Consider the following 57671-nt stretch of genomic DNA (forward strand, 5'->3'; position numbering starts at 1 on the left):
CAGTAACAGGCCGAATATATGGGTGCAATGAACTCTTCTCAAATTGAAATCAAATGTCTTGCAAACGGGATGGGTCCATATATGCATTTACTCCACGACTTTACGCCGCTGGTACAGCGGCTATCATAGCTTCCAGCTAAGAGTATCTAAGTTAGTATTGGCCGAGCTTCCGGCGACGGATGTTACTCATTGCCTGCCGCAGGCTTATGCACAGGCGATCCTGTGACACGGCGTGAATACGTCCATGTAGCCTCGACGAAAACATCCCTGTTTTCGACGGTCACAGTCCCGCCTATGCCTGGAAAATAGGCGTATGTCTGCAAACTCTTCAGATATTTCAAGCTACTCCATTCTCACAGAATGCACCGATTCCCGCTCGAAGCGGCCGCAGGGCGTTGATGACAATCGCGTAGCGAGGCATGGCCGTTCACGGGCGTCCTGCCCTTCACGGCATTGGGACTCCTGTCCGGCAGATGCTGACGCAGCTCAGTCGAATCAGGGGCGAGTGTCGCCTAGCGACGAGCTAACGAGCGCGAAACAGGATGTTGAGCTGGGTCAGAGTCACATGGATGTGGCTCTGAGCGTCTGGCGCGATAGCGAATTGACATCATAAGCACAAGGGGTTTTCCGCTGCGTCGCGGGTCGCTGGGGGTTTGGAAAGGGGGCGAGTCGATACAGCCCCCTTTCCTCGGGTGTGGGGCGGCGAGTGTCGCATAGCGACATGCTTACGAGCGAGAGCCAGGGATGGCGAACTGGCCCTTGTGCATGGATGCACTTGCTCCACGACTTTAGGCCGCTGGCACAGCGGCTATCATAGCTTCCAGCTAAAAGTCGCTAATTAGTATTGGCCGAGCTTCTGAACCATGATGCAGGCCATAACCTGCGGTGCGCTTTTCGCACAGGCGATCCTGTAACACGGCGTGAATACATATATGGAGTGTATGCCGACATTTGTCTGGAACAAATGCGGTGGTAGCCTCGTAGAAAACATCTGACCTACATGGATGTAGGAAATGCCGAATTTGTCAGGAACAGAATTCGGCCCTGTTTTCGACGGCCACAGTTCCGCCCGTGCCTGTAATTAGGCGTATGTCTGTGAGTATACAAGCAGTTTCAAGCAACGCTATGACTGCAGAATTGCATCAAATCCCTCTCGGTGTCGCCGACAGCCGTTGGCGCAAATAACGTGGCTGAAACATGAATGCCGAATCAGCGCCCAAGCTCCCTGGGTTCAACCTCATTAGTCTCTATCGCGAACAGAGTTTTGCTCCAGTAAACAAAGCCTCCCCGTGGCAAAAGGTTGCGACTGAGGTAAAATAGCCTATCTTTTGTCGGCGGCATCTCATACTTGTATGACTCCACAGCGGCTCTACCTCTCAAGCACAGCCTTTTTTGCTGCTTGCTGCTGCCCCGCCGTCGGCTCGCATTCTCCCGGAAACAGGCAGATAACAATAACCCCGCCTGCCGGACTTAGCCTTAAACCCTACACCCAGAGGAATACTCGTCATGAGTCTTGCTGATTCCGTTCTAGCCATAAACAATGATTTGCCTATCCGCACCGACAAGCCGGTTCACAGCGGAAAAGTGCGCAGTGTCTACTGGCTGACCGAGGCCGACAGCGCCAGATTGATCCGCGAAAAGGGCTATGATGTGCCCACCGATACTCCGCTGGCGATCATGGTGATCTCGGATCGTATCTCCGCCTTCGATTGCATCTTCCACGGCGAAGAGGACCTCAAAGGGATCCCGGGCAAAGGGGCAGCGCTCAATGCCATCTCCAACCACTGGTTCAGCCTGTTCAAGGAAAAGGGGCTGGCCGACAGCCATATTCTCGACATTCCCCATCCTTTTGTTTGGATAGTGCAAAAGGCTCGCCCAATAAAGGTGGAAGCCATTATTCGCCGCTATATTACCGGCTCCATGTGGCGCGCCTATCAAAAGGGTGAGCGGGTATTTTGCGGTATCACGCTACCGGAGGGATTGCAAAAGGACCAGCAGCTACCCGAGTTACTGATCACTCCATCGACCAAGGGCATACTCAAGGGGATCCCCGGGGTACCGGAGCAGGATGATGTCAACATCAGCCGCGCAGATATCGAAGCCAACTTCGAGGCCTTCGGCTTTGAAAAGCCTGAAGATATCGATCTGTACGAAAAGCTGCTCAAGCAAGGATTCGAAGTCATTTCCGAGGCGCTGGCACAGCAAGATCAGATCTTTGTCGATACCAAGTTCGAATTTGGCTATGTCACTGATAAACAAGGCCAGTCCAAGCTTATCTATATGGATGAAGTGGGAACCCCAGACTCTTCACGTATTTGGGATGGCAGCGCCTACCGTGACGGTAAGATCCTCGAGAACTCCAAAGAAGGCTTCCGTCAGTTCCTGCTCAACCACTTCCCGGATCCGGATATCCTGTTGAACAAGGACAGAATGCCGGAACGTGAAGCCCTGGCCCGCGACAACGACCTGCCACTGGAGGCCATGATGAATGTCTCGCGTACCTACACAGGTATTGCCGAGAAAGTCACCGGAGCCAAGATCACTCTCTCGGATAATCCCAAGGCAGAAATCATCCGGGTACTCAAGGAACAATACGGCCTGGTGGACTAAGGCATTCTGCCGCGGCTGTGACTCAGGCCATATCCCATTAAGCATAAAGCCCCAACAGGGGCTTTATTTGTTCAATGACTGGGATTTTAGCCGAACCGGCACCTGCGAATATCTCCCCTGAACGCCAAATTTGTACCTTGCCAAGGCTGGCTTAAACTTAAAGAAATGGCCAAGGCCGAGTAAAAGGAGATGCATCATGCGTACCCGACAAATCCTCTGTCCGGTCGACTTCTCTGAAGAATCCGAACACGCCCTGGAATATGCCATAGAGTTGGCGGCGCTCTATAAAGTGAAGCTGAGGCTGCTGCATGTGATCAGCAAGGCCTATGGCGAAGACATTACCACTCTGCCCCATCACGAAGAGAACTTCGGCATAGTGGCCGTGACCCAGGCGCAGCTGCAACAACATATGCAGGCCTATGCCTCGGAGAAAATCCATGCACTTTTGCAACAGCTGCATCCAGAGCAGCAGCTCGAGGTGCTTATCCGCCGCGGCAACGCTGCCGGCCAAATCCTCGAAGAGGCCGAGAGCGCCAATGTCGGCATGATAGTTATCGGCTGCCATCAACGCACTGCGCTGGCCCATTGGCTGCTGCCCAGCGTCGCCGAGGAGATTATCAACAAGGCCAAGTGCCCTGTGATGGTAGTAAAGTAGCCTTATCGGCTCAGAGCTTCACTTCACTGTAGGTAGTCCAGGCCAGTAAATTACCCATCTGCGGCACTATCCAAACGGCTGTCTTGTGATCCTGGTAGACCCGGAAGTAGTAGATCTCCTCGTCACGGATATCGTCTTTACGGATCTCGCGGTAGAAGTGCATCGCCGAGTCACTGACATTGTCCGGCTTGGTGAGTTCTTTCTGGTTCACTTTCACCTGGAACACGTCCACCGGGGTGCCGGAAATCTCGGTGCGGTACTGGTGAAAATAGCCCCGCAGTTGATATTTTATCGGTGTGGTAAGGCAGTCCTGATCGGTAACGCAGGCCGATGAATAAAACTGCCCCGAGTCTTTACTGTCGTAAACCAGCGATAGGCTGAGATCGGTACGCACCAAGAGCTCATCGGCGACCGGGAAATAGATATCCGCATGGTAGTTGTGCTCCACCAATTCGGCATTGTCTACCGCCGGCGGCAAAATAATGCGGTTGTAGCGGATCCGCCGCTCCATCTCCTGGCTCAGGGGCACAAACTCCTTCATGCTGAGACCGGCAGGTTTCGGATCTATAGCGGTGATATTGATGATGCCATCGCCGTCACAGCCGGTTTCATCGGCACTGGGACAGATGGCAAAAGAGTAATTACGGCCATCCGAGGCGGCATAAGCGCTGAAATGCTTCAATCCGGGGATAAGATTTCCCTCAGGCGCCAGATGCTTTTGCCACATGGAAGGATGCAGCTGCTTGGCCTCATCACTGTAAAACAACTGCGCCGAGGCCAGCGTGCCTCCCACATTCAAGGGTAACTGCTTATCGGCACGCCAATGGCTCACCTGTTTGACCATTTCGTGATAGTCACTGTAGTACCAGAAGAAGCCCACCAGCCCCAACAGCAATAAAATACCCAGGAGTTTTATTTTCAGAGACACACTCACCAAGGCAGTGCGGATGGCTTCACCATCTGAGATGGCCAGCATATGCACATGGGACTGTTCGGAAATATTCAGCTGATAGCCACGGCGGGCAACCGTCTTGAGTTGAATTTCGGGATAGGGTTCCAGTTTCTTTCTGAGAATACTGATGCATTGGGTCAGTGAGGTCAGCGCCACCACCCGCTCCGGCCAACCTACAGCCAGCAACTCATCTTTTCCAAACACGTTTCCCGGGGCAGACAACAGGTGTGACAATACCTGAGCCTCAGAAAACGACAGGACGATTTCTGAACCATCGCGTTGATCCAGCAAGTGTTTTGCCTTGGTATCCAACGCCAAATAGGGAGTCAGCTGTTGCATTGGCACTCCGAAAAGTCACTCCAGAAGATTTGACTGCCCCCATTCACGGGAGCTTGAGGATAGGTTATAAGTTTAACCTGAGTGCAACAGGCAGAATGTGATACTTATATCAATTAACAATTTGTTTTCGTTAAATAAAAACTATCTAATACAGCAAACTCCAATAGCAGATTCACAGCGGCCGGCGCTGAAAACTGTAGCGGCACAGCCAAGATAACAACAACAGCCAGCCAAAGAGTATTCCCAGTAACCAGGGCCAGGTCGGCACACCACTGGCCAAGCCCAGAAAACTTTGATTGAGTAAGCGAAACACACTGGCCGGGTTCAGCAACATCAGCCACTGCAATCCCGGCTGCCCAAGGGTATCGGCCGCAACCACGGCCAATACCAGCAAGGCCAGATCATAGAGCAGCACCAGCAGCAGCCAAAGCAGCATCAGCAGCGCCAGTGCCTGAGCCTTCTGTTTGACCTGCATGCTGACCCAGTAGCCTAAAAGCATAAACACCAACCCGAGCAACCAGGCGCTGGCCAGCAAGAGGGCAAGGGCCGCGGGCAACTCGACGCTACGATATTCCTGAGCCAATACCGGCAGTAACCCCAAAGGCAAGCCAAACCCCAGCAGCAAAGCCAGCAGCAGGGCGCCGCCCTGCCCCATCAGTTTACCGGCCAGCCACTGACTGCGGCTCAAGGGGTAGGTCAATAGCAATAACAGGGTGCCAGCTTCGGCCTCCCCCACCACGGCATCGAAACTCAATAGCAGCGCCAGCAGCGGTACCAGGAAGACACTTAAGGTTAAAAGAGAGTTGAACAACTGCGGCAGCGCCTGCCAACGAAACTCACCGCCTAAGGCCCCTGCGCCGAAAATAACCGCAGCCGCCAACAGGGCAAACAAACAGCAAGCCGTTTGCAGCCAGCGGCTCCGCAGGCAATCTTTGAACTCCTTGGCGGCAACGATAAATAACGGATTAGGCCGTTGGGATGTCAATGCTTCATTTTCTCTGACCAGTTGCATCAGGCGGCCTCCCCGAATCTTTTAGCCGCGACATTCCGGCGATTTGAGTCAAGCGGTGCCATAAAATGATGAAACAGTTCACCGAGGGATGCCGGAGGCAACTGAAAGTCAAAGCAGCGGTATTGCTCCGTCAGTATGGCTATCGCCTCCGGCACGCTGGCCTTAGCCAGTTTCAACCGGCCAGCGGAAAAGCTCGGCCCCAGCACGGGATCGCCACTGAGGTCCAGCCGAGATGGCAACTGGATTTCCTGTGGTAAGTCAGCCTCTTGCCTCAGGTTATCCAGGCTTCCCAGCGCCCGCATCCGGCCATTTGCCAGCATGAGCGCCAAGTCAAGATGCGGCTCAACCAAAGCCAGTTCATGGGTGCAAACCACTATGGTGCAACCTTGCTGTTTCAGCGCCGCCAATTGGGCATACATGAGCGCCGAGGCCGAGGGGTCCAGGCCCACTGTCGGTTCATCGAGCAACAGTAATCTGGGGCGGCTCAGTAGCGCCTGCGCCAACCCAAGTCGCTGTCTCTGGCCCTTGGAACACTGTCCCAACCTGCGTTTTACCAAGCCATCCAGTTCAAACTCAACCAGCAGCTCTTTGACTCTGGCCGCACCTATGCCCTTGAGCCCGGCGAAGTAATTCAACAGTTCGCCCAAGGGCATATTGTCGTAGAAGCTGACGTTCTCCGGCAGATAACCCACCTGCATTGGGCTTTCACCTGCAGCCTTGCCGAGAATCTTCAGCTCGCCACCGGCGGGTTTCAGCAGCCCCAGCAGCAGTTTGATCAGGGTCGATTTGCCGGCACCATTATGGCCCAGCAATGCCAGCAACTTACCCTGGGGCAGCTGCAAGCTGATATCCTCCAGCACAGGCCTGTCGCCACGGACATAGGCCAATTGCCGACAATCAATGCTGGGCATAGTGGGTCTCCTCGTCACTCTGTTGCGAATTGGTTTTCATCTCTTGTTTCAGCGTAATATCAATGGGCTGCAGCAAAGGAAAACTGTCGCGAATACCTATATCCTCGGCTAGTGCCAGTTGGCGCTGCAGCCAGCGCAGCAAGAGCACCACAGGGCTATCCATCAACCATCTGGCCTCGGGGTAAAGCCAAAACAGCCTGTCCAGGGCATCGTTGGGCAGATAGGGGGTATCGCCTATGCCATCACCATCGAGATCCCAGCCCTGATAGCTGCTCCAATAGTTGCCCTGTCCCAGAAGGCTCCACTCCTGTGACTTGCTGCCGACATAGCGCACCTGAGTCTGATTATTTTCTATGTTGTTGCGCCACAGACTATTTCCCTCACCGCCCAGGGCAACACTGATACCGGTATCGCTGTTACCGAAATGGTTATGGCTGATACGGTTATCGGCGGCGCCATAGATAAACAGCCCCTTGCCTTCACTGGCGATGGCGGGATCGCCCTTGGGGTTGTGAATAGTCGCCACCCGGTTATGGTGCACCTCGCTCTGCTGAGTCACATTGAGCAAGATACCAAAATCGATTGCGGCGCTGACTTGATTGTGTTCCAGGGTGATCCCCTTGGAGCTCATCAGCGCATAGCCGCCCTGTAGCCACTTGGCGCTGTTGTTCCAGGCGCTGTCATTGCGGGTATACATATAGTGAATGCCATATTGCTGGCGGCTGAATTGATTGTGGCTGACCCGACTGGCGTCGACGTTTTCCAGATAGATACCGTCGCGCACCGAAGCTATCTGATTGTGGTGCAGCTCGGGGGCCTCAACATATTTGAGAAAGATGCCGTCACCTCTGTCCAGCAGATAACGTCTGTCGTCACCGCTTATGTGGCAGTATTCCACTTCCGGGCGTTTGAGCTGCTCGCCATGAATGCCAAATCCAGGCCCCGACAGCTCAAGCTGCAGCAGGCGGACATCATCGGCGCCCGGCAGCAGACGCACCCCGGAATCATGTTCATAAAGATCGCCGCCCCAGTTACGTATCTCAAGCCCCTGCAGGCGCACGCCGGCGGCCTTGATAGTCACGGCGCTGCCTTTACCACCGGCATCGATTATGGTGCCGGGCTCACCGACAATGGCGATAGCCTTGTCGATCACCAGCGGCCCCAAATACTCGGCGGCAGAGAGAGTCAGCACCTCGCCTTCACTCAGTGCATCTATGCGTGCCTGCAGTGGGTTTTGGCTGCCAAAGCAGCCAAAAGAGAGCAGCATCAGCGCCAGCAGGGTGCGTAACATCAGTCTCAGTTGGCTCCTTCCAGCAGTTCCAGGGTGATCTCTTCATAGGCCAGTACCCGGCCACCCCAGGCTTCGGCGAAAGCCTGCGCCGCTTCCTTGGTTGAAAACGGTGCAACGGCAGGCCCCATCACTCCCTTCTTGCTGGTGCCATAGACATACCAGGCCTTGGTGGCATCGATAAAGGCGTTGTCGTCAGGCTGCTCCCAGTCGGTAGTGCCCATGTCATGAACAAACATAGCGGCAATACGGCGTTGATTTTCCGGTTGCAGCGCAAAGCTGAACATGTCGCGGCTGGAGCAGAACTTGGGCACGGCATCACTGTCTTTGAGCATAAGTTGCCCCTTGGGCCCAGGGTATTTGGTGATCATCATGCCGCACATATGGCACCTGTCATGCTGTTTCAGGTGCTGGGCGTGATATTCATGATTATGGCTCTGCGCCGGTGTGCATCCGGGCAGCCCCAGCAGCAGGATGGGAATGGCGATGGCCAGCAGTGTCTTTTTCATCTTTCTCTCCAATCAATAGATTCAACGCCTCGCCGGGGCCTTGCAGGGACAACCCATTTGGCGAGGGTTGAAAAATCACTCGAGTCGGCTGCGGGCGTTGGCAATGGCATATTGCAACGCCTCACGATCCAGTTGCGTATTGTTGCTGTCCAGCAGCAGTTGCCAGTGGCCTATGGCCTCGGCATATCTTTGGTTGAGGAAGGCATCATTGGCCAGCAGCAGCCGGGTGCCGGGATCGGCACTATCCAGCGCCAGGGCCTGTTCGACCCAATCCTGGGATTCCGGCAACCACTGGCGTTGATCTCGGTAATAGGCGGCTTCGGCCAACTGCCCCAGTAAGGCGGCGCTCTTGCCCTGAAGCTGCAACTGCTGCTTCAGGGTAGCCACCGCATCCAGATACATGCCGCCGCGCACATAGGCCTGGGCCAGCTGTTGCATCAGGGCACTGTCTTGTGGCGCCTCAGCACTGGCGCGTCTGAGCCGGACAATTTCGGCGGGCAGCAGGTAGTCTATGCTGTCGTCGGCCTCGGCCGACTGCCAATCCTGGTAGCGGCCGGTATAGGAGTAAGTCCCAAGACTCAGGCCTATGATCAGCAGCGGCAGCAGACTCCAGTGCCACAGGGCAGGAAGAACTCTGTCCCCGCGGCAGGTTTGCCACTGATAGAGGGCAAACAGGCTCATAAATGCCAGGCTCAGCAGGGCCAGTCCCAACCAGAGCGGATTAGCCATAGTGCCTCCTGTCAACCGTGGCCAGGCATTGGGTGCTTGCTGTCTTTACCCGGCTTTTCGACCTTGACCAGCTCGACTTCAAACACCAGAGTGGCCTGCGGCGGGATCACCCCGGGCGCCTGCTCGCCATAGGCCAGCTTGGCAGGGATCACAAAACGGAACTTGGACCCTTCAGGCATCAGTCTCAGGCCTTCTTCCCAACCGGGGATCACTGTCATCAGCGCGAAACGGCCGGCGGCCTTGTTTTTGTTGCTGTCTTCAAACACAGTGCCGTCGATGAGCTTGCCGACATAATTGACTGTTACCACATCTTCCGGGTTTGGCTTCTTGCCCTTGCCCATGCTCAGCACTTCGTACTGCAGGCCACTGTCGGTAACCTTAACGCCGGACTTTTTCTTGTTCTCGGCCAGGAAAGCTTCGCCGGCCTTGAGGTTTTCCTCGGCCAGTTTGTCGAAACGCGCCTCTCTTTCTTCGTTGAGGGCGATGGCTCTTTGGTTGAGCAGATCCAGGATCTGTTCATCTGTCAGTTGCTGCTTGTCTTTAAGAGCATCGGTAAAGCCGGTGATCAGCAGCTCCATATTGACTTCGGCGCCCAGCTCCAGCTGTTGGTAAACCTGGCCCGAAATATAGTTGCCCACTGAGGCACCCAGGGCGTAGGAGGTCTTGTCTGTCTCTGTCTTCAAGTCGGCCGCCAGCGCGGGCAGGCTCAGACAAAGTGAGAGGGAAATAGTAGTAGCAAGTTTTTGTAATTTCATGGTTTTCATCCTGCAATTTCTAAATTCAATGCCCAAATAATCTATTTTCAAGGACGCTCAATCGGCCGTCCCGAGATGCGCCAGCCATAGATACCATCCGGCATCTGCCTGACATCGGTATAACCCAGTTTCATCACCTCTCTGGCAGCCACATTGCTGGCGGTGCAGAGGCGGTTGGCACAGTAAAACACCATGGTGGTGTCCTTGTTTTCCGGCAACAATGTCTTCCAGTTATTGACGTTGAAGTAGATGGCGCCGGGAATGAAGCCATCCCCCCATATCTCCAGAGTGTTGACGTCATAGAAGATCACTCCGGGTTGGCTGAGCAGCATCTCGGCCTCACGCATGGAGATCTGGTTGAGTATCTCTTCGTGGTAAGGGGCAGGAACCAGATCCCCGCCACCGCCGGCCAACACCGCCGGTGTCGCAACCATAAATGCCAGTGGCAGCAAGGACTGTTTCAGCGCCTGTTTCAATGAGAGTCGGACTCGCATCTTTATCCTCCATTAAAGGCTCCGGACGAGCGCCCGGAGCCTGAGTTGCCTAATTACAGCGAGGCTGTCTTGGTGCCTTTGCCGTCGGCGATGGCTTCAGCCTGAGTCACATAAGTGACAGCTGCATCCATACGCTTGACTGCGTAACGGGGAGCGTGAACACCCCAGGAACCGTCTTTACGAATAAACTCAACTATGTCGCGGGCCTTGTCGGTCAGCAGCAGTACCTGAGTCTTGTCTTCAATAGACAGCTTGTTCTTGGCGACTTTGCGATCAACACGCTTGAGCGCTTCTTCCACTTTGGCCAGGCTGTCTTTAACAGGTGTCTGCCACTTCATGACCTTGCCGTAGATCTCTTTCTGATCCTTGAAGTGCAGGCCCTTGCTCAGCTCAGACTGGAACTGGCTGTGACAACCTTTACGCTCAACCACATCGTGGTCAGAGATAGAGGTACGGGCACAGGTCCACATCAGGTCGAGATAGCCGTGACCATTCTCATCCTTGGCCACAGTCCAACCTTTGGTGGTGGACTTGCGAGGTTGACCTTCGGGTGGGTTAAGGGTCTTGCGATCCGGGCTGACATCAATCTTCCACAGGTGAGACTTACGCACTGCGTCGAAACCGGCCATATCCGGATACTGAATCGCGGTGAAGTTCTCACAGCTGCCCATGTTGGGCATGTGACAGCTGGTACAGCTGTTCTTGGCGTGGGTACCTGTATTGGCTGCCATTTCGGCCTGAACCTGGTGACAGTCAACACAGTCTTTCTTGATGGCAGGCTTGGTATAACCTGATTTCCAGTCATTGCTGGTGACTTCGTGTGGATCGTGACAGGTAGAACAGCGCATGCCCTTGTCATAGTGAGAAGACATGAACATCTGTGAACCTTCGGTACCACAGGAAGGACAGGCGGACTTCATCTTGACGTTGAAGGCGTATTCCAGCTTTTCTTTGCCTTGCTCTGTCTCGGCCAGCTCATCGATATAGTTGAAACGCTGGTGACAACGTTCACAATTGGAAGGCATGCCGCCGCCATTACCACCATCCAGGTGACCACCGGCGCCGTGACACTCTTCACAAGCGATACCACGGCTGATGGTGTGTTCCTGCAGCTTCTTGGGATCGCCAAGAGCATCCAGGTATTCCTGCTTGTTCTTGAAGTCAAACTTGAAGCTGTGGCAAACCTCGCAGTAGGAACTGGCAGGCTGGAACAGGAACTCTTTCTTGTACTTGGCACCGTAGGAGGTCATGCCCCACTGGTGAGAACCACTGGCGCCGAAGTCTTCCATCTTGGTGGGGAAGTCAGGGATAACCTTCTGGATCTTCTTGGCCATTTCCGGAGTCAACCATTCGGCCCAACCACGGGAGAACTGGTTACCACCGGCAACCATGGTACCTGTACCGTCTTTCAGCAGACCGCCTTCAATATGGTAGGAACCACGCACCAGGAAGCTGTCGATATAGCCATACTTGGTTCTTGGAGTACCGACTGTGGCGTAGATAGCATCCGGAGTTATGCCGTCCGGCAATACGGAAGCATCAGAACCATACAGCTTTTTCTTCAGATCATTGTCCACTTCCGGGTGTTCACCGGGGAAACGTATGGTCTTGGCGTGACGCGAGCGCTGCCACTTCTCATACTGCACCGCGTGACACTCACCGCACTTCTCAGGGCCAACAAACTTATTGGGGAAGTCGAGAATAGACTTGGCCGCCAAACGATACTGCACCGCAGAGGGGCGTCCCACCCGCTTGCTGTACTTTTGGCCGTTACCTTGGTCCATGTACTCTTCACCACGGTCACTGACCTTGTACATACCAATTAGCTTGCCCTGCTCCTGATACTTGAACACAGGGTGATTCTGGAACAGGTAGTCGAACAGCTCTTTTTCCTGAACGATATAGTCCTGCAGCGTCTTGACGCCGTTTACCTTTTCCATGCCGTTGGGATTGGCGATCACCTTCTGCGCCGACTCTCCCATCTGCTTATTGCCGTGACCTGGTTTATCTGCCGCGAGCGCACCAGCCCCGCTGACGGCAGTTAAACAAAACAACATGCTGAGTGTTGTCCTTTGTTGCCATCGTCTCATCATATACTCCTGAATTTGTCGTCGGTTATTTCACAAACGAACTTGTTATTGCCGGCTTGACCGGTCACGACTCATTCTTCATATGTACAAGGACAAAAAGCTGCGCCAGAGCACAGCTCGCCCCCGCTTGAGAACTCAAGAAAGCAACACCTTACATTTACCTTTAAAAACAGTGAGTTTAATCTTGAACAACAGAACTATTCAGTTCTTTTTTTGAGCGTTTTATTTCTCAAAAAACCTCAAAACCCCGGCTGAAAATTGAAAAATACCGCACCGGAAAACATAGGCTGATAAAGGCGTGACAGATCACAGAGCCAAAGGGGTAATAACCCTAGTCTCAGTGCCATAGATCCATTTCCGGGAAGTCCCGGCATAACAAGAGAGCGGCCATGTTTTCCATCACCATGTTGCCCGAACTGGGACACTTCCTGCTGATCCTGGGCGGTAGTTGTGCCTTGTTTGGCGCCTTGCTTGCGCTGCTCAAATATCGCAACCCCGGTATCGAATGGCCGCTGCGGCCACTGCTGCTGGGGCAAGCGCTGGGACTGACAGGCGCCATACTCCTGCTGGCATTGGCGTTTATCCTCAACGACTTCTCTGTGGCTTATGTGGCCAACAACTCCAATTCGGCCCTGCCGCTGTTTTATAAAGTGGCCGCAGTTTGGGGCAGCCATGAAGGTTCTTTGCTGTTTTGGATGACAGTAATGGCACTATGGGCCTGGCTGGGGTTGCCGAGGCGCTCGCAAGATCAGAACTATCTGTTGATGTTGCACGGTAGCTGTTCGGCGATTCTCTGTGGCTTTGTCTTTTTTATGTTGCTGTACGCCAATCCCTTTGCCCGCCTGCTACCGGAAGTGCCGATAGAAGGACGCGATCTCAGCCCTATGTTGCAGGACATAGGCCTTATCCTGCATCCGCCACTGCTGTTTCTTGGCTATGCAGGCCTTGGGATCTGTTTTTGTATCGCGCTGGCATTGCTTGTCAGCCACAAGTTCAGCGCCGCCCGCCTTGGCAAGCTCAAGCGCCATCTGCTGCTGACCTGGGTGTTTCTCACCGCGGGTAATGCCCTCGGATCCTGGTGGGCCTATAACGAGCTGGGCTGGGGTGGTTGGTGGTTCTGGGATCCGGTGGAAAATGCCGCCTTTATTCCCTGGCTGGTGACCACAGGCGCGCTGCACTGCCTGTTGATCAAAAACCACAACCCTTTGGCACAGCTCTCGGCCCTGGCGCTGGTGTTGCTGGGCTTCAGCCTGTGCCTGCTGGGCACTTTTATTGTGCGCTCCGGCATTATTCAGTCTGTGCATGCCTTTGCTGCCGATCCCGAACGCGGGGTGATCATTCTATTGCTGTTGCTGCTCTACGGAGGCGCCGGTTTCAGCCTGTTTGGCCTCAGATGTCGCCATCACTGGCAACCGGGCAAGCTGGCACCACTTGGCCGGGACGGTCAGCTGTTGCTCGGCAGCCTGATCTTGCTGACCATGGCGCTAACGACCCTGCTGGGTACCCTTTACCCGCTTTTCTATCAGGCACTTGGCCTGGGAAGCCTGTCGGTAGGGGCGCCCTACTTCAATACTCTGTTTGTGCCCATGTTGGCGCTGCTGCTCTTACCCCTGGCGCTAAGCACCCTGCCCCATATGGCGCCAAGGCGCCTGGGGCTGCTGGCGCTGGTCACTGTAGCTGCAACCGCTCTGGCGCTGTTTTTCGAGGGCAGCCTCGACCCTTGGCTACTGGCGGGCGGTGCAATGAGCCTCTTTCTGCTCTGCACCCTGCTGCTTTATCTATTGCCGCTGGGCCAGATTGCCGGTAAGCGCCGCAATATTCCCATGTTGCTGGCCCACACCGGCCTTCTTGTCAGCATCATGGGTGCTACCGGAGTCAGTTGTTTCGAGCAGCACTCTCTGCTGCGTATGGGCCCGGGCCAAGGCAGTATTCTGGGCGACTACACCTTTATCTATGAGCAGACCCGTTTGCTGGACAAGCCAGCCTACCGCGGTGAACAGGCAGTAATTCGGGTTGAGCGCAATGAGCAACTGCTTACTTACCTCTATCCGGAGCGTCAGGAATTCAACTCCAACGGCATGTCGCTGTCCCAGGCTGCCATCTATCGCGGGGCCTTTGGCGATCTCTATGTCTCCATGGGCACCCAACTGAGTGATGAAGAGTTTCTGGTACGTCTCAGCATCAAGCCGCTGGTGAGTTGGATCTGGCTCGGCGGTGGTTTGATGGCCATTGGCGGCCTGCTGGCCCTCGGAAGCCGACGACGCCTGCTGCAAACCGATTTATTAACCGCCTCAGGGAGACTTCAACATGATTAAGCTAATGCTGCTTGGATTATGGCTCAGCTTGAGTTGCGCCGAAGCCCAGGCGACCGACATGGATATTGCCCGTCTCAGCATAGATATTTCCAAGGAACTTCGCTGCCCCATGGCCACCAACCAAAACCTGTTTGAGTCGGAAACCGCCATTGCCAGCGAGCTCAAGGCGCAGATCTATCTGATGCTGCAGCAGGGCAAGAGCCGGGAACAGATACTCGACTTTATGGTGGAACGCTATGGCGAGCAGATCCGTTATCAACCCACGCTGAACGCAGGTACGGCGCTGCTGTGGTTGGGGCCAGTACTCTTGCTGCTGGTGCTCCCCGGCGTGTTGCTGTTTTTCGGCCGCAGCAACAATCAATCCCCTCACGATCAGGAGAATCCATCTTGAGATCTTATTTGCTTCTATGTCTTGCCCTGTTGCTGCCGCTATCGGCCCAAGGGGGCATAATGCAGCATAAGGCTTATCACACAGGTGAACCTGTGCCAAACAAGCCTATGATTATGCGTGAATTTGTTGAAATGCAGCACGCCAGAAAGGTGGCAAAGGTGACCTTTGCCGATCTGCAGGGTAATCCCAAAACCTTGGCTGAATATCAAGGACGTTTGGTGCTGCTGAATCTGTGGGCCAGCTGGTGCCCGCCCTGCCTGCGTGAAATGCCGGCACTGGCCAAGCTGCGCAGTAAACTGCAGGGCAGCAGTATTCAGATAGTGCCGCTGTCGATAGATGAAGATCCGGCTGCTGTGGCCCCTTTTCTGGCCAAGCATGAGCTCAAGTTGGATGACAGCTGGATAGACAGCAAGAAAGAGATAGAGAAGATCATGCCGGCCAATGTGGTACCGGCAACTTATGTGTTTGATCCCAATGGTAACTTAGTCGGCTTTATCCGTGGCTATCTGGACTGGGATGACCCGGATATCGCCGACTATCTGTTGCGCTTTGCCGCTAAGTATCAGGCGCTGGCCCAAAGCAAAGTGCCACAGTAAACCGTGCAACCGTCCCGGAGCATCTCCCAAGTCACTCCGGGCAACTCTTTGGCAAAGAACAATGTGACTTCTCCGCCATACTTTTTGCCCGCTTTCCCGTCACGCACGCCAATTTTTGTCGGGAAAGCCTTTTTTCTCAGAAACGATCGAAACTCACTTCCACCGGAACGCCCTCAATCGCCAAAGGCAGGCTCTGATGCAAAGCAAGCGTGACCTTGAGTGCCGGTTTGTCACCATCGAAAGGACCAGACAGCTGCTTGGGCACCTTGCCCACCAATTCGGTCGGTTCTTTAATTTCGGCGCGGATCCGGGTTCCATTGGGGAGTTTGACGCTGGCCTGCTGTCCCTGAGCAACATAGTTGAGATACTTGGGCGCCAGATAACAGACCACCACAGGCTGTGCCCGCCCCGACAGCCAAAGCATAGGCTGCTGCTCGGCTATGGTTTCCCCCTGCTGCACCAAAACATCGGCTACCCGGCCGGCAAACGGCGCCTGTATGGTCAACTGCTGGCGTTTGGCCTGCAGCTCCGCAAGCTTAAGCAGCAGGCTGTTGCGACTCTGGGCTATCACCCCCGCCTCCCGCTCCTGCTGCTGCAACTGCCTTTGCTGCAACAGCTCGGCCCTGGCCTGCTCCAGCGCCATTCTGGCACTGGTATGGGCCTGCATCACCGCCGCCATATCTGCAGTGGGAACCACCCCCTGCTTACGAAATGACTCGAACTGCGACAATAGTTCATCCTGACGCTTTACCCCCTGCTCGGCCACCAGCACCCGTTGTTCCAGTTGCCCCAGAATAGCCAGATCCTGCTCCAGCGATGGCGGTGTCAGCTCGGCCAACTGGCGCTGTAACTCGTCAATGCTGGCATCCAGACCGGCATCGGCTATGCGCCCGAGCGCCTGACCGGCATCGACCCTACTCCCGGGTTGTACTGAAAGCTCCAGCAATCGGCCCTTCTGCATTGCCCGCATTTCCAGCGGCTCAGAGGTCAGTATTCCCGGTGCCAGCACAAACAGGCTGGGGCGCAGCAACACCCAAAGCAGCAAGACCACAGGGGCGATAACCAGCAACAGTAGCAGATACCAACGCCATTTCATTCCGCCCCGTTTTGCCGGGGCATAGTCCACCTTTAAACCTTGATCCCGGGTGGGTTGTTGCGCCTTGGCAGCCGCTTGATAAGTCACTTTCACTAAAATTTTCTCCCGCGTTTCAGCACCCACCAGGGAGCCATGGAACTCTCTTCATGTGAGCGTCTGACCATTTCATTAAGCAAGGCAAACAAGCAGATACTTCGCATGAACAAGGCGTAGAAGGGATAAAGCGGCAACCAGAGCAGCAGCTTCAGGTCCTGACGTGGCCGCTCGGAAATCGCTACCAGTACCAGCAGATAGAAGAACAGCAAGAATCCCAAATATCCCAGGTAGATGGTCAGGGCAATGGTTGTCAAAAACTGCCAGGGGTACGCCAGTGCTATCCCTAAGCTGTAGAGCAGGATGACAAAGGGCATCAGCACGTTTTGCAAGAAGCCGTAGACCAGAGTAAAGGCGAAGGTGGCGCCCCCCAGAAGCCCGGGGGTAAAGGCCGGCCAGTGCTTGCGAAAGTAGAGAAACAAAAGGTCGCCATCCCAACGTAATCTTTGCCAGACAAGCGTCTTGAGATCCATGGGGGCATCGGTATGCCCTATGGCCAGCGTGGCAAAGGGAATGCGCCAATTGGGATGACGGCCGAAGTACTGTTTGAATCTCAGCGTCAGATCCAGATCCTCGGCGGTATGGGTATCCCAGCCGCCGATTTTGACCAGCAAGTCACGGCGAAAAGCGCCGAATGCTCCTGAGATATTGTTGAGCAGATTCCAATGCCCAAGACCGGTCTTGCCGCCTTGCATGGAGATCAAATATTCAATCGCCTGCATCCGGGTCCACAGCGAATCATCGACATTGCGCACCCGCAAAGAGCCACCGACTGCCGGCACGTTGGGATCGGCGAACAGCGGCACGATTTGGGAAACCATATCATTGTCGAACGAAGTGTCGGCATCGGCATTCATTACCAGCTCGCCGCTGGCCCTGGCCAAACCGGCATTCAGAGTCGAAACCCGGCCACCACGTTGCCACTTGGGCAGCACGATAATCTCCCGCCCCGGGCAGCGGCATTGTGCCGCTGCTGCCTTGGCGACCTCGAAGGTTTCGGCGTTTTGCACCGCGCCGTCAACCACGGCAATAATCTCCATCTCCCCCGGGTAGTCCTGTTCGGCCAAGGTGGCTATGGTTTGCCGCACCGCTTCTTTCTCGGCATAGCAAGTAATGATGCAACTGACCTTGGGTCGATAAGCCTTCTCAACCTTGGGGCGGCGGAACGTTTGCCAATGCCAGCCGATGACGCCTGAGACCACTATCAGCATCAATGGCATTTCGTAGAGAAAAATCATCGGCACCAGCCAGAGAAACAGGCTGACGTCTGTCGCCAGGTTGTGCCAAATATCCAGGCTCATAAAAGCCAGGGTATTGAACTCACTCACCGTCCAATACCTCGGCCTGCTGCAGACGGCTGGTCAACCAGGATTCAACTTCGGCACCAAGTTGTTGATCCGGCAGGCTAACCGCCTTGAGTCTTAACCTCAACTCTCCCTCTGGCACGCTGTCATTGAGCCTCTGTAGTTTTTGCTTCAATGCCGGTAACTGTGACTCGCCAGTGTAAGGCAATAGTAACAAGACGCCTTGGTCATCATGGCTGCTGCAGGCATCGGTCACCCGAACCAGGCTCAACAAGCGCTGCTTGAGTGCATCGAGCAGAGTCAGGGCGCGGGCTTCTCCGCTGCCGACCAGATCCGGCGCCAATGCCTCCAGATCCAATACCAACAGCAGATGTTCATGACCATGACGCAGTGCCAACTGATTGTGCCACTGCAGTAACCAGAGGAAGTGAGCCCGACTCATCTGTTCGCCAAGCGCGGCAAACAGTTGCTGTTGAACGCCATGGCGCACCAGTTCCCTTCCCTGCTCCGCCAGTTCAAAGTCAGAGATGCGACGTATAGTCAGCTCGTCCGGTTGATGTCCATGACCACAGTGCAGACAAACTGCCTCGACCTTGGCCTCCAAAAACAGGCTATTACAGCTATTGCAGTGTTGGTTTTCTATTGGTCTGTCATAGTCGACACCTATATGCCGCAGCCGCTGCAAACAGTTGGGGCAACTGAGTCCGCCACTGCGACTGAAGGCTTGCTGACTATCCACATGACCACAGTTAAAACAGTGCAAACTGGTCTGCATATCAATTTCTATGCTGCGGCACTGGGGACAAAGATCGATATAGTTGAGGTGCCCTGAGTGGCACTTGCAGCATAGCCTGACTCTGTCCTTCAGCTTGGTGGGTGCCAGCCAATGCCGGTTCAATAATTTATCCAACAGCAGTTGGCTTGCCTTTGCTGACCCCGTCAATAGCTGCAGCAGTGGATACTCATAAAGATGTGGCTTTTCCGGCGTAGCCACAGGTTGTAAACGATATTCAGGAAATAACCACATAAAACTCAACAGCCGATAACTGACATCATCCTGGCTGGGTAATTTAATTAAGCTCTTTCTTTGCCAATAATTTTCCAACTCTTGTTTGAAGTCAGGCTGAAATAAACCATTGGCCAGATATTCAGAGAGAGGGCTTGGCGTTATCACTTTGATCATGGCCATAAAGCTTGATGGCTGGCATCTCAGCTGAATCAGCGCTTGGTCCTGAGCTTCAGCCGGCAGGTTCAGGCAGATGACTTCATAATCAAGACCAGCAGCCAAGAAGTCACTAACATCATTAAACACTTCAAAATCAGTGCTATAACTTTCTGAATTTCGAAAGCCAATCCAACAGGGGATGGCCTGTGCCTCAACACTGATATCGGCTCTGGTAATGGACATATAAATCTCGGCAACGACAAGCCCGCCAATGAAAGATGAAAACATCCTTGGCGAAGTTTGTACGAATCAATTAGAATCTATTTTTAAGCGGTGGAGATTATATAACCAAAAAAAACAAAACCGCCAATATTTTGACGAAAAAAGAGAGCCTGCCACTTTATTATTCAGATCAACTCATAATTAATTATATTTAAAATAAAACTATGAAATATACTTAATTACCCCTAAACAATATCCTTCTTTTTATTTCCAAAAGTATCAAACTGTATCAATCAATTCAGTTTCAAAACCATCCACTTTTATATCCTGGTGTTTGCCACTGATGGGATCGATAAAGCGCAAGCGACAAGCCATCAGCTTGAGGGGCTTATTGAAATTATCTTCGCTCCTGGGTTGCAGTTCGGGGTAAAACCTGTCGTTCAGCAGTGGCATTCCAAGACTCTGCATATGCAGCCTGAGTTGGTGAGTCTTGCCGGTAATTGGACTCAGACTGAACAGCCCCATATCGCCATTAACGGCGATGAGACTGATTTCCGAGTGACTGTTGGCCTCACCCTCTGCCAAGCGCATGATAAAACTGGGCTCGCCCTTGATGAGGCGATTTTTCACTGTCCAGTGCAGCGGCAGGCTAAGTTCGCCAGTTGCCAATCCCGCCTGAAGCTCAGGTGTCAGCCGCGCCAGCGCCTGGTAGTCCTTACGTATCTGGCCTTCACGGAACAAAGCATGATAGGCATGCCGAGTTTCGGGATCGGTGGACATCAGCATGACTCCGGCCGTTTCTCTGTCCAGCCTGTGCGCCGGCGCTATGGTTTCTATCCCGGTGCGGCGCCTTAACCTATGCACCAGGCACTCGTTGACATAGTTACCGCTGGGAGTCACAGGCAAAAAGTGCGGTTTGAACACCAGAATGCTGTGCTCGTCCTGAAACAGGATCCGCTCTTCAAAAGGGATCCGGGTTTCTTTGGGGACTTCACGGTAATAGTAGACCCTGGCGGTAGGCCGATAAGGAGTATCAGCCTGGATAGTCTCACCATTTTGCCAGTGTACCTTGCCGGCAGCGACCCGCTCACGCCAGACATCGGCATCGATGCGGCTGAAATGGTCGATAAGAAAGGCCAAAACAGTGGCTTTGTCGGTCACATCCCTTGGCAAGACAACATAGGAGGGCTGTGCGGCTCTGTCTGTTTGGCTCATAACTCTTCCGGCAAAATAAAAAATGGCGACTCAGGGCCGCCATTCTACTCTATCTGCCCCAGATTATTCGAGGCAAGTACACTCAAAGCTGCTGCTGAACATGGGACTTAATCAACTTGAGCACAAAGTCCATGGTCTTGTGGCAATCAGGTTGATTCAACAACAGCTGTTTGTCCTTGTTGTATAAGGGCAAAACTTCCAACCAACGCTGGCTAACCCAAGCGGCATCATCCAGATGCACTTCTGATGAGTAGAGCCCGCGCAAGTCCGGGTTGACCTCATAAAACTGCTCCAGCGCTGCACTGATAAGGGTGAACTCGCCCCGAATAGGCTCCTCGGCCCAGTTGGGACAATCCATTACCTCGGCCAGCCAGCGGCCATCTTTTTCCTGTTTGGCGGACAGGACTTTGACCCTTTGCTTGCCTTCCAGGGTGATACTCAGCGAGTCATCTTCCAACTGATTGAAGTCGATGAGCTCACAGCGAGTGGCAATGGGGAAACTGGGCGGCATGGCAACGCTGTTACGCATTCCGAAAGCCAGCGGATATTTCCCCTTCAGGACATCGGCCACCATGCTCAGGGTGATGGGGTCAAGGATCCTGATCTCAAGCCGTCCACCTGGCAACAACAAGGCATCATAGGTCAGTAACGCCATTTCCTGTGTATGCATAGCAACCTCCTTCCCCTCGGGGAGTGAGTAACCGAAAGCGAACCTGAGGTTCAACATTCGCTTTAAAGTCTAGCAGTTGCTGAAATTTCATCCATTGGCAATTTGGGCTAGTCCTTAGGTCTGCTAATGAATTAGACAGGCGTTGAGTGGGTTTTGTTGCAAGCTTGCTTACAGAGGCTCCAGCCTTTGGGCTATCCTGCCACCGAGAAATACCTCGGCAAATTCATCAGCCAATCTGTTACTGATATCGGCGGCGCGGCGCCAATATTGAATTCGACTGGCACTATCCAAGGTTTCAAAGTCCTTGCGATCCGGAATTTTGCCATAGGGCAACGAAGCGACAAACTCCTCGGTGGGAGCCAACACCAAAGCATTATGATAACGGCGCTTGGCCCGGCGCCATGGCAAGGATTTATCGAACCATCCCGGCGCCATATGGGGATAAAAATGCGGATACAGGGTCAACCCCGGCGCCCGTGACAGCGGCAGGTCGAAGTGGTAATCAGTGATGCCGCCATCATAGAAGTGCCCGCTGGTCACACCGCTGATTTCGGTTACCGGTGACAGCAGCAGTGGAATAGAACCTGTAGCCAGCAATACGGCTTCAATATTGTCACTACTGAGCAAGGCGCTGTCTCCCGGGAGATCTTTCAACTGAGCGAAGGGGGAATCCTCTATGGCAGAGGCAAATACCAGACGCTCAAAGTGCCACCCCAAGGTGCGGCGACTGACAAGGTTGGTCATGGCGGTAGCGCCCAGGCCTGCCGCCAGCGCCAACTTGCTGCCGACCCGGTTCAAGTGACGGGCGCGGCACACCACTATGTGACTGCGAATATGCGGCTGTTTGAGGATCTCTTCGGTGCCGCTTGAGCCTAAAATCCCGCGGACTATACCGCGGACCTGGCGGCTGACCTCTTCCCGGCTCGGACGGGTTTCATAGCGCTGGTCTATGTAAAGTTGTTCCAACCTTTGATAAGCCGCCAGCGGATCTGCCTGAGCCAGACAGGCCAAACGCCAGGCGCCGGATGAAGCGCCAAGAGTGTAAAGCGGTGTCTGCCTCTGTTTGAAAAACTCGCCAAACAGGTATTTGTCGAGCCCGGCAATCCCCAGCCATTTGGGACCACCGGACGCCGCCAATAGTTGAGTAAAATTCTCAGGCTTTAATCCCTGTTCCATCAATGTCTGATAGGCATCTGTACCGGCAAGAAATCGCAAGTTAGCCAAAAAGTCACTCCCTGAGCCGCAAAAGTCACAGGCAAGATACCGCAGCCTTGCACGGCAGCCAAGTTTGACTCAAGAGTGCCTGGCTTTTGCACTGCCAGAGTGTTCCCCCTCTCCTCCCGGCTGCTCCGAAAAACGGCCGGGACGACTCAAGTTCAAACGCTCGTAAGACAGCTTTGAAAGTCTAGATAGTCATAAATAGGCTGTTAACTCAAAAACCACTATATAAATAAAAGCAAAACAGTCAATTAAACCCCAAACAAACCCAATATTTCCCTTATATAACCCAAACAGCCAAAACCCCGGATAGCCAAGGTCAGGGAAAGGTTTCTATCCAAAAAACTAAATGTTTCTAGAACGCTGCGCTCTGAGTTATCACTTTTACGTCTAAATGCATCAATTGTAACAATGCTACTATCTGCGCAATAAAAATGCAGTTTTGAATCATTCAAGAGGTCGTATGCGCTTAGCTCTTATTTCACTGGCAGTGGCGAGTCAACTGACTGTTCCTGCCGTCTTTGCTGCCGAAGAGCAGCCCAGTATCGAAACCATCTCCGTCATAGGTTCACGTATCGCCCTGCGGACCGCCACCGACAGCGTGGCACCGGTCGATATCATTACGGCCGAACAACTTGAAGCCACTGGCATGACGGAAACCGCCAAGGCGCTGCAGTTTGCCGCACCTAGCTACAGCTTCCCCTTCTCCTCGGTCACCGATGGCTCAGATGCCGTGCGTCCAGCCAGTCTGCGCGGCCTGTCACCGGACCATACCCTGGTGCTGGTTAATGGTAAACGCCGTCATGGCTCGGCACTGGTCCACCTATCAGGGACTGTGGGCAAGGGCTCGTCCAACGTCGACTTGAACGCCATCCCTATGACGGCCATCAAACGCATCGAAATTCTCCGTGATGGCGCTTCGGCACAGTATGGCTCTGACGCCATCGCCGGGGTGATCAACGTAGTACTCAAAGACAACAGTGAAGGTGGCATGGTATCGGCCCAAGCCGGTCAAACCTATCAGGGTGATGGCGAGCAATGGCGTGTCGGCCTCAACCACGGCCTCAGCATAGGTGACACTGGCTTTGTGAATCTGTCGCTGGAAGCACATCACAAGAACAGCACCGATCGCGCCGGTTTGGATCCGCGTCAGCAATATCCTCTTCTGGCCGATGGCAGCCCGGATCCCCGCGAAGAAACCGTTAACCGCAAGAATCACCATGTGGGTGACGCCGAATATGACAACCTGGGGTTGTTTCTCAATGCCGCTCAGGAGTTTGCCAATGACAGCAAACTGTACGCCTTCGGTGGCTTGAGCCAGCGCGAGACCCGCTCCGGCGCCTTCTTCCGCCGTCCACTGGATAGCCGCAATGTTGCCGAAATCTATCCCGATGGTTTCCTGCCGCAGATAACGCCCAAGATCACAGATCAGTCTCTGCTGCTGGGTTATGAATTTAACCTGGGCGAGTGGCAGTTGGATGCCTCGGCCGGATACGGCAAGAACCGCTTTAAGTACCGGGTTGAGAACACACTCAACGCCTCTTTGGGCCCCGACAGCCAAACCGAATTCGACGCAGGTACCCTGTCCACCGAAGAGTGGAACCTGACTCTGGATGCCTCACGTTACTTCGACTTTTACAATGACTCAGAGCTCCTGGTCGCTGTAGGCACAGCCTGGCGCCAGAACGCTTATCAGGTGGAAGCCGGAGAGCAAGCCTCTTATATCAATGGCGGTTATCAGAACAAGGCCGGCGGCAGCCAAGGCTTTGGCGGCTTTACCCCAGAATCGGCGGTAGATGAGGATAGAGACAACATAGGTGTCTATCTCGAGGTGGAAAACCAACTGACCGACGACTTCTACTGGGCCGCCGCGGTGCGCTATGAAGACTATTCCGACTTTGGTGACAACACCAGTTGGAAGCTGGCCGCCAGATACGATCTGACCGACAACCTGGCACTCAGAGCCACTGCCAACACAGGCTTTCGCGCACCCAGCGTGCAGCAGTTGTACTTCACCAATATCTCGACCCTGTTCAACCCGGATCCCGTGACAGGCCAGCTGGTACCGACCGAGTCGGGCACCTTCAACAACCTGTCTTCCGTGACCCAGGCGCTGCAGGTAGGCAAGCTGCAACCCGAGTTGTCAGAGTCCTTCAGCCTGGGATTGGTATACACCAATGATTCCGGTCTGGCGGTGACTCTGGATGCCTATCAGATCAGCATAGATGACAGAATCGTGCTCTCCAGCTCACTGACACCGGCCGATTCCCAGGTGGTGGCAGATGCACTGGCCGGTACCAACGCCGAGTCGGCACGCTTCTTTATCAATGCCGTAGATAGCCGCACCCGAGGTGTAGATCTGGTGGTGACCCAGGACTTTGATCTCGGCAGCTACGGCGATCTGCGCGCGAGCCTGGCCTATGCCTATAACGATACGGAAATCCGCGATATCCATCTGCCAAACCTTCTGGATGGCCTGGAAGATCAGCTGTTTGACCGTATAGAGCAGACCCGGATGACCAAGGCCAATCCGAAGAACACAGGTAACCTGGGGCTGACCCACAGCCTGGGCGACTTCAAGACCAACCTGCGCCTGAGTTACTTTGGCCCCTACACCATAGGTTACTCACGTGAAGACGTGGAGTACGACGGTAAGTTCACCGTGGATCTGTCACTGACCTATGCGGCCACAGATAACCTGAGCTTCACCGCCGGGGTGCAGAACCTGTTCGATACCTATCCGGAAAAACGCCCGGACGACAACAACTTCAACGGGATCTTCGTCTACCCCTTGACCAACACACCTTTTGGTTTCAACGGCGGTTACTACTTCCTCGAAGCCAGATACAGCTACTGATTTACCGGAAAACACATTTGCAGGGAAACATATTTGCAGGGAAACATAGGGCCGGCGATATCGCCGGCCTTTGTGCTTTTTGGCGCTGATCCCCCCTGATATCGGCCGCTTGGCAACTCAAGTGCCTGTCAGGCGCCTGCTGCTTCTCAAAGAGATCAAACTTCCAGCAGGAATGCTATTATACTGAGCCAACCCCTTTCCCCAGAAGATACAAAATGATAGTGGATACTCTGGCCAACCGTGGCCATTACCGAGTGCTGGGCCCACGTATTCAGGCAGCCCTGGATTATCTGGCCGCAACAGACTTCAGCCAACTGGCCCCCGGCAGCTATGAACTGGATGGTAAAAAGCTGTTTGCCATAGTCAACGATTACCACACCAAGCCCAGAGAAACCGAGCCATTCGAGGTACATAGACGCTATCTGGACGTGCAGTATGTGGTCAGTGGTGAAGAGGAGTTTGGCTACCTGCCGCTGGGAGCCCAAACGCCCAGTCGCCCCTATCATGAGGCGCACGACTATGCCGAGTTTGATTATCAATCCAACCGCGAAGCCGCGGCATTTATCCCTTTGAAGGCCGGCATGTTTGCCATCTTCTTCCCCGGAGACATGCATATGCCGGGTACGCTGGCCAAAGCCGTTGCTGTCCGCAAGGTAGTCGTAAAAGTACTGTTGGATTAGAAGGTCACTTGCAGTAAAACGCCCGCGATTGCGGGCTTTTTTGGGTCTGTGGTTTACTTATCGTCTTGGGTTGTGGGCTTGCAAAGCATCTCCTCGGCGCCATAACCCCAGGTCACCCTGGCCTCGCCCTGATGCTCCCAGAAGCTGTAGTCACCGCCCTGATACTTGGCGCCGCTGCCGCTTGGCACACTGAACATCAAAATGCTTCTGTCGCCGCGCTCGGCAATCATGGTTGCCGGCTCTGTCTCGAAGAAAGTGGTCACCAACTCATTGGCCGGGTTGCCGTCACAGGCAAAGAATACCGGGCCGCTAGACGCCACCAAATGATAACGGGCCTGCAGTTCTACTATCCGCCTTTGATATGAATCCTTGGTACATTGCAGCTTGTCTTCACTCTTCCAACATTCGTTGCGGCCCTTGATCCAGCCGCGCTGCTCGGCCTTGAGCAGGGGTGGCTGTTCATTGACCGCCTTGTCACTGGCCTTGGCATAAACTTCGGCCAGCTGCTGATCCAGCTTGGCAAGCTCTGGCTCCTGACAAATAAGCATCTCTATGCTGGAAGCCCGCTCGCCCAAGGCGTTGCAATCAAATGTCGGCAGTTCCCGCTCTGTTGCCTGGGGCGAGGTTGAACCACCACCTGTAGCCAATGCGGCGGCAACATCCTGGCTGTTATCCAGTGTCTGCTGCCCGCAGCCACTGAGCGTCGCCGCGGCGACCAACGCCAGTAAAAGCCCTGTCTGTGAAACTGTCCCGAAACTCATTTTTGCTCCTTAATCTTCTCGCTGAATCTACTCGCGGATGCCTGAGCCTAGTCTAAAACCCCGCGCCTGTCCGCTGGCTGAATTAAATATCAGATCAATGAGTTGGCTATTAAGCCTTATCGACAAAATCCTGCAATGCCTGCAGATTGGCAATTTTCAGCAAGGCGCCCTGTTTTATGACCAGGCCCTTGTCGATAAGCTCTTTTACCGCCCTGCGATAGACCCGGCCAGAGGTGCCGAATCGCTCCGCCTCCTGATCCGGGCTGCCACAGGAACCCAGCATCACCTCTTCGTGTTGACGCCTGAGCAGATCGAAAGCGATGTTATAGCTGATGGGGTGCAAGAGCCTATTGGTGTAAATGTCCAGCGAATCCTGATAATCCCAGGCCAGGGCGCTGGCAAAAAAGAGGGTAAATTCGGGTTGTTGCAGCAGCATATGCCTGACTTTCTTCAGGCATAACTGGCGGATTTCCATCGGCTCTTCGGCCACCACACTCCACTGACAACTGGTGGCGGTAAAGAACTCCATCTCACCGAAAAGGTGCCAGTCGCAATCCAGCTCCCCCAATTGAAACCTGCGACCGTTGACGGCGCAGATATTCATCGACACCCGGCCTTCGGGCACCAGGCACATATGGGTCAACTCCCGCCCCTGAGACAAGAGATCTTCACCGACCTGCAGCAATTGGCTCTGGCCGCAGCACTCGAGCATGGCGTCGCAAAACGCCTGGTGAGACTGCTTTAGATGCGCACTGAAACGCCCGGTGCTGTATGGTTGCAGCTGCATAACAACAAGATCCCGTAAAGATGATGGCTCATGCTAGCCCATCAGCCTTACGGGCACAAACTTCAACAGCAGAGCGCCTCCAGCGCCGCCAAAGACGCCAACTTTTCCCCCTGCATCATGGCGCTATCGGCGTCGACATACTGGTTGATGCCCTGTTGCACATCTTCACCATACAAGACCACATTATTGAGCACCGCAGCCACTTCCAGGCCTCTCAGGCGGCCAAGCGTCAGCAGCGCGGCTGTTTCCATGTCAGCCCCCAAGACTCCGAGTCGATGCCAATGACGGCAAATCTCCAGCTCATCATCCCGGTAAAAACTGTCGTGTGAACGCACTATACCGGAGTGGAAGCGGCAATCCCGGCGCTGCAAATAGGCCGCCATGGCATTGATAAGCTGCCGACTCGCCAGCGCCGGATAGCCGGGCGGCGCATAACAGCCGGAGCCACCGTCATCGCGCACCGCGGCCTCCGCCAGAATCAATTCGCCCAAGGCTATCTGCGGTTGCAGCGCGCCGGCGGAGCCGACCCTAATGACACGGCGGGCGCCACACTGATACAACTCTTCCAGGGCGATAATCGCCGATGGTGCGCCTATCCCTGTACTGCAAACAGTGACAGCCACGCCTTGGTAAAATCCGCCCATGCTGCGAAACTCGCGGTTCTCTGCCAGCAACCGGCCATCGTCCAACAGCGCGGCAATCCGATTGACCCTTTGTGGTTCACCGCAGAGGATCACCTGCTCACTCACCTGCGCCGGAGACAGACAGATATGCGGCTGTTTATCGGCACTCATCAGCAAGCCTCCGCCGGACGGCTGCCATTGTCTTTGGCGGTACGCATCCACTGACGGGTGCCGTTGGCGGCAATAAACAGCAGGATAATGTATTCAATCGACAGGGCATAAACCCCCTGGGCGGCATAGATGCCGACGCTGACCACATTGATAAGTACCCAGAGGATCCAGTTCTCGACATATTTTCGGGTCATCAGAATTTGCGCCACCACAGACAGCACTGTCATCACTGAATCCCAGAAGGGGAAAGCATCCGGCTCCAGCACAGGCTGGGCCAGCCCGGCACCAAACAGGTTGAGCGTATCGACACTGACCTGGGCAAAGAGAGCAAATACCGGGTCGATATAGACAGTCATCAGGCCGATGCCCAGCACTGAAACCGCCGCGGTAAAGGCCAGTTTCTGCTTCGACAGCCAACGCACCTTGAGGGTGTCGCCGGTTTGCTGATCCGGCCGGGTCCAGGCATACCAGCCATAGAGATTGGCGCAGAAGAAAAACAGCTGCAGCAGCAAGATGCCGTAGAGCTGTATTTGATAAAAAATAATCGCAAACAGAGTTACATTAACCAATCCAAACAGATAGTTAATCGTTTTTTCCTGGCTGGCGAACCAGATACAGAGCAAACCAAATACTGTGCCCACGGCTTCAATCCATGACATGGCATAGCCACTGCCAATGGGAATGTTCACCAGGGTATTGTTGATATCAAACCAAGCGGCAATATCCATCATCTATTCCTTGCATTATTGTGTTTTGCGCCCATGTAAGCAGATGGCAAAGCTCAAGTTAAGGACATTTGTCCACCTTGGCTGATTTAAGTCACAGCTCACTCTTGTGTGGCGCCTTCAGCACTGAAGCTGTGCCCTGACGCAGATGTTCACAATGGACATTTTCCGCTTTCGGGATTCGCTTTTTTCGATTCGGCAACATTGGGCGCCATGTAACATTTTGGTTAATTCACTCAAGTCAGATGTGACTCAGTTCACTGTCCAGGGCTGGGCTAGCCCCCATGATGCGGGCATACCTTAGAAGCATTTAACCAGCTATGAAAGATATAAAACGACTGGACTATGAATTAATGCAGGTGCTGATCGCCATAGATGAGCACAGAAATTGTCAAAATGCCGCCCATGCTTTGAGGATAAGCAATTCCGCCATCAGCAGGCACCTCAAGCAGCTCAGGGAAATTTTTGATGACACCTTGTATATCCGCCGTGCCAGTGGTTTTATTCCCACCCATAAGGCAAGCCAGTTGCTGCCCATGGTTCAGGACCTGTGTCAGCGCTATCAGGAATTGGAGAATCAGTTCACCGAGTATCAACCGGCCAAGTCACGGGAGCACTTTGTTATTTCCGTCTATGATGACTTCAGCCCCATTATTCACAAAATACTCAATAATAAGGTGCGCCCTTTCGCACCTGATATGAGTTTTGATATTCGAATTCTGTCCCACGAATACACCACAGAACTGGAAAACGGCAATATAGATATTGCCGTGATGTCAGAAAGCTATACCGGCGCCCATTTACAGGGCAATCTATTTGCCGAAGTGAGAAACCTATATTTATTGGGCAACCGTAAACATCCTTTCTTACAGGATAACGTGCAGGTGACTTTAGAAGACCTGTTCAAATATCCCTATTATGAGATGGATAATTTCTGCGACTTGCCCGAGCCTTTAATTGTCTCTGCAGCCAGACGGCGCAACCAGGAGTGTGTCATCGCCGGCTCTACGGGGAGTCTGGCCAGCCTCGCCAGCGTATTGCTGGACATGCCTTACTACTCCATCTCCTGCAATCTCTTTACCACAGATTATGTTGCCGGTTTTCCCAATCTTATTTATAGAAAACTGCCCCTCGAAATAAGCCAGACCCTATTGAGCGAAATAAACACCAACAGAGATATAGGCCATTATGTCGTGGTCAGTGATCTAAATAAATCACAGGCCAGAGACTGGCTTAAGGAGGTATTGGTCAGAGAACTGAAAAGCGAATGGAATAGGGGAAGGTGCAAATAAGTCCTCGTGGCACTCTGACTTGCACAGCAGCTGGCATTCAAGGCATCTGACTGAAGGCATGCCGGGGCCTGTCAAAGTCGGATAACGCAGAAAGCCGATTGCTGTGAAAGCCCCGAAGGGCGTGGCTTACGGACCTGCCTGCTGTGTTGTGCTTCTTGCAAAGGACTAGGGCCATTTGCTGCGAACCACGCCTTGCATCCAGGCCTGTAAGCCGACGCAGAGCACACATGAGGCTTGTTCGCACCTTCCCAGGAAAACCCAACTCATAACAAAAAGTCTCCCGGAATGAAAAATGGCAAGAGTCCGCTCTTGTCAGGGGGAGCTATTACCTAAGGGATAACAAGATGAAACCAAGAATACTGAATATGGCCACATATTCGGCAGGGCTGGCTGCGCTCCTTTGTCTGCTGGGGCAAGGGGTTCAAGCGGCAGACAGCTGCCTGAATTGTCACAGTGATCAAGCCAAGTTACAGGCGCTGATAAAGCAGCATCAGCTGGAAAAAGAGTCGCTCTCCGTCGAGCAACAATCACTGCAACTCCTGGTAAGCCAAACAGATATGGGCAGCCATGCCGAACTCGGTTGCCGTGACTGCCACAGCAAGGTCGACAAGCCCGGGGACAGAACCTGGCACCCAAGCGTTCTGGCCGATCCCAGTGCCGATGGTGGCAGTGTCTGTGGCGATTGCCATGGCGAGGAGATGATCACCAACTTCCGTCACTCACTGCATTTCACAGTCAATGGTGTCGCCAAAGGCTTGATGGAAAGGTTGCAGCAGACTCCAGAGCGGGCCCAGTTATTTGAACAGATGCATAACGGCGAAGAAGGCTGCGCCAGTTGTCACGCAACCTGTGGCCAGTGCCATGTCAGTGCTCCCGACTTCGCCGGTGGCGGCCTTTTGAACAAGCACGCCTTTGTCGCGACTCCGGATCCGGTCAAAACCTGTGAAACCTGCCACTATGAAAATGCCGAGCAGCACAAAGAGCAAGATGTGCACGTCACCAAGCACGATATGAGCTGTATCGACTGTCACAGTGCCCAGCAGGAATTCCACGGTCGGGACATCAAGCAGATCCCCGAAGGCAGACTCTACAGCGAAGGCCCGAACAGCAACAAGACCGGCCCCTATGAGCAGACTCAAAAACGCGACATTATCGTGGTGAAATGTGAAGACTGCCACCAGGATAAAGTCGCCGATCACACCGAACTTCTGAGCGGCAAGGCATCTCCCATAGATCACAATGCCAAGCTGAAGTGTACCGCCTGCCACACCCAGCCCTACAGCAACTGCTTCGGTTGCCACCAGGACGACACCTTGTCTGTGGGCAACTGGCAGAGTCTAAAAACAGCCGAGACTCCGGAGCAGAACATCAAGCTGGGGCTAAGCATAGCCAATGATAAAAACAGCAAGCTGATCCCGCTGAGCCATTCGGCCGGGATCAGTATCGATGCCGGGGTCAAGGTGGATCTCAAAGATCCGGCCACCAAATCCTATTGGGTGCCCTTTTCTACTCACTTTACCGCCAAGAACCCTCTGGCCACCAAGCAGGCACGCGAAAGTGGGCGCATGTGTGAAAACTGCCACAACACTGATGAGGATATCTTCCTCAAAGAAAGCGATTTGCGCTTGGGAGAGACAGATCCCGTCTCCGAAAGCCAATGGATAGTCCCTAAAGAACGTTTACCCAAACACTGAGCCCAGGAGCCGAACATGAAACATAAGATGATAATCAGTTTACTGCTGTGCGGCCTTGGCAGCATGCAATACGCGCAGGCCCAGGAAAGCGCCTTTCAGACCTCAGGAGTGATCATGGGGCTGAGCAACTATCTGTGGCGTGGCCTGACCATCAGCGATGACAAACCCTCACTGCAGGCCGATATCATGTTGGAGCATGAGACAGGTTTCTATGCCGGAATCTCCTTTGAAACCTATAGGTATCAAGGTGATGAGGGGATAGAGAAGGATTATGAAATCGACTACTACGCAGGTTACTACCTGACGGTCAGCGACGAGTTGGGCTTTGGCTTCAATGCCATGCGTTACACCTATGGCGACAGTCACTCCAATCTCGAATATGCCCTATCCATGGATTACAACAGCTTAAACTTGGCGCTCAACTATGATCAGGACTTTGAAACCTGGTACAGCGAGGCCAACTATGCGCTGCCGCTGGCGCAGTATGGCGAGCTGGTTATCCATGGCGGCTATTACTTCGATGCCGAAACAATGGGCTTTGAAGATAAAGGGGAACTGCAAGACAGCGCCTACGATTTGGCGCTGCGCTACAGCTATCCCCTGTTGTCACAGCTGGATCTACTGCTGGAAGCCAGCTATCAGGAGTTTGAGCACGACCACTATATGATAGGACTCGCGTTCAACTTCTAATCAAAGCTAGCTGAGGGCGAATTCCTCACCATAACAATAATTAGCAACTCCCAAACTCTTGCCCCGCCCCTGCTGCGGGGCTTTTTTTAGATTCATCGCAGCCCTCCGGATAATGCGCCGGCTTGATCAGGCACATAGCGAGCATTTTCTCGGCACAATAGGCGGCGCGCAGATAGTCCCGCGCTTTAGCTCCCTTGAGGTTGTGACTCAGCGTCATCAGCCCGAGACGCTCGGCCCTTTGCGCCAATGTTGGCCTTGGTGCCGGCAGACCATCGGCCAGCTCATCCAGCACCCCATGCAGGGTTTGCTGCATCAGGCCAAGGCGCGGTTGCGGCGCCTGGGGTGCTGACGGCTCGGCCAGCGCCTGCGCGAGTAGTTGCTGGTCGCCGGATTGGGGCAAGGTATCGAAAAAGAGGCTGAACCAGTTATCCAGCAGCAGGGACACAGGTCGCAGGTATAAGTGGCTGGCAGTGCGCTCGATGCGCGCCACTATCAGCTCGGGTACCCGCTCGCCCAGCAACTCCAGATTGGTCACGGCTCTTTGACTCAACTTGTTGTAAGGCAGTGAGAAACTCAGCAGCGCCTGTTCCCTGTCCCAATAGTGCAGTTCCATACACTGACTGGCCTGATTGAAACCACTCAGGTAGAGACCGCTCGGCCGAAAACACAGGTACTCCTGTTGCCAGTCTATCTCGCTGGCAACAGAGAGACTCACGGGCTCCAGCGGCTTGGTCGCTGGGTAGACCCGGGTATCCTGCAAACGCCGCAGGCGCCCCCAGGCATTGAGTTCGGCCTGAGCCAGGGTTTGGGTCTTACCCTGCCAACCCAGGGCCGACGGCGCGCCTGCCAGCATGGGCAGACCGCGAAATACGCTGGCATAATCCAGCCGCTGCCCGGCTTTGGGGCGGCTCTCGGCCAGGGTGATAAAACGCCCCTGCTCATCCTGCAATACCTGAGTCACACCATGGGCGCCCCCTTCGCTTTGCCAGGGAAAAGCGCCCAGCCCCAGCACCTGCTCTGGCGCTTGTTGATAGGGTCTTTGCGTCTGTGGCTGGCTGCCTTCCAGAGCCGCCAAGGAGCGGGCCAGACAGCTGAGCAGCAATTTTCTATCCCTGACGCCTTGGCCCGAGACATATTTTTCCAGCGTGCCATGCAGCTGTTTCAAAGCGGTCAGTGGCAGATTTTGCCTGTCCATGGGCACCAGCAGGAGTTCCAGCTCTACCAGGGACGAGGGTCGCAACCTCTCGATGCCGAGCTCAGTCATCTGCTCCAGCAACTTAAGGCAACGGCTCTTTAACTGATCGCGGCTCTGCTGCCCCAGATACTGCAACTGCGCCTGCTCATCGAGCAGCCATTGCGGCCATTCAAAGGCGATGACCTGTTCTTGGCAATAGAGCCAGACGGCGAGCAGCGCATAACGCTGCGCCTCTTCGGTGCAGATAATATCCTGCAGCCCCTGTACGCACCGAAAATACAGTTGCTGCCCCTCCAGTTCGACGCAGACTGTGCCTTGTGCAAGCTTAATATCCGCCGCCCAGCGGCGCTGACTCTGCTGATACAGGCGGCGAACCTGAGTCTTGCCGGCATCATTCAAAAGCTCGGCCAGATGGAGTTCCACCCGGGGCGGCTCTTCGGTGCAAGTTTCAGGGGATGCGGGCCGCTCCAGCAGATAAAGCGCCGCAGCCACTATGTGTTTACACAGGCCGGAGGCGCCGCAATCGCAGCGACTGGCGAGCGGGTTATCCCAATCCAGCAGCCCCTTTTGCCCTTCAAACTCAAAGCCATAATCCTGCATCTGCGGCTGACTTTTCTCCAACGCCTTGCGGGCCCGGCGCACCAAACCTGCACTGCCTAGGCTGGTGAGTATGGTTTCATTCATCGGCGTAGCCCCATAGTCAGCGCCAGCCATTCGGCAAAGTTATCCGGGCTGAGTGAACCTATCTCCATCCCCAGGCGCTGCAGGTTGTCGGTGCTAAAAGTACTGTAGAAAGGCTCGGCATCGTGATTCATGGCGGTCATCCCCAACATCTTGATGCCACTGTCTATCATCCCCTGGGCCTGGGCCAGCAAGGCCTGCATCGAACCTCCCTCTTCAAAGTCGGACACTGTTGCCACCACAGAGCGCCCCGGCTCAGAGCAGAGTTGCTGACAATAGCGCCAGGCCTGGGAGATTAAGGTTCCGCCGCCCAACTGGCAATTGAGCAACACAGACACCGGATCCTGGGCCTGCTCACTCAAATCCACCACTTGGGTGTCGAACACCACCAGCGACAACTTCACCGATGGCAAGCGGGTCAGGATCCCGGCGATCACTGCCGAGTAAATCAGCGAAGTCGCCATGGAGCCGGACTGATCTATGCAGAGCACTATGTGCCAGGGCAGTTGGTGTTGCAGACGGGCATGGAAATAGATCCGCTCGAAACAGACCTTCTCGCCATCAAAATGCTTGAGGTTGCGGCGAATACTGGTCTGCCAGTCCAGATTGGCCAGCCGTTTCACCGGACTGTGGGCCTGGCGGTTGAGCCTGCCACTCAAGTTGTTGATATAGGTCGGCCGCAGGCGACGCAGCAACTCCTCGACCACTCCCTGAATAATTCGCTCTACCTGTTGCCGAATGGCCGGCTTGTGATGGGCATTGAGTTTCAGCAACTGCTTCAGCACCCCCATACTGGGAGTGATCTTTTCCAGCACCTGCGGCTGCTCCAACACCTGATGCAACCCAAAGCGCTCGACCGCATCGGACTGCAGCCTGTCGTTGACCGAACGGGGAAACAGGGTCTCCGCTGCCTCCAGCCAGTTGGTCACTGCCAACTCGCTTTCCCCCAAGCCCGCGCTTACCTTGAAGCCACGCAGCAGCTGGCCCTCCTGATAGAGCTGCTGCAACACCTCATCCTGTTGCTGTTGCCGGGAGCTGAGACGGGTATCAAGCGCGTTGGCATAGCGCCCCAACACCAGACGCCAGCGCTGCTTCAGTTGCTCATCCATTGACTCAATCCTTGTTGCTCCAGGTCACTGCGCAGCTGCCGCTCCAGCGCCAGCCCCTGTTGAAAGTCCTGTTCAGATATCCCGTATTGCAACCAATTCAGGCCATTATCCCACTGATTCAGCTGCAGCAAACGGCGGCAAAGCTCATCCACCTCTCTGGCATCCAGCGCGCAGAACAAGCCCCTCATGGCCGGTAGCTTGTCGATAAACTGCGCCTCACTCAGCTCACTGAGCCAGTGATTCAGCATGGGCAACAGGCCATGGTCTTGCCGTAACCAGTGCGGCACCACCTTGAGCAGCGCCTCAATCACAGGGAAGGGATCGTTTTGCAGCTGCAACTGTTGCAGCAGTGGCGCCGGGTCCAACTTGTCCAGCTCGATAGCCAAGGCCTGCAGGACAAAATAGAGCACGGGGCGATGGGCGTTATGGCTTGTCAACCAGCGCAGTCTGTCACGCCAGGGAGACTCGAGCTCGTCCTGATGCAAGACAGCTACGCTCTGCAGATCCAACAGTAACTTCACCGCCTCTTCATCGCTCAGGCGGTTGATTGCCGGTAAATGAAAGCCGACCTGATGCCACAGGGCTTTTTGGTAAGCCAGCAGCTCAATATCGGCAAACAGTGGATGATGCGCTGCCGCCAGCAAGGTCATAAAGCTATTGGCCAGTTGCTGAATGTCGCTGCATTGGCTTATCTGCTGCGCAATGGCATGGGCGCTCAGCTCTTCCGGCATCCCCAGATGCAGTGCCAACACCAGTTTTTCCACCAGTTGCTGCAAATCTTCCTGGGGCAACTCACTGAGCCGCCGTTTTACCACCAGCTCGAGACGCAGCCCCAGGCTGGATTTCTCGGCCAGTGCCACTTCCACCGCCGGAGTCCAATGATAGTTCCAGTGTTCATGGCGATGGTTGAACTTCAATTGCAGGATGACCGGCATGCCATTTTGTGGCCTGGCAAAACCGCTGCCCACAAACAGCAGCCGACACAGGAGGCGACGGCGCTCAATATGCTTGTCCGTCATGGCGTAGAGATCGAAGTGACAGCGTCCCGGTTTTTCCGTCTGCAATCTGGCCTTGCGACATAGCGCCAACACCTCTTCCACCAGCGGTAAACTGGGTTGGTCGGCCGGTAACTGCCCCAGGACATCGCCGCTGAGCACCTTTTGCCAGGGTTCGAGTGTCGATGCCGACAGCTGCTGTTTAATCAGGCAACTGCCCAGAGAATCCAGCAGATCATAGCTGCCGGGGCGCACCAAGCCACGCAAACTACAGAGGGCCTGCAGATGCTCAAAGCAGTTTTTCTTATAGATCAGCGGCAGTTGCGGCATCTGCTCCAAGAGGTAGAGCAACCAATCATCGGCGTTCAATTGCCGCTGCTGAAACTGCCAGCGACAGAAGGCTGGATAAGGCATACCGGCACCGTAGCCTTTGCGGGCATCCAGCAAGGCGTCACTGAAACGGATCACAAAGCTGTCTTGCGTGTCATCGACGACGATCGCCTCGGCCTCGTCGGCAAAGTTGATCAACGCCGGGGTATGAAAACCACCTGTGAGTACGGCCACTCGCTCATAGCGGCGGCGGGCCGCCTTGATATGGGCCCGCATCTGGGTTTCACGGGCCAGATCGCCCATCTCTTCCAGGCTGTCTGTGCCAAAGCAGGCACGACTGGCGGCGCAGAACAGCAATACCTGGGTAAAGAAGCTCTCGGCCGAGGCGAAATGCTGTTGTTCAAACAAACGCTGCCAGAGTTCGTCGGCATCCCGGCATCCCAGTTGCTGCTGTAGGCGGCGGCTGTAGTCCGAGCTTAAAAAGCGGCTATCACTCCAACGGTTGCTTACACCGCGCTCCTGCGCCTTTTCATCCAGATCGATGAAGATCACCTCAATGCCCTGCGCCGTCGCCCAGCGCAGCGCCTGCCATTCAGGGCTGTTCTCGGCCAGAGGGTAGTAGCTGCCACTCTGATAGATGGCAATGGGCGGCACCACAGTATCGCGCTGCAGCAGTGACAGATGGCGGATAAAACTGCCGGGGGCTTCTATTAACACGGCTTGGGGCTGCCGGCGCTGCAACTGCTCCAGCGCCATGGCGGCGCAGGCCGGGCTGTGATGCCGCAGCGGCAACCAGCACACCCCGGGATCGGCCGCGGCGGCCTTGAGCAGTTCACCAAACTCCCCTCTAAGGAACATCACCTCATCCACAGAGCTTTTCCTGCCTGGAAGAAGGCTTGCCAACCCTGGCGTTCACGGGCGACCACATCCATGTAATGAGCCAGCTTCTTCACATCGTCGGCCTTGTCCTTGATTAGCGTGCCGTGCATCTGCTGCACCAACTGGGCGGCACTCATGGGCTCTTGCCAATAGAGGCTGTGCAGGGCGCAGCCATGCACTATATTAACCGCCTCGGCCGTGGACAGAGTGGCATCCATCGCCTGCGGGCCGACGGTACTGCGAAGGTCGTGAAATACCCGCACCAGCAAGTCCACCAGCGCTTCATCCAACTGCACCTGCTGGCCGCTGTCCGCCAGACGTTGGCTCACCTGAGCCAAAATCAGCTGGCGCTCCAGCAGAGGATCGCTGAGCACAGGCACTGTCTCGAAGTTGAAACGGCGCTTGAGCGCGCTGGACATCTCGTTGACCCCACGGTCCAGCAGGTTGGCGGTGGCTATCAGGTTGAAGCCAGGCTTGGCCTGAATCGAGACGCCCAGCTCGGGGATACTGAGGCTTTTTTCCGACATCAGCGAGATCAGCACATCCTGCACCTCCTGCGGGCAGCGGGTGATCTCTTCGATACGCACCAGCTTGCCCTGCTCCATCGCCTGATAGACGGGGCTTTTCAGCAGGGCTTCCAGGCTGGGGCCACCGGACAGTAACAGGGCAAAGTTCCAGCTGTACTTGAGCTGCTCCTCCGTAGTACCAGCTGTGCCCTGAATGAGATACTCACTGCTGCCGCTGATGGCGGCGCTCAATAGCTCAGAAAGCATCGACTTGGCGGTACCGGGTTCACCGACCAGCATCAGGCCGTTGTTGCCCATCAGGCTGACAATGGCCCGCTCCACCAGGGCATCTTCCCCGTAGTATTTGCGGCCGATATCAAGCGCCGCATCGCCGCAGATAAAACGTCGCACCGCCCCGGCCGACATGGCCCAGCCCGGTGGAATAACGCCCTTGTCGGCCGCCATCAAGCGTTGCAATTCATCCTGATAACGCTGCTCGGCATGAGCCCGAATGACTTGTTCCATCCTGTTTGCTTCTCCTTATTGGCTGCCACCAGTAAGGAAGCAGCCTAATCCATCCGTTATCGACCTTTACCAGGGCAGTTTCGATTCCCAGTCAGGATCTGCCACACACTTGTCGCCGACTTCACGATAGTCAACGGCGATGGCATTGAGCAGGTTGACCGGCACCTCGGCCAACGGCAGTTGACGGTAGCGGGCATAGCGGCCACGGGGGTTGGTCCGCTCCATGACCCTGATGTCATAGATGGCGGCGGCCTCGTTTTCTTCCGGCACGCAGTTACCGCTGAAACCGAACTCCACTCTCAGCCCCAGGGTATCGAAACGCTTGAAGTAGTTATCAAAGAAACCGCCGTCTTCCGCTTCACCGCGCTGATAACCTTTCTTGGTCAACAGGCCACGCAGGGTATAGCAGTCGGTCATCCGGCCGTGCTGGTCATTGAGTGCCTCCTGACCTTCAGTTAGCGTCACTTCGGCACTTCGCAGCTGCTCGAACAGCGGCTTGACCTTGTAATCCTTGAGATGTACACGCCAGGCATCCAGCGCTGCCTCCGCTAACAGGTTACCGCTCACCAGGCGTATACTCGCCGCAGCGGGCAGTTGCAGCTCTTCATCGTCAATATCGATAAAGGCGCCGTCTTCCGTGGGTCTGAAGGTTTGCCATTGACCATCAATCTCCACCTGCCAGAGGGTGCGCTGCAACAGGCGATACATGACCGGATGCTGATGCAGGTATTGCTGCCAGTCTGCGGCGAGCCAATGCCGCTCTGTGACCATGGCCTCATACAATCTGGCACTTTGCTGTTCAACCACCTGCTTGAGTTCTTTCTTGCAGTTGCTGAACCATTTTTTCACTTCGGCAATATCGCCTTCGTTATCTGTCTGCCGAGGTTGCGGCAGGCTCTTGAGCAGCTTGCCCTCTTCGTTGAGCAATCTCAGCTTGAGGTCGTCCCCGAGTGCCAGCGCCAAAGTACGGCTGCCGAATTCAAACGGGCTGGGCTGGGTCAGATGTTCGAGCCCGGCCGTCTGCACAGTGCGATCCGCCAGCTCATCCTGGGTCCAGCCGTTACGGACCGCAATTTGACTGACTTGCGCCCGCGCCAGCTCCTGCACCGAGTTGGTGCGATAACGCCGCGAAATACTCAGCAGAAACTGAATCGCCACAGGATCGTCCGAGTTGGCCAAGGCCTGCAACATGGCCTCTATCTGTGCCCGCCGCTCATAGCGCTTCTTCATAAAGGGTTGGATCATGCCCAGCAGGGTTTGCGCATCGCCGCCAGCGATCAGGGCCAACATCCCCTTGTCTTTGATGGCCGAGCCCAGGAGCTCATTCTTTTTCTCGGCAAAGCGGACCTGAAACGCATCCTCAAGGGTCTTGTGTTGATACTCCTGACCCCAGTCGTATTTGGCCCAATGCTGATAAGATTGAAAAGTCTGCTGCTGATGCGCCTTGGCATATTCCAATGCCTCATCATCCGAAGGGCAACGGGTATCCTGGGCGATAAATGCCGCCAGAATAAAATGCCCAAGACGCTGACGGCTTTCGCTATCCAGCAGCGACAGATAGTGACTCAGCAGAGGGTTGCCCTGAGGCTGCTTGAGCTTCACCGCCAAGACGACCCACCAGAACACCAGTTCGAGCTCGACCGGGCTGCCGTCTTCAAAACGGCATGCGGGCAGCGCTTCACGCGGGAACCAATCCATGGACTTGGGTGGCGCCTTTTTAAGGCCGGCCTTGGCTTCGGCCAGCAGCGCTTCCTTGCCAAGAAACTGGCTGATATCGGCGCCGGTTTGCAACAATGCTTCCAGCAACACGACCCGGGTTGGCATATCTTTCTCTTTATTCAGCGCCTGGCTCAATGCCTCCTGCGCCGAAGCCGCCTTGAGGCGACCCAGCCAAGTGGCGGCCAGCACCCGGTTATCCTTGCTGCCGGAGGCCAGCTCAGGAGTGATAAGGGTGATATCGGCGCCGTGGCGTTCGGCGCAGTACTGAGCCGCCGCCTGTATGGCTTTGCGACCATGGAAGGCATGTTCATGAACCTTCCTTTGCCAGTGCTGCGGCAGCTTGGGAAATTCTGCCAGAATCGCCAAGGTCTGTATCAATACCTGATTGGCATCGTGTCGATAGGTTCCATTGAGCACTTGGCCATTGAGGCCATGCTCTATATAGTCGAGGTTTTCGGCAAAGAAGGGCCAGATCAGCAGTTGTTCACAGGCGGCCGGCAACCAGTCATCTTCCCGGCCTTCGTAGCCAAACAGGGCTTCAATCAAGGCCGCGGCGGGTTGATTCTCTTGGTTGCACAGGCTCAAGAGTTGCCGTAAATCCGTCATTCCCGGCAGACTTCTCAGAATATATTCCTGGCTCAGCATACGCTCCCAGGAATGACAGGAGAGCTCATGGCGTTCCATCCGCAAAATCAGCCTTAGGCTGGCCTTGGGGTGCTCGTCGAGATCGGCGTGGCTGATCAGAGAATAAAAACCTGGCAGAGATGATTGCCGGCCTCTTTCGAGGTCCATCAGCGCCGCTTGCAGCTGGGCACTACTGACTTGCTGCCAACGTTGCAGACTTTTCCGGTCGTCGGCCAAATGCCTTTTGCGATAGCTGGGGGCATCTGGGTGCTCCGCCGCAGCGATATCGTTTTCAAGCTCTTTGATCTCTTTAGCCAACTGCTTTTCACACAGACCTAGCCATTCTTCAGGCACTTTGACGTTTTTATCAATGGCCGCAACGGCCGGAATATCCCAGCTGAACTGGTCACTCTGTTGCTGTCGGGTCGTGTTATCCAGCATTTTCGCCAGTGCCGTTTTTACCGCGGCGGATTTCTCTTCACTGTGCCAGCGCTGCAGCAAGGGGGTCGCTTCAGGATAGAGGCCAGCCACAACCAGCCAGTGACCACGGGTAGCCGCCTTGGCGCCCGGAAATTCCCGCTCCAGAAACGCCAGCAGTTGCTGTTGCGGGCTCTTTTTCAGCAGTTTCAGGGCCTCTTCACGGACAGTCGCCGAACCATCGGCGGCCAACGCCATGACCAGCGGCAGCTGCGCCTGTGACAGGGTCTGACAGGCTTTATTAAGCAAAGCACAAAAGGTTTCGCGGCCGCTGAAATGTAACTGTTTCAACAGCTGCAGATATTCAGGATCTTCACTGAGCTTGAGCCAGTCGGTACTCTTCCTCAGCGAGGTGCGGAATGTATCGTGATAATAAGAGTCGGAACCTTCAAGAATAAAGGCTTCCAGCTCATGGGGCGGGTGCTCATATTGCGCGACCAGCGAGGCCAGATAGTCACGACTGGGCAGATCTTTGCCCGCCAAACGGCAACCGTAATACTCTTCTGCCAACTCTCGGAACAGCATCAGCACGCCATTGAGCCAGCCGCTCGAGGTGTTTTGCACGCCGTAGATGCTTATATCTGGGTTGCAGGCATGACACACCAAGCCGAGACGGCGCATAACGGCCGGTTCATTACAGGCACCGGTTGCCACAAACTGGTTGATGGCTTCACGGGCCTGAATCAGCCGCTCATCATTTTGTCCGTAGCCATAGGGAACACCCGGCCGCGCCAGTGTTTCTCCAGCACTTAGCTGCTGGAGCTGCGACAGACACGCCACAGGTTCACCGGTCAAAATATACTGACTGACGGCTTGTGCCAAACCCGTTTGCTGCTCATCGATAATCCGGCAAGCGTCTAGCAATAACTTGTCTGTATTGGGGCGAGTGAAGGCTTCAAGCTTGTTTTTTAATACGTCCAGCATCTCTCATATTCCTTGAGTCATTAGCAAATATGTCTTCCTTCCCCCAATAGCAGACATTCAGTAAACACCTGCTTAAGCCGGCGGCCGAGCCTCCTTTTCGGACGAGGAAGGGCAATTCTAACGGAAACGCAAAAACAATATCGTTTACAAAACACCCATTTACAGTTCAATGCCGCCAAATGTGATCTGCCCTCCCCCGGGATGACGCCATATTACCCATAGAGTGCGGTTGATTGACCTTAAAGCCGCCAGCGGCTTTAGCCACGCTAACAGCAAAATCAGTGATATCCGGCAAGGGGTCATGGTCAATGTCTCAAACCTTGTTTGAAAAACAGGCTAGCTGGAGATTGCAAACAAAAGTTACCAATGGTAACTTTACTCTTGTTACTATGAGTAACTTATTCAACCAAGCGCCGGTGGCTGTTGTTTCAAGGGCATCCGTTTCGAGGACAGGCAAAGCAGCCGACCGGCACAGCTTGGTATTTTTTGCCGTTGCGCTCAAGCCGTAAACGGCCAATAACAGCAACAGGAGTTTTAGTGTGGAAAGGTTAACCAAGTGCACTCTGGACAATGCCGATGAACTGGCCAAACCCATATTGCAGGAGATCAAGAGTCGCTACGGCATGATCCCCAACTTCTATTCGGCTCTGGGCATAAATGGCGCGGTCATGAAGGGCTATCTGGAGTTTGAGGCCAATCTGGAAGAACACAGTCTGCTGAGCCAGGCCCAGCGGGAGATGATCTCCCTGGCGGTTGCCAACTATAATGGCTGCGAATACTGTGTCAGCGGCCATAGCTTTTCCGGGAAACGTGCCGGGCTCAGCCCCGATGCCTGCATCAAGGCGCAGCAAGGCAAGGCCGATAACCGCGAAGATCAGCTGCTGCTGGATGTCGCCCTGGCGTTGCTGCAACACAGAGGCAAGTTACCGGACTCCTTGCTAACAGCCTGTCTGGATGCCGGGATCAGTGAGGCCAAGGTGATGCAGGTCTGCGCCTGGAGTGGCCTGAATAACTTCAGTAACTGGGTTAACAACACAGTGCAGCCGAAAATCGACTTCCCAAGGGTTCCACTGCAACCCTATACTGAGTGACAAAAGAGAAGCGACAATGCGATGCATTGCCGCTTTTTCAATTTTATTAAACCAGCTATCTGTGGGGGATGCGTGAAGAAGAGAATGCTCAAAGATCAGCGCCGCGAACAACTGCTCGAAGTTGCCTGTGAGATTGTCCGCGAAGCCGGTACCGATGCGCTGACCTTGAACACCCTGGCTCAAAGAGCCGGAGTGACCAAGCCTTTGACCTATCGTCACTTCGCCACCCGGCAAGGATTGCTGGCACAGATGTACCGCCATTACGACAATCTATTTGTCGAGGCGGTGAAACAGGCCGCAGCGGAGCAAAAAGCCTCGCTGGCAGAGCTATGCACCCTGGTCTGCCGCGCCTATCTGGACTGCGCCGTACGCTGCGGCCCAGAGTATGAGGCGATAGTTGCGGCGCTGCGCGGCTATCCCGAGTATCAGAACATCACCACAGATATTCGCGACTTCTTCACCGACTTCTACAGCGAACTCTTTGCCGATTACCTCAAGCTGCCTGCGCCGCAAAGCAAGCTGCTGTGCTGGGCCATACATGGCGCCATCAATGAAGTCGCCAATGCCGTGGCCTGCGGCCATGCCCAGCCGCAAGAAGCAACAACCAGGCTAAGCCAACTGCTGCAGCGCATGCTCGGCGCCGACGGATGCTGATTCAGGCTAACCTGCACTCAAGCGTTATCTCAGCCCCCAGGGTGCGCCGGCTCAACCAACGCCTGAGCCGCTGCTGCACCAATGGCAATTCACCGTCCAGCCCAAGCTCCAGATAAACCACCACAGTCAACACGTTTTGCTTTTCATCCAAACGCCACAGGTGCATGGACTCGACTCTGGCGACTTCGGGTCTGGCGGCCAATTGTTCCTGCAGCAGTTCCGGAGCCAAGCCGGCCGGCGCCTGCTGCATTAGAATGCGCCCGGATTCCGCCAGTAACAGTGCACCGTGGTAGATCACATAAGCTGAGATCAACACAGTAACCAGGAGATCGACCCAATACCATTGGTAGAGGATGATAAGCCCACCGGCCACCAGCACGGCCACAGACGCCATGGCATCCGACACATTGTGAATAAAGGCGGCGCGGATGTTCATATTGTCCTTGGCACCGGCGCTGTGAGTCAGCATGGCGGTGCCAATATCGATAATCAAAGCCAGTCCCGCCAACCAGAACACCAGCATGCCATCCACAGGTTGCGGGCTCCAGAAGCGCTGCAAGGCCTCATAGATAAGGTACACCCCCACCAACAGCAAGGTTGCCGCATTGATAAAGGTGCCCAGTACTTCGGCGCGTTTATAACCGTAGCTCATACCGGGGTGACTGGCTTTCTGGCCTATTTTGCGGGCGATCAAGGCAATCAATATCGCGATGGCGTCACTGAAATTATGCAGCGCGTCGGCAATCAGCGACAAACTGCCGGCCAGAATACCGCCAAACAGCTGCGCCAGAGTGAGTAACATATTGATGATCACGGCCAGTCCCAAGCGGCGACTGCCGAGATCCGGGCCATGTTTGTGGGGGTGGCCGCTGCTCTCCAACTCCAGCGGCTGCCAATCTTGAGAAGATTTCTGCATAGCATGTTTCCTTATAAAAGGGGGGGCATCCCTGCCCAGGCCCAACCGCAAAGCGGCAGGCCTTATGACGCAGGCCAGGTAGGCAGTCCGGCCATGCTCCAAAGCGGCTCTCATCTTCCACTTTGGGGCGTCACACTCCAATCAGTACAATGCTTCTCTATCGGAGCAATTCAGCTGTTATTCCAAGGCTTCCAGCTCCTTGTCGCTCTTGAGATACAGGGCTCGATACAGGGTTGGTAATACCAGCAGGGTCAATGCGGTTGAGCTCAGCAGGCCGCCTATCACCACCACGGCCAGCGGCTTTTGGATCTCACTGCCGGCACCGGTTGACATCAAGATGGGGATAAGCCCCAGCGCCGAAGTCAGCGCCGTCATCAACACAGGGCGCAGACGGCCGACCGTACCTTCATACACTGCCTGCTCCAATGACTCACCGCTGTTGCGCCGCTGGTTGATTGAGTCCACCAGCACCACCCCATTGAGCACCGCCACCCCAAACAGAGTGATAAAGCCGATGGAGCTGGGCACAGACAGATAGGTACCGCTGAGCCAGAGCGCCAACACGCCACCAATCAACGCCAGTGGCACATTGGCCATGATTAGCGCCACCTGCTTGATGGAGCCGAAGGAGAAGTAAAGCAGCAAGGCAATAAGCGCCACAGAAATGGGCACCACCAGGATCAGTCTTTGCTGAGCCCGCTGCTGATTCTCATATTGGCCGCCCACCATCACGGTATAGCCGGGCGGCAGTTGGGCCTTGGGCACCAGGTTGTAGATATCCTGCACCACGGAACCCATGTCCCGGCCGGAGACGTTGGCCTGCACCACCACACGCCGCTGCACATCGTCACGGCGGATATTGGGCGGCGCCATCTCTATGCTGACATCGGCCACTTCACCCAAACGCACCTGAGCCCCATTGGCGGCCACCAGACGCAGATCGGCTATCGCATCCGGGCTCTGGCGGAAACGGCTGGCCAGACGCAGGTTGATATCGTAACGGGCGTTGCCGTCGATAACCTGGCCAGCACTGCTGCCGCCTATGCCTGTGCTCACCAGCGACATCACCTCATCGACGCTGATGCCGTAACGTCCCAGCATCGCGTTTTTCGGCCGTACCACCAATTGCGCCTCGCCGGTGATCTGCTCAAGAGACACATCCACGGCGCCGGGCACCTGGGCCACCAGTTTCGACAGTTGTTCGCCTTTTTCCGCCAGCACATCGAGATCCGGACCAAACAGCTTGATGGCCAACTGCGCCTTGACCCCGGAAAGGAGTTCATCGACCCGGGTAGCGATTGGCTGGGAAAAGGTCAGCAACAACCCGGGGAAGACACTGAGCTTCTGCTCCATCAGGCGTTGCAGTTCGGCGCGACTATTTGCAGAAGTCCACTGTTCCAGCGGTTTGAGACCGATATAGATTTCAATATTACTCACAGGCTCAGGATCGCCGCCCAGCTCAGGTGCCCCTATGCGTGACAGGGCATACTCCACCTCGGGAAACTCCAGCAGCAGGGCCTCAAGTTTGGGCGCCACATCCAGTGAAGTATCCAAACTCGCAGTGGGTGCCAGGGTGACCCGCAAGTTGATGGTGCCCTCTTCCAGTTCAGGCACAAATTCCGTGCCCAACCTCGGCAACAGCGACAGGCTCATGCCCAGCATGACTACCGCCACCAGCCCCACCTTGCCAGGCGCGGTCAATACCTTTTGCAATAGCGGGCGGTACACCCGCTCAAGCGGTGCCAACACAGGGCTTTGACGGAAAGTCACCCCCTTGCGGAACAGATAAACGGCCATTGCAGGCACCACCAGCAGTGCCACCAACAGCGCCGAGATCATCGCGAGGATGATGCTCACCGCCATCGGCTGAAACAGTTTGCCTTCGACCCCTTGCAGGGCAAACAGCGGCGCAAACACCACTATAATGATCGCCGTGGCAAAGAACACCGGGCTGCACACCTCTTTGGCGGCCTGCCATACCCGCATGGCAATCGAGCCTCTGTGTTGGTCTTCGTCGGCATGGTAGGGATCGTCTTCGCAGTCGCTGCGCTGCCGAGCCTGGTCCTGATGGCGCCTATCCGGCTCACTCAGATGTTTGAAGATGTTCTCCACCATCACCACAGAGCCATCCACCAGCATACCTATGGCAATCGCCAAACCACCGAGCGACATCAGGTTGGCCGACATTCCCAAATAACTCATCACCAGCAATGCCAGCAAAATGGAGACAGGAATCGACAGCAATACCAGCAAGGTAGCCCGTACGTTGACCAGAAACAGTGCCAGGATCACCACGATAAACATAAAGGCCAGCAACAGGGCATCACGCACTGTGGTCACCGCCTTGGTCACCAGATCGGCCTGATCGTAGTACACTTCGAAGGTGACCCCCTCGGGCAGCGCTTGGCTTATCAGCTGCTCGCGGGCAGCAATTTCATCAATGGTGGCCTTGGTGTTGGCGCCCATCCTCTTGAGCACCACCCCGGCAACCACTTCGCCCAAGGCCTTGGCTTCGCCATTGTCGTCCCGACGGGTCATGGTGACAGCGCCGACCCGGATTTCACTGCCAAAATCCACTTCGGCCAAATCGGAGACAGTGACCGGTGTGCCCTGGTATTCGCTCACCGGAATGCGGCCTATGGCATCCAGCCCGGCCTGGCCCGCAGGCAACAGACCATAGCCGCGCACCACGAGTTGCTCCTGACCATTGGGCATAAACCAACCCCCGGCATTGCGGTTATTGGCATTCAGCGCCTGCTCCAGCTGTGACATAGACAAACCGTAAGCCAGCAGTCGATTGGGATCGACCCTGACCTGATACTGACGCACTTCGCCACCGAAAGAGAGCACATCGGTCACGCCGCCAACCGGCATCAGCAGCAGCTTCACCAGATAGTCATTGAGACTGCGCAGCTCATCGGCGCCGATATTACTGTCCGGCTCGGCCCGCAGTATGTACTGATAAATCTGCCCAAGGCCCGAGGTGTTGGGACCGATTTCCGGCACCCCGACTCCGTCCGGGATCATCTCTTTGGCGGCGGCCAGCTGTTCAAACACCTGCTGGCGGGCAAAATAGATGTCCGTGCCTTCCTCGAACACCACTGTCACTATGGACAGGCCGGTGCGGGAGAGTGAACGAACTTCTGTCACCGCGGGCAGTGAGTACATGCTGGACTCCACCGGATAAGAGATGAGTTTTTCCACCTCTTCGGCCGCCAGCCCCTCGGCTTCGGTATTGACAGTGACCTGCACATTGGTCACATCGGGAAAGGCATCAAGATTAAGCTTTGGCAGGGAAAACACACCCACTACCAGGACGACAATCAAGGCCAGCAACACCAGAAAGCGGTTGCGGATCGCCCAATCTATTAACGATTGCAGCATAGTGCTGTCCTCAATGGTTGTGGATGTCGAAGCCGGCCTTGGCCAGCTCGGATGCCAGGAAGAAAGCCCCGGCGGTAACGACCCGGGTTCCGGGCTCTATGCCGGATACCAGGTTCATGCCGCGCTCGCTGGCCAGCAGTTGCACCTCTTTGGCCTCGAAACCGTCATCATCTTCGATGAACACCTGCCAGTCGCCGTCGCTACTGCGACTGAGCGCCGCATCCGGCAGCATCACACCTTCACCGCGGGGATCGGGCAAAAACAGTTCCGCAAACTGACCTGCGTGCCAACGCACCTGGGTGTTATCCAGTCGCGCCAGCACCCGCTCGGTGCGGGTCACGCTGGACAACTCATGGGAGCGGCCTATCACACTGGCACTGACACTGCGATCGCCAATCCGCACCAGGGTTTCGCTGCCTTCACTCAGGCTTTCGGCCTGCGATGGGGTCAGCTCGGCGGCCACCCACAGTGAGCGCTCATCGGTCAGCTGCAGCAGTTGGCTGCCGGCACCAAGCAACTGCCCTAGGCGCGCCTCATCCTGCTGCACCCGACCATCTATGGGCGCCAGCAGTTGATACTGGCCTATTCCCTGCGGCCGGCTTTCCAGCGCCTTGATCTGTTGATCTGTCATTTGCAGCGACTTGAGAATGGCGCGTTTTAAACTGGCATCGACCTGAGTCTGCAGCCTGCGACTGGCACTGACGGCACTCTCGCTCATGCGGCTGACCCGGCTCCACTCGGCGGCGGCATTGATATAGTCAGCCTGGGCCTGGGCCACGGCGGCGCCACCCAAGGTCAGCAGAGGATCGCCCGCTTTTACCTCCTGTCCCGGCACCACATGCCGCTCCAGCACTCGCACTTCCAGCTGCGGCGCCAGCACCACAGTGCGCTCGCGATCCACCAGCAAGGTGGCATTGGCGAAAGCATTGAGGCTAAAGCCACCGGCGCTGACCACCTGGGTCTGGACGCCAGCCAGTTGGCGCTGCTCACTTGAGAGCTGCAGCGCCTGATGTTCATCTTCATGTCCTTCTTCGGCGGCGATAGTCAAGGGGCTGGACAGCCCCAACATCAGCGCCAGTAAAGCGGCCTGCAGCCGTGGGTATTGTAGAGTCTTGTTCATTGTCCGGTACCTTAGTGTGTATGGGGCTATCATTGGGCGTTCTCCTGGGATACGGCTATTTCCGGCAGCGCGCCGGGCAGTTGCCCCGAAGCTCCCATCCACTCGAGCCAGCTTTGGTAGAGGGCGGCTTCCAGTTCGAGACCGGCCTGAAAGCTGCTGGCCAATTGTCGCCGGCTGGTCAAATAATCGCTGGTACTGAGATCGCCGCTGCGCCAGCGTTGCCCTAAGAGCTCGGCCGCCTTGCGACCGGCCACCAAGGCCTGCTGTTGCCAGTCGAGCCAGCTCTGCTTCAATCTGGGTAAGCTGTAGTTGAACTGTTGTTGTTGCTGTTTGAGCGCCATCTCAATGCTTTGGTATTGCGCCTTGGCGGCGGTGACCGCCTCCATTGCCGCCTTAATCGACTCGCTGTAGTCGTTGCGCAGATGCAGCGGCACAGAGACGCCAATCCCCAGCTTGTTGTCGGAGCCTTCCCTCTCGGCGTTAAGGCTGAAATTGGGGTCGGCCGCCGCCTGGGCCTTGGCTTGATTGACTTGCAGCCGCGCCAACTCCAGTTGTAATCCGGCGCTGGTCAGCGCCGGCACGGGCGCCTCAGTCGCGGGCAATTCGAGACGGCCGGCGAAACTGCCAAAGGGAAGCTCTGCCCGGCCAAAACGCGCCAAAATGCGGGTATCGGCATCCAGCAGCGCCTTCTGGGCCAAGGCCAGATCACTGATGGCACTGGCTTGTTCCAATTCCATCAGATTCAATTCCGCTTGGGACAAATCACCGACTTCGGCCCTTTGCCTGGCTATCTGCAACTGCTGCTCACCATAGTTTTGCTGCGCCCGCACGAACATCAGTTTCTTCTGTGCCAGGCTCTGATCGACCAGGGCCTGCAACACCTCGGCATACAAGCGGGAGCGCTCGAGAGTGATATCACTCTCCAAGCGCATCAACTCCGTAAGCGCCAATGCGCTGGCGGCTGCTCGCTTGTCGCCCCAGTCAATGGTTTGGCTAATGGACAGGCTGTAGGTGTCATCCTCTGTGGCATTGAGATAACTCAAGCCCAACTCGGGGTTGTAGATGGCGCGATCGGCGCCCTTGGCCAGATATTGAGCCTCACGGATCCTGGCTTCCTGAGCCTGAAACTCGGGTAAGGTGAGGATCTGTTGTTTAAGCTCGCCAAACCAGGCCAGTGAGGGTTCGGTCCCCGACTTGACCTCGGCCACAAGAGAGGTGTTATCCGGTTTTTCTCCGGCAAGGGCGGGCTGATAGGTTAGCGCTCCCACGCCCAATAGACTCATAGAGACTATAAATTTCAACATAAACTTTCCTTGGAAAGACATATTTGGCAGCAAGCCAATGGTGAACATTGGCCAAAGCATAAACCTTGGAGTTAAATCTAAAGTCAAGGGTTGGCTTTGATAATTTCTGAGTTGATGCTGACCACAGTGCTGCGCAACGCCCGCCAGGACGCATGACCAGAGTTGGTTGCAAGAGAGAACCGTTTCAGGCTCTGACGACAGCCAGCACAAGACAAACGCAATGGGACACAGGCAAGCTATGCCCGGGCTTCACACGCACTGATGATCAGAAAGATCAGACTATTGGGGGGCGGTAATCCGGAGTGGAGAAATAGGGTTGAAAAGCGGGCTCCAGGCTCTGGGGCCTGGGGTGCATCAAGGGAGCCGGGCTGTGTGCCAGGGTAACCGGCAGTGACAGATGACCACCATGACACTGACAGTCGAGGCAGAGATCGAACTGTTGGGATTCAGTATGGGTCAGTTGATGACTGTGGCTGACAAAGGGAATATCGGCTTCCAAGGCTTCATCTGTGCCACAGGTACAATCCACACACTCGCTGATGACTGTGACTTCGGTGACAAATTTGAGATGAGGATGGTTGCTTTCTTCCTCGGCCGGATTGCCCAGATGCAACTGATGCGCGCCGAGATTAGCGGCGCAAAATTGCAGCACCACCAAGGCGATAAGCATATGAGTCAGTTTGCGGACAAATACAGTCAAGAATAATTCCGGTTAAGGGTAGAAAATGGCCCGTGCCCAAATAGACCTACAGGCCAAGATAAAGTTCAGTTATTTAAACACACAATGTTTGGCGTAATCGGCCGCTTCATTGGCGCTCCAATCACCTTTGGGCTTTTCATCCATCTGCTTACACCAGGCTTCACTGCCCACTTCAGGGGCACAAGCACTCAATCCAGCGGCAAAAGCCAGCGCCAGAGATGCAGCAAAAATTTTGGATAATGACATCGAAATTTCCTTATCTGAGTTACTTAATCGCCACAGAATAGCAGAATAACCGGCTTTACCCTATAGGCGGGTTCGGCAACTAGCAGGCCGAACGCTTGGCTATCCAACGAATAGCTTCATCCTTATGCTCCAGCGGATACCAGGCCAGTTCAGCGCTGACAAAGGGCCCCAGCAGGCGCACCGCATTGCCTACCCAGTCTGGGCCGCCGACAAATACCAAGGCATCGAAGGGGGGCAGTTGCACCTCACCGGCTCCCGAAAGTGATGCCATTTCCCAGCCTTCCAACAACACATCTGCCTCTATGTAGAGGCAGACCTGGCCCCACTCCTGGCGGTAGCTCTTGATGGCGGGACGCAGATATGTGCGGTAATCCTCGGCTGTGATACGGCCGCTGGCAAACAAGCTGATCACGCCTTTGGCAATATCCGGAATTTGACACAACATAAGCAAAACTCCATTGAACCTTCGACCCCTGCTCACGGCACGGCATCTGATGACTATGGGTTATCCCCTTATAGTAAGTTTAACCTTACAAGACTTTCCGCCTCGTCGAGTAAGTAAACTCTCCCATGGGATGGTAATATAGCGACTGCCTCAGAAAACAGCTATTTTGCCATGATAAAGATCTCAAACCGTGTCCAAGTTTCAGAAAATGAAATCGAATGGCAATTTATCCGCTCCAGTGGTGCCGGGGGCCAGCACCTGAATAAGGTCTCCACTGCGGCCCAACTCATCTTCGACATCAAGGCCTCATCACTGCCGGATTTCTACAAGGAAAAGCTGCTGGCCAAGGCGGATCATCGTATCAGCCAAAGCGGCAAGATCATTATCAAATGCCAGCAAAGCCGCAGCCAGGACGCCAACCGCCAGACTGCCCTGCAGCAGTTTATCGAGCTGGTCGCCTCAGTCGGCGAAGTGGCCAAGAGACGAATTCCCACCAAGGCCACCCGCGCCAGCCAAAGGCGCCGGGTTGACAGCAAGAAGCAACGCGGTGAAGTAAAATCGTTGCGGCAGAACAAGATCCGCTTCTGATAAGACCAGTCTCGCTGCGGGAATGGACAATAATTGCTGACAACAGGAAGGAATGTGCAGCGATTGTGCGGCTATTGGTCGACAAATTCGACAGCTTTTGCTGAAATCAGGGAGGCACAGATCCAGGTGCGAACTCTCCCTCAAGGCAAGGAAAACAATATGAGCAGTCAGGCAAAAATACTCTTGGTGAATGGCCCCAATCTTAACCTGCTTGGTCGCAGAGAGCCGGAACATTACGGTCATCGGACGCTGGAGCAGCTGGTGCAGGGACTGCAGGACAAGGCTCTTGCCGCCGGAGTGGAACTGGAACATATCCAGTCCAATGCCGAATATCAGCTCATAGAAGCTATCCACAACACAGATGCCGGATTTGTGATCATCAACCCGGCCGCCTTTACCCACACCAGCGTAGCACTCAGAGATGCCCTGCTGGGGGTCGCCATTCCTTTCATCGAAGTGCACCTTTCCAATGTGCATGCCAGAGAGCCGTTCCGCCATCACTCCTTTTTTTCCGACAAGGCCAAGGGAGTGATAGTAGGACTGGGGCCAAAGGGTTATGAGTTTGCCCTGGAAGCCGCCATAGAGGCACTCAAACAAGGCTGAGCAGAGGAAGGTCCGGTCACCCTTAAGTGCTGAGAATGACGATGGACATCCGCAAAATCAAAAAACTGATCGAATTGGTGCAGGAATCCGGCATCAATGAGCTGGAAATTACTGAAGGCCAGGAAGCCGTGCGTATCCGCCGTTTTGGTCCGCAACAACCCCAGGCCAGTTTCAGTATTGGTAATGACAGCGTGCAAGTACTGGCGCCTGTGGCCGGTACCTTTTTGCGCAGCGCCGGCGACCATGGTGTCCCCTTGGTGGAGCTGGGCACAGAAGTTGAGCCGGGCACAGTACTGGGCTATGTGCAGGCGATGAAAGCCCTCAATCCGGTCAAGGCAGAACAGAGCGGCACGGTTAAAGCCATACTGGCAGAAAACGGTGAAGCGGTAGGACTACAGCAAACCTTGTTTGTATTGGACTAATTTCCCCCAATTTAACTTCACCCCATATTGCGGCTGAGTTGGCGCCGCTGCGTATACAAGGACTCCAACTGGCGACTGATACTCAGCAATTGCTGTCGCAGCAATTGCTGAGACTCGCTCAAAGCCTCGACGGACATCTCGGCCGCCAGTTTGGGGGCCAAATGCAGTATCTGCTGCTCGGCCTGAGTGATTGATTCTTGCTGTACTTCCTTGATAAACAAGAGCCTGAAGCAATCAAAAAATACTGCCAATAACGTCCCCTCATCTATCCTTGCCTGTCTGAAGACAGGGTCATCGGGACGGTAGCTGATGGCGGCAACCAGATTGCACAGGGTTGTCAGCGAAGTCGCACCACCGGATAAACCGCAAGCAGACTGATAGCTTGCCAGAGTGGCAGCCAAGCGCTCGGCAAATTCGGCCTTCTGCCACTGGGCTGCTATTGCATGGATCACGCTCATATCCATCTCCTATAGGGATAAGTCACATAAAAACAGATAATTAAAGCGGTCACTCAAAGTGAGCATTTTCCCAATCGAAACTTTATATATCTCTTAACTGTAAATCAGTCGCATTTACGTCAGTGAAATAAAGTATTTCCGCTGTCGGTATCAGCAAGCTATTGAAACTCTGATTTAATCAATAAAATTTACTCATCATTTCACTGCACACAGAAATAGTTTAGAAATCCGCATCCAGAAACAACATAGTCTTTGGTTAGTGTACAGGATACCTAAAAAGCATCAGGTAAATCTTATTGAGAACCAATTAATAAAACAGAGTAAATGTATAAATTTAGGTAACCTGCACTGGGTTATTATCTATTTTTCAATATCTTTTCCATTTAAGGTAAGTATCAACCAAGGCTGTTCACCCAAAAACTAATTAAGCCCTTCCAACTAAACTCACCCATGAACAAATAGCACACAAAACCATATAAATCAGAGTCATAGACAAACATCCGTGACATTTCACAGGCACAAAACCAGGCCTGCCAAACTCTGCCCCAAGGACTCCAGCCTAGAAAGGCGTTCAGCTCAATAACAAGTTTGTTGGAATCCAGCTCAGTTTGATAATTGTTTGAGTGACAAATGTGACGATCATCACCAGAAAGAGTGCAGTGTTTTATATGCATATAAAGGTATGGGTATTCCTTTTGGATTAATGTATCCATGACGAATTAGAGAAGTATTTCAAGCAAGATTTAGGCTGGCCTTATTTCTATGCTGATGCATATAAATAAACGGGAGTACATATGATATCCACATTAAAAATATCAGCATTCATAGTGCCGATAATATTATTGTTCCCGGCTGTGAATGCTGCCCCCTGGGCTGATTTAAGCCAAACAGAACTGGAGCAACAACTGGAGCAAAAGTTCAGTGAAGGAAAGTATTCCCCCAAGGGTGCCGACTCCTGCTTGATGTGTCATAAGCGGGATCAGAAAGTCATGGCCCTGTTTCAGGGGGTTCATGGCGCTCTGGACAACAGCCGCTCCCCCATGGCCGGATTACAGTGTGAAGCCTGTCATGGTCCCATGGGCAAACATAACCGTGGCGGTAAAGAGCCGATGATAAGCTTCGGCGCGGGTTCAAAACTGTCGAGTGATAGCCAAAACAGTGTTTGCCTTGGCTGCCACAATGACCCCAAACAGATGGCTTGGCACAACAGCTTGCATAACCTGGAGCAGGTGGCCTGCGCCGATTGTCATCAGGTGCATGCCGCTGAAGACCCCATGCTCAACCCTCTGCGGATCAACGAGGCCTGTACCAGTTGTCACACCCGTGCCAAGGCCGATATGAACAAGCGCTCAGCCCACCCTCTCAAGTGGGATCGTATGACCTGTATCGATTGCCACAACCCTCATGGTTCCCTGACTGAAAGCGCACTGAAACAAACCAGCCTCAATACCACTTGTTATGAATGCCATGCCGACAAGCGTGGGCCAGTACTGTGGGAGCATGCCCCAGTGGTGGAAAACTGTGCCAACTGCCACAAGGCTCACGGCAGTGTTAACGAATCCTTGCTCAAAGCCCGGGTACCACAGTTATGTCAGCAATGTCACGCCGACGATGGTCATGCAGCAAGGGCGGTGGCCCAGGGTGGCAACAGCGCCTTTGGGGCCGGCAAGAGCTGTTTGAACTGCCACAGCCAAATCCATGGTTCCAATCACCCGGCCGGCAGTTTGCTGTCCCGTTAAGCAGGAGTGTTGAAGATGAGATTTCCTTTGAATCTGTTGACCATGGCTCTGCTGGGGCTCTCAGGCTCAGCGATGGCTGCCGACTTCAGTGTCAACCGCGCCAATACCGACAAGGTCAATACCTCAGGTTTCCAATGTCGCCAGTGTCAGTTGGCTCCCGGCTTAAGCGGTGAAGTGACTGCCAATGCCGGGTACAACGACAGTGATGATATCCATAGTGGAAATGCCTTGGGAGATGGCCGAGACGGCATGATAGCCAGTGTCGATGCCGAACTCGGTTACCGCAGCCAAGGAGGCTATCGCAGCCAGCTTAGGGCCCATGATTTGGGGTTGGATAACGGCTTCGTCAGTCTCAGAACCGGTCGCCCAGGTCAGTATCAACTGGCGTTGGATTACCGCAATCTGACGCGCTTTGAAAACAGTGATGCAGCGACTCGGCTGTGGCACGACAAGGGGCTGCTGCAACCCAGCCCCAATCTACGTTATCTGGATCTTGAGCTGGAGCGGCAACAGGCCGGCATAGGGCTGAGCTATGACTTCGGCGCCTTGGCATCACTCGGCGACTTGAGCAGCTATGTGCGTTATGACAGAGAGGAAAAGCAAGGCCACCGCAGTGCCAGCCTGATAACACCAAGGCCGGTCAACTTTGCCTTGCCTGTAGATGAGAGCAATGACAAGTTGCGGGCAGGTTTACAGCTCAGTGGCCACAACTGGTTTACTGAACTGGCCTATCAAGGAAGCCAATACAACAATGATATCAATAACCTGAGTCTGCCTTATGCCGCAGACCTCTACAGCGCTACGCCGGACAACCAGGCGCACCAACTGACCTTGAACGGTCAGTACCGCCTGGCCAGCACGATTTTCAGTGGTCGGATAGTCGCCGGGAGAATGCTGCAGGATGAAGGACTGATCCAGATGACGGGAAATCCTCTGCAGAGCTGGGATGGTCAGGTCAATACCACAGACGCCAACCTGGCCGTCAGTACCGCGGTGAATAGCCGTCTACGCCTGGGTGGACAACTGGATTACCGCAAACGTGACAACAACTCCAGTGTGGCTGAATTTGTCCAGCTTGAACTCAATCCCGTCAGTGGCGCCATACGACAAAACCCATTGCTGGATATT

50 protein-coding genes (1 of these 50 running past the window's edge) are annotated in these 57671 nt (G+C 54.8%); 18 read left to right on the forward strand and 32 right to left on the reverse strand.

Annotated features, from left to right (window positions below; all coding sequences use genetic code 11):
- Positions 1–1506 precede the first annotated feature (1506 nt).
- Positions 1507–2610, forward strand: a complete 1104-nt coding sequence (locus ACF8D4_RS09140; RefSeq protein ID WP_208161875.1) for a phosphoribosylaminoimidazolesuccinocarboxamide synthase — start codon at positions 1507–1509, stop codon at positions 2608–2610.
- 196 nt (positions 2611–2806) lie between these two features.
- Positions 2807–3265 (forward strand): universal stress protein, encoded by a 459-nt coding sequence (locus ACF8D4_RS09145; protein WP_208161874.1) that lies wholly within the window; start codon positions 2807–2809, stop codon positions 3263–3265.
- A 10-nt stretch (positions 3266–3275) separates the two neighbouring features.
- Here ACF8D4_RS09145 and ACF8D4_RS09150 read toward each other — a convergent pair whose 3' ends face one another.
- The 9 genes from ACF8D4_RS09150 to ACF8D4_RS09190 form a co-directional block, all read right to left on the reverse strand.
- Positions 3276–4556 carry a winged helix-turn-helix domain-containing protein gene (locus ACF8D4_RS09150; RefSeq protein WP_025009298.1) on the reverse strand — a complete coding sequence of 427 codons (1281 nt, stop codon included), beginning with the start codon at positions 4554–4556 and terminating at the stop codon, positions 3276–3278.
- A 172-nt stretch (positions 4557–4728) separates the two neighbouring features.
- The gene (locus tag ACF8D4_RS09155; RefSeq protein ID WP_107005474.1) at positions 4729–5568 is read right to left on the reverse strand and encodes an ABC transporter permease subunit; all 840 of its coding nucleotides are present in this window, start codon (positions 5566–5568) and stop codon (positions 4729–4731) included.
- Positions 5568–6479, reverse strand: coding sequence for an ATP-binding cassette domain-containing protein (locus tag ACF8D4_RS09160; RefSeq protein ID WP_025886842.1), 912 nt, complete (start codon positions 6477–6479; stop codon positions 5568–5570). Before ACF8D4_RS09160 ends, ACF8D4_RS09155 begins: the two co-directional genes overlap by 1 nt.
- Positions 6466–7770 carry a nitrous oxide reductase family maturation protein NosD gene (gene nosD, locus ACF8D4_RS09165; protein ID WP_107005473.1) on the reverse strand — a complete coding sequence of 435 codons (1305 nt, stop codon included), beginning with the start codon at positions 7768–7770 and terminating at the stop codon, positions 6466–6468. Before nosD ends, ACF8D4_RS09160 begins: the two co-directional genes overlap by 14 nt.
- Before the next feature lie 5 nt (positions 7771–7775).
- Positions 7776–8276, reverse strand: coding sequence for a nitrous oxide reductase accessory protein NosL (locus ACF8D4_RS09170; RefSeq protein ID WP_392464970.1), 501 nt, complete (start codon positions 8274–8276; stop codon positions 7776–7778).
- A gap of 75 nt (positions 8277–8351) precedes the next feature.
- Positions 8352–9005, reverse strand: coding sequence for a nitrite reductase (locus tag ACF8D4_RS09175; RefSeq protein WP_107005471.1), 654 nt, complete (start codon positions 9003–9005; stop codon positions 8352–8354).
- An 11-nt stretch (positions 9006–9016) separates the two neighbouring features.
- Positions 9017–9769 (reverse strand): FKBP-type peptidyl-prolyl cis-trans isomerase, encoded by a 753-nt coding sequence (locus ACF8D4_RS09180; protein WP_044733604.1) that lies wholly within the window; start codon positions 9767–9769, stop codon positions 9017–9019.
- Positions 9770–9807: 38 nt separating this feature from the next.
- Complete coding sequence (locus tag ACF8D4_RS09185; RefSeq protein WP_223828960.1) at positions 9808–10194, reverse strand: rhodanese-like domain-containing protein; 387 nt, start codon at positions 10192–10194, stop codon at positions 9808–9810.
- Between the two features lie 113 nt (positions 10195–10307).
- Entirely contained in the window at positions 10308–12344 is a 2037-nt protein-coding gene (locus tag ACF8D4_RS09190) for a multiheme c-type cytochrome (protein ID WP_025886840.1), read from the reverse strand.
- A gap of 389 nt (positions 12345–12733) precedes the next feature.
- Between ACF8D4_RS09190 and ACF8D4_RS09195 the strand changes: the two genes are divergently transcribed.
- Genes ACF8D4_RS09195 through ACF8D4_RS09205 form a run of 3 tightly spaced genes read left to right on the forward strand, consistent with a single transcriptional unit; the run spans position 12734 to position 15646 of the window.
- Positions 12734–14659 carry a heme lyase CcmF/NrfE family subunit gene (locus ACF8D4_RS09195; RefSeq protein ID WP_392464971.1) on the forward strand — a complete coding sequence of 642 codons (1926 nt, stop codon included), beginning with the start codon at positions 12734–12736 and terminating at the stop codon, positions 14657–14659.
- Positions 14652–15050: a cytochrome c-type biogenesis protein CcmH gene (locus ACF8D4_RS09200; RefSeq protein ID WP_071239156.1), complete on the forward strand. Its 399-nt coding sequence runs from the start codon at positions 14652–14654 to the stop codon at positions 15048–15050. The genes ACF8D4_RS09195 and ACF8D4_RS09200 overlap by 8 nt, the downstream gene beginning before the upstream one ends.
- Entirely contained in the window at positions 15047–15646 is a 600-nt protein-coding gene (locus ACF8D4_RS09205) for a TlpA disulfide reductase family protein (protein WP_025009291.1), read from the forward strand. The genes ACF8D4_RS09200 and ACF8D4_RS09205 overlap by 4 nt, the downstream gene beginning before the upstream one ends.
- Positions 15647–15782: 136 nt before the next feature.
- Here the strand turns inward: ACF8D4_RS09205 and ACF8D4_RS09210 are convergent, their stop codons facing one another.
- The 6 genes from ACF8D4_RS09210 to ACF8D4_RS09235 all read right to left on the reverse strand — a co-directional run bounded on the left by ACF8D4_RS09210 (position 15783) and on the right by ACF8D4_RS09235 (position 22635).
- Entirely contained in the window at positions 15783–16835 is a 1053-nt protein-coding gene (locus ACF8D4_RS09210) for an HlyD family secretion protein (protein ID WP_028779616.1), read from the reverse strand.
- Complete coding sequence (locus ACF8D4_RS09215; RefSeq protein WP_144224946.1) at positions 16835–18163, reverse strand: glycosyltransferase family 2 protein; 1329 nt, start codon at positions 18161–18163, stop codon at positions 16835–16837. Before ACF8D4_RS09215 ends, ACF8D4_RS09210 begins: the two co-directional genes overlap by 1 nt.
- Positions 18156–19547, reverse strand: coding sequence for a hypothetical protein (locus ACF8D4_RS09220; protein WP_392464973.1), 1392 nt, complete (start codon positions 19545–19547; stop codon positions 18156–18158). The genes ACF8D4_RS09215 and ACF8D4_RS09220 overlap by 8 nt, the downstream gene beginning before the upstream one ends.
- A 258-nt stretch (positions 19548–19805) precedes the next feature.
- Positions 19806–20741 carry a pseudouridine synthase gene (locus ACF8D4_RS09225; RefSeq protein WP_392464975.1) on the reverse strand — a complete coding sequence of 312 codons (936 nt, stop codon included), beginning with the start codon at positions 20739–20741 and terminating at the stop codon, positions 19806–19808.
- An 82-nt stretch (positions 20742–20823) separates the two neighbouring features.
- A complete protein-coding gene (locus ACF8D4_RS09230) occupies positions 20824–21411 on the reverse strand; it encodes an LON peptidase substrate-binding domain-containing protein (protein WP_025009287.1) in 588 nt (195 codons plus the stop codon).
- Between the two features lie 168 nt (positions 21412–21579).
- On the reverse strand, positions 21580–22635 hold the full coding sequence (locus tag ACF8D4_RS09235; RefSeq protein WP_392464977.1) for an alpha/beta hydrolase: 1056 nt from the start codon (positions 22633–22635) through the stop codon (positions 21580–21582).
- Positions 22636–23092: 457 nt separating this feature from the next.
- Between ACF8D4_RS09235 and ACF8D4_RS09240 the strand changes: the two genes are divergently transcribed.
- Together ACF8D4_RS09240 and ACF8D4_RS09245 are read left to right on the forward strand one after the other, a co-directional pair.
- On the forward strand, positions 23093–25486 hold the full coding sequence (locus tag ACF8D4_RS09240; RefSeq protein ID WP_392464978.1) for a TonB-dependent receptor plug domain-containing protein: 2394 nt from the start codon (positions 23093–23095) through the stop codon (positions 25484–25486).
- A 215-nt stretch (positions 25487–25701) separates the two neighbouring features.
- The gene (locus tag ACF8D4_RS09245) at positions 25702–26166 is read left to right on the forward strand and encodes a YhcH/YjgK/YiaL family protein (RefSeq protein ID WP_054745014.1); all 465 of its coding nucleotides are present in this window, start codon (positions 25702–25704) and stop codon (positions 26164–26166) included.
- A 53-nt stretch (positions 26167–26219) separates the two neighbouring features.
- On the opposite strand, the gene ACF8D4_RS09250 is transcribed toward ACF8D4_RS09245, so the two are convergent.
- The 4 genes from ACF8D4_RS09250 to pnuC form a co-directional block, all read right to left on the reverse strand.
- Positions 26220–26927: an MliC family protein gene (locus ACF8D4_RS09250; RefSeq protein ID WP_144438620.1), complete on the reverse strand. Its 708-nt coding sequence runs from the start codon at positions 26925–26927 to the stop codon at positions 26220–26222.
- 109 nt (positions 26928–27036) lie between these two features.
- A complete protein-coding gene (locus ACF8D4_RS09255) occupies positions 27037–27714 on the reverse strand; it encodes a Crp/Fnr family transcriptional regulator (protein ID WP_392464980.1) in 678 nt (225 codons plus the stop codon).
- Positions 27715–27776: 62 nt separating this feature from the next.
- Entirely contained in the window at positions 27777–28508 is a 732-nt protein-coding gene (locus ACF8D4_RS09260; protein WP_071237093.1) for a nucleoside phosphorylase, read from the reverse strand.
- Complete coding sequence (gene pnuC / locus ACF8D4_RS09265) at positions 28508–29239, reverse strand: nicotinamide riboside transporter PnuC (protein ID WP_269149838.1); 732 nt, start codon at positions 29237–29239, stop codon at positions 28508–28510. Before pnuC ends, ACF8D4_RS09260 begins: the two co-directional genes overlap by 1 nt.
- Before the next feature lie 314 nt (positions 29240–29553).
- On the opposite strand from pnuC, the gene ACF8D4_RS09270 reads away from it, so the two are divergent.
- From ACF8D4_RS09270 to ACF8D4_RS09280, 3 genes are all read left to right on the forward strand, one after another.
- On the forward strand, positions 29554–30525 hold the full coding sequence (locus ACF8D4_RS09270; protein ID WP_129979427.1) for a LysR family transcriptional regulator: 972 nt from the start codon (positions 29554–29556) through the stop codon (positions 30523–30525).
- Positions 30526–30869: 344 nt separating this feature from the next.
- Complete coding sequence (locus ACF8D4_RS09275) at positions 30870–32219, forward strand: hypothetical protein (RefSeq protein ID WP_221060530.1); 1350 nt, start codon at positions 30870–30872, stop codon at positions 32217–32219.
- Between the two features lie 15 nt (positions 32220–32234).
- Positions 32235–32909, forward strand: a complete 675-nt coding sequence (locus ACF8D4_RS09280; RefSeq protein WP_101060281.1) for a TorF family putative porin — start codon at positions 32235–32237, stop codon at positions 32907–32909.
- 40 nt (positions 32910–32949) lie between these two features.
- Here the strand turns inward: ACF8D4_RS09280 and ACF8D4_RS09285 are convergent, their stop codons facing one another.
- From ACF8D4_RS09285 to ACF8D4_RS09305, 5 genes are all read right to left on the reverse strand, one after another.
- A complete protein-coding gene (locus ACF8D4_RS09285; protein WP_392464983.1) occupies positions 32950–34788 on the reverse strand; it encodes an SWIM zinc finger family protein in 1839 nt (612 codons plus the stop codon).
- Positions 34785–35894 (reverse strand): VWA domain-containing protein, encoded by a 1110-nt coding sequence (locus tag ACF8D4_RS09290; RefSeq protein ID WP_392464984.1) that lies wholly within the window; start codon positions 35892–35894, stop codon positions 34785–34787. Before ACF8D4_RS09290 ends, ACF8D4_RS09285 begins: the two co-directional genes overlap by 4 nt.
- Positions 35879–38089, reverse strand: coding sequence for a DUF5682 family protein (locus tag ACF8D4_RS09295; protein WP_392464985.1), 2211 nt, complete (start codon positions 38087–38089; stop codon positions 35879–35881). Before ACF8D4_RS09295 ends, ACF8D4_RS09290 begins: the two co-directional genes overlap by 16 nt.
- Positions 38077–39129: an AAA family ATPase gene (locus ACF8D4_RS09300; protein WP_101060274.1), complete on the reverse strand. Its 1053-nt coding sequence runs from the start codon at positions 39127–39129 to the stop codon at positions 38077–38079. Before ACF8D4_RS09300 ends, ACF8D4_RS09295 begins: the two co-directional genes overlap by 13 nt.
- Before the next feature lie 66 nt (positions 39130–39195).
- Positions 39196–42873, reverse strand: a complete 3678-nt coding sequence (locus ACF8D4_RS09305) for a DUF4132 domain-containing protein (RefSeq protein ID WP_392468610.1) — start codon at positions 42871–42873, stop codon at positions 39196–39198.
- A gap of 308 nt (positions 42874–43181) precedes the next feature.
- Here ACF8D4_RS09305 and ACF8D4_RS09310 point away from each other — a divergent pair, with 308 nt between their 5' ends.
- The 3 genes from ACF8D4_RS09310 to ACF8D4_RS09320 all read left to right on the forward strand — a co-directional run bounded on the left by ACF8D4_RS09310 (position 43182) and on the right by ACF8D4_RS09320 (position 44618).
- On the forward strand, positions 43182–43382 hold the full coding sequence (locus ACF8D4_RS09310) for a hypothetical protein (RefSeq protein ID WP_392464987.1): 201 nt from the start codon (positions 43182–43184) through the stop codon (positions 43380–43382).
- Between the two features lie 30 nt (positions 43383–43412).
- Positions 43413–43964, forward strand: a complete 552-nt coding sequence (locus ACF8D4_RS09315; protein WP_208163219.1) for a carboxymuconolactone decarboxylase family protein — start codon at positions 43413–43415, stop codon at positions 43962–43964.
- Between the two features lie 72 nt (positions 43965–44036).
- Positions 44037–44618, forward strand: coding sequence for a TetR/AcrR family transcriptional regulator (locus ACF8D4_RS09320; protein ID WP_157771109.1), 582 nt, complete (start codon positions 44037–44039; stop codon positions 44616–44618).
- 1 nt (position 44619) lies between these two features.
- On the opposite strand, the gene ACF8D4_RS09325 is transcribed toward ACF8D4_RS09320, so the two are convergent.
- The 7 genes from ACF8D4_RS09325 to ACF8D4_RS09355 form a co-directional block, all read right to left on the reverse strand.
- On the reverse strand, positions 44620–45534 hold the full coding sequence (locus ACF8D4_RS09325; RefSeq protein ID WP_392464989.1) for a cation diffusion facilitator family transporter: 915 nt from the start codon (positions 45532–45534) through the stop codon (positions 44620–44622).
- A 177-nt stretch (positions 45535–45711) separates the two neighbouring features.
- Positions 45712–48918 carry a CusA/CzcA family heavy metal efflux RND transporter gene (locus ACF8D4_RS09330; protein WP_342203288.1) on the reverse strand — a complete coding sequence of 1069 codons (3207 nt, stop codon included), beginning with the start codon at positions 48916–48918 and terminating at the stop codon, positions 45712–45714.
- A gap of 10 nt (positions 48919–48928) precedes the next feature.
- The gene (locus ACF8D4_RS09335) at positions 48929–49987 is read right to left on the reverse strand and encodes an efflux RND transporter periplasmic adaptor subunit (RefSeq protein ID WP_232786107.1); all 1059 of its coding nucleotides are present in this window, start codon (positions 49985–49987) and stop codon (positions 48929–48931) included.
- 80 nt (positions 49988–50067) lie between these two features.
- Positions 50068–51342, reverse strand: coding sequence for a TolC family protein (locus ACF8D4_RS09340; RefSeq protein ID WP_392464991.1), 1275 nt, complete (start codon positions 51340–51342; stop codon positions 50068–50070).
- Between the two features lie 274 nt (positions 51343–51616).
- Positions 51617–52012 carry a hypothetical protein gene (locus ACF8D4_RS09345; RefSeq protein ID WP_082813121.1) on the reverse strand — a complete coding sequence of 132 codons (396 nt, stop codon included), beginning with the start codon at positions 52010–52012 and terminating at the stop codon, positions 51617–51619.
- A 99-nt stretch (positions 52013–52111) separates the two neighbouring features.
- Positions 52112–52288: a DUF3012 domain-containing protein gene (locus ACF8D4_RS09350; RefSeq protein WP_039034819.1), complete on the reverse strand. Its 177-nt coding sequence runs from the start codon at positions 52286–52288 to the stop codon at positions 52112–52114.
- A 79-nt stretch (positions 52289–52367) separates the two neighbouring features.
- The gene (locus ACF8D4_RS09355) at positions 52368–52733 is read right to left on the reverse strand and encodes an STAS/SEC14 domain-containing protein (protein ID WP_025009267.1); all 366 of its coding nucleotides are present in this window, start codon (positions 52731–52733) and stop codon (positions 52368–52370) included.
- 171 nt (positions 52734–52904) lie between these two features.
- Between ACF8D4_RS09355 and arfB the strand changes: the two genes are divergently transcribed.
- The 3 genes from arfB to ACF8D4_RS09370 all read left to right on the forward strand — a co-directional run bounded on the left by arfB (position 52905) and on the right by ACF8D4_RS09370 (position 54346).
- Positions 52905–53321, forward strand: coding sequence for an alternative ribosome rescue aminoacyl-tRNA hydrolase ArfB (gene arfB, locus ACF8D4_RS09360; RefSeq protein WP_025009266.1), 417 nt, complete (start codon positions 52905–52907; stop codon positions 53319–53321).
- A gap of 159 nt (positions 53322–53480) precedes the next feature.
- A complete protein-coding gene (gene aroQ, locus ACF8D4_RS09365; RefSeq protein ID WP_025009265.1) occupies positions 53481–53924 on the forward strand; it encodes a type II 3-dehydroquinate dehydratase in 444 nt (147 codons plus the stop codon).
- Between the two features lie 41 nt (positions 53925–53965).
- Positions 53966–54346 (forward strand): biotin/lipoyl-containing protein, encoded by a 381-nt coding sequence (locus tag ACF8D4_RS09370; RefSeq protein WP_025886813.1) that lies wholly within the window; start codon positions 53966–53968, stop codon positions 54344–54346.
- 17 nt (positions 54347–54363) lie between these two features.
- Here ACF8D4_RS09370 and ACF8D4_RS09375 read toward each other — a convergent pair whose 3' ends face one another.
- Complete coding sequence (locus tag ACF8D4_RS09375) at positions 54364–54804, reverse strand: hypothetical protein (protein ID WP_392464993.1); 441 nt, start codon at positions 54802–54804, stop codon at positions 54364–54366.
- A gap of 794 nt (positions 54805–55598) precedes the next feature.
- On the opposite strand from ACF8D4_RS09375, the gene ACF8D4_RS09380 reads away from it, so the two are divergent.
- Together ACF8D4_RS09380 and ACF8D4_RS09385 are read left to right on the forward strand one after the other, a co-directional pair.
- Positions 55599–56543: a DmsE family decaheme c-type cytochrome gene (locus tag ACF8D4_RS09380; RefSeq protein WP_144220375.1), complete on the forward strand. Its 945-nt coding sequence runs from the start codon at positions 55599–55601 to the stop codon at positions 56541–56543.
- Between the two features lie 15 nt (positions 56544–56558).
- Positions 56559–57671, forward strand: the 5' portion of a protein-coding gene (locus tag ACF8D4_RS09385; protein WP_208158104.1) for an MtrB/PioB family decaheme-associated outer membrane protein. The gene runs 882 nt beyond the window's last position; the window shows 1113 of its 1995 coding nt (coding positions 1–1113); the start codon lies at positions 56559–56561; its stop codon lies beyond the right edge, outside the window.

Source organism: Shewanella sp. YQ_9 (genome assembly GCF_043103185.1).
Classification (GTDB): domain Bacteria; phylum Pseudomonadota; class Gammaproteobacteria; order Enterobacterales; family Shewanellaceae; genus Shewanella; species Shewanella algae.

What these genes read in the sequence shown, in the direction of transcription:
- ACF8D4_RS09285 (WP_392464983.1), bottom strand. Translation starts at nt 34,788, where the DNA reads ATGAATGAAACCATACTCACCAGCCTAGGCAGTGCAGGTTTGGTGCGC.
- ACF8D4_RS09190 (WP_025886840.1), bottom strand. Translation starts at nt 12,344, where the DNA reads ATGAGACGATGGCAACAAAGGACAACACTCAGCATGTTGTTTTGTTTA.
- ACF8D4_RS09305 (WP_392468610.1), bottom strand. Translation starts at nt 42,873, where the DNA reads ATGCTGGACGTATTAAAAAACAAGCTTGAAGCCTTCACTCGCCCCAAT.
- ACF8D4_RS09280 (WP_101060281.1), top strand. Translation starts at nt 32,235, where the DNA reads ATGAAACATAAGATGATAATCAGTTTACTGCTGTGCGGCCTTGGCAGC.
- ACF8D4_RS09180 (WP_044733604.1), bottom strand. Translation starts at nt 9,769, where the DNA reads ATGAAAACCATGAAATTACAAAAACTTGCTACTACTATTTCCCTCTCA.
- arfB (WP_025009266.1), top strand. Translation starts at nt 52,905, where the DNA reads ATGATAAAGATCTCAAACCGTGTCCAAGTTTCAGAAAATGAAATCGAA.
- ACF8D4_RS09310 (WP_392464987.1), top strand. Translation starts at nt 43,182, where the DNA reads ATGTCTCAAACCTTGTTTGAAAAACAGGCTAGCTGGAGATTGCAAACA.
- ACF8D4_RS09380 (WP_144220375.1), top strand. Translation starts at nt 55,599, where the DNA reads ATGATATCCACATTAAAAATATCAGCATTCATAGTGCCGATAATATTA.
- ACF8D4_RS09230 (WP_025009287.1), bottom strand. Translation starts at nt 21,411, where the DNA reads ATGCATACACAGGAAATGGCGTTACTGACCTATGATGCCTTGTTGTTG.
- ACF8D4_RS09245 (WP_054745014.1), top strand. Translation starts at nt 25,702, where the DNA reads ATGATAGTGGATACTCTGGCCAACCGTGGCCATTACCGAGTGCTGGGC.
- ACF8D4_RS09155 (WP_107005474.1), bottom strand. Translation starts at nt 5,568, where the DNA reads ATGCAACTGGTCAGAGAAAATGAAGCATTGACATCCCAACGGCCTAAT.
- ACF8D4_RS09300 (WP_101060274.1), bottom strand. Translation starts at nt 39,129, where the DNA reads ATGGAACAAGTCATTCGGGCTCATGCCGAGCAGCGTTATCAGGATGAA.
- ACF8D4_RS09225 (WP_392464975.1), bottom strand. Translation starts at nt 20,741, where the DNA reads ATGAGCCAAACAGACAGAGCCGCACAGCCCTCCTATGTTGTCTTGCCA.
- ACF8D4_RS09240 (WP_392464978.1), top strand. Translation starts at nt 23,093, where the DNA reads ATGCGCTTAGCTCTTATTTCACTGGCAGTGGCGAGTCAACTGACTGTT.
- ACF8D4_RS09160 (WP_025886842.1), bottom strand. Translation starts at nt 6,479, where the DNA reads ATGCCCAGCATTGATTGTCGGCAATTGGCCTATGTCCGTGGCGACAGG.
- pnuC (WP_269149838.1), bottom strand. Translation starts at nt 29,239, where the DNA reads ATGATGGATATTGCCGCTTGGTTTGATATCAACAATACCCTGGTGAAC.
- ACF8D4_RS09290 (WP_392464984.1), bottom strand. Translation starts at nt 35,894, where the DNA reads ATGGATGAGCAACTGAAGCAGCGCTGGCGTCTGGTGTTGGGGCGCTAT.
- nosD (WP_107005473.1), bottom strand. Translation starts at nt 7,770, where the DNA reads ATGTTACGCACCCTGCTGGCGCTGATGCTGCTCTCTTTTGGCTGCTTT.
- ACF8D4_RS09255 (WP_392464980.1), bottom strand. Translation starts at nt 27,714, where the DNA reads ATGCAGCTGCAACCATACAGCACCGGGCGTTTCAGTGCGCATCTAAAG.
- ACF8D4_RS09175 (WP_107005471.1), bottom strand. Translation starts at nt 9,005, where the DNA reads ATGGCTAATCCGCTCTGGTTGGGACTGGCCCTGCTGAGCCTGGCATTT.
- ACF8D4_RS09145 (WP_208161874.1), top strand. Translation starts at nt 2,807, where the DNA reads ATGCGTACCCGACAAATCCTCTGTCCGGTCGACTTCTCTGAAGAATCC.
- ACF8D4_RS09335 (WP_232786107.1), bottom strand. Translation starts at nt 49,987, where the DNA reads ATGTTGGGGCTGTCCAGCCCCTTGACTATCGCCGCCGAAGAAGGACAT.
- ACF8D4_RS09375 (WP_392464993.1), bottom strand. Translation starts at nt 54,804, where the DNA reads ATGAGCGTGATCCATGCAATAGCAGCCCAGTGGCAGAAGGCCGAATTT.
- ACF8D4_RS09195 (WP_392464971.1), top strand. Translation starts at nt 12,734, where the DNA reads ATGTTTTCCATCACCATGTTGCCCGAACTGGGACACTTCCTGCTGATC.
- ACF8D4_RS09355 (WP_025009267.1), bottom strand. Translation starts at nt 52,733, where the DNA reads ATGTTGTGTCAAATTCCGGATATTGCCAAAGGCGTGATCAGCTTGTTT.
- ACF8D4_RS09150 (WP_025009298.1), bottom strand. Translation starts at nt 4,556, where the DNA reads ATGCAACAGCTGACTCCCTATTTGGCGTTGGATACCAAGGCAAAACAC.
- ACF8D4_RS09200 (WP_071239156.1), top strand. Translation starts at nt 14,652, where the DNA reads ATGATTAAGCTAATGCTGCTTGGATTATGGCTCAGCTTGAGTTGCGCC.
- ACF8D4_RS09250 (WP_144438620.1), bottom strand. Translation starts at nt 26,927, where the DNA reads ATGAGTTTCGGGACAGTTTCACAGACAGGGCTTTTACTGGCGTTGGTC.
- ACF8D4_RS09340 (WP_392464991.1), bottom strand. Translation starts at nt 51,342, where the DNA reads ATGTTGAAATTTATAGTCTCTATGAGTCTATTGGGCGTGGGAGCGCTA.
- ACF8D4_RS09185 (WP_223828960.1), bottom strand. Translation starts at nt 10,194, where the DNA reads ATGGTTGCGACACCGGCGGTGTTGGCCGGCGGTGGCGGGGATCTGGTT.
- ACF8D4_RS09220 (WP_392464973.1), bottom strand. Translation starts at nt 19,547, where the DNA reads ATGTCCATTACCAGAGCCGATATCAGTGTTGAGGCACAGGCCATCCCC.
- aroQ (WP_025009265.1), top strand. Translation starts at nt 53,481, where the DNA reads ATGAGCAGTCAGGCAAAAATACTCTTGGTGAATGGCCCCAATCTTAAC.
- ACF8D4_RS09275 (WP_221060530.1), top strand. Translation starts at nt 30,870, where the DNA reads ATGAAACCAAGAATACTGAATATGGCCACATATTCGGCAGGGCTGGCT.
- ACF8D4_RS09260 (WP_071237093.1), bottom strand. Translation starts at nt 28,508, where the DNA reads ATGAGTGCCGATAAACAGCCGCATATCTGTCTGTCTCCGGCGCAGGTG.
- ACF8D4_RS09270 (WP_129979427.1), top strand. Translation starts at nt 29,554, where the DNA reads ATGAAAGATATAAAACGACTGGACTATGAATTAATGCAGGTGCTGATC.
- ACF8D4_RS09330 (WP_342203288.1), bottom strand. Translation starts at nt 48,918, where the DNA reads ATGCTGCAATCGTTAATAGATTGGGCGATCCGCAACCGCTTTCTGGTG.
- ACF8D4_RS09170 (WP_392464970.1), bottom strand. Translation starts at nt 8,276, where the DNA reads ATGAAAAAGACACTGCTGGCCATCGCCATTCCCATCCTGCTGCTGGGG.
- ACF8D4_RS09140 (WP_208161875.1), top strand. Translation starts at nt 1,507, where the DNA reads ATGAGTCTTGCTGATTCCGTTCTAGCCATAAACAATGATTTGCCTATC.
- ACF8D4_RS09350 (WP_039034819.1), bottom strand. Translation starts at nt 52,288, where the DNA reads ATGTCATTATCCAAAATTTTTGCTGCATCTCTGGCGCTGGCTTTTGCC.
- ACF8D4_RS09325 (WP_392464989.1), bottom strand. Translation starts at nt 45,534, where the DNA reads ATGCAGAAATCTTCTCAAGATTGGCAGCCGCTGGAGTTGGAGAGCAGC.
- ACF8D4_RS09370 (WP_025886813.1), top strand. Translation starts at nt 53,966, where the DNA reads ATGGACATCCGCAAAATCAAAAAACTGATCGAATTGGTGCAGGAATCC.
- ACF8D4_RS09345 (WP_082813121.1), bottom strand. Translation starts at nt 52,012, where the DNA reads ATGCTTATCGCCTTGGTGGTGCTGCAATTTTGCGCCGCTAATCTCGGC.